Annotated in this window: 53 protein-coding genes, 2 pseudogenes and 1 riboswitch (1 of these 56 cut by a window edge); of the genes and pseudogenes, 27 read left to right on the top strand and 28 right to left on the bottom strand. The window is 57.6% G+C overall.

Annotation, left to right across the window (positions count from 1 at the left end):
- From G5315_RS18155 to G5315_RS18135, 5 genes are all read left to right on the top strand, one after another.
- Positions 1-1,137 carry the 3' portion of an acetate kinase gene (locus G5315_RS18155; RefSeq protein WP_005349210.1) on the top strand. Its footprint begins 66 nt before the window's first position, so only the last 1,137 of its 1,203 coding nucleotides appear in the window; its start codon lies off the left edge, out of view; the stop codon is at positions 1,135-1,137.
- A 54-nt stretch (positions 1,138-1,191) separates the two neighbouring features.
- Positions 1,192-3,372 (top strand): phosphate acetyltransferase, encoded by a 2,181-nt coding sequence (gene pta / locus G5315_RS18150; RefSeq protein WP_005339119.1) that lies wholly within the window; start codon positions 1,192-1,194, stop codon positions 3,370-3,372.
- Positions 3,373-3,749: 377 nt separating this feature from the next.
- Positions 3,750-4,070 carry a ComEA family DNA-binding protein gene (locus G5315_RS18145; RefSeq protein ID WP_088870101.1) on the top strand — a complete coding sequence of 107 codons (321 nt, stop codon included), beginning with the start codon at positions 3,750-3,752 and terminating at the stop codon, positions 4,068-4,070.
- A 96-nt stretch (positions 4,071-4,166) separates the two neighbouring features.
- Positions 4,167-5,078, top strand: coding sequence for a UTP--glucose-1-phosphate uridylyltransferase GalU (galU, locus tag G5315_RS18140; RefSeq protein WP_005339121.1), 912 nt, complete (start codon positions 4,167-4,169; stop codon positions 5,076-5,078).
- A 213-nt stretch (positions 5,079-5,291) separates the two neighbouring features.
- Positions 5,292-6,689: a peptide MFS transporter gene (locus G5315_RS18135; RefSeq protein WP_421333643.1), complete on the top strand. Its 1,398-nt coding sequence runs from the start codon at positions 5,292-5,294 to the stop codon at positions 6,687-6,689.
- A gap of 74 nt (positions 6,690-6,763) precedes the next feature.
- On the opposite strand, the gene G5315_RS18130 is transcribed toward G5315_RS18135, so the two are convergent.
- On the bottom strand, positions 6,764-7,735 hold the full coding sequence (locus G5315_RS18130) for a response regulator (protein WP_216952909.1): 972 nt from the start codon (positions 7,733-7,735) through the stop codon (positions 6,764-6,766).
- Between the two features lie 289 nt (positions 7,736-8,024).
- Between G5315_RS18130 and G5315_RS18125 the strand changes: the two genes are divergently transcribed.
- The 3 genes from G5315_RS18125 to G5315_RS18115 all read left to right on the top strand — a co-directional run bounded on the left by G5315_RS18125 (position 8,025) and on the right by G5315_RS18115 (position 10,419).
- Positions 8,025-8,723, top strand: a complete 699-nt coding sequence (locus G5315_RS18125) for a DnaT-like ssDNA-binding domain-containing protein (RefSeq protein ID WP_005349201.1) — start codon at positions 8,025-8,027, stop codon at positions 8,721-8,723.
- Between the two features lie 71 nt (positions 8,724-8,794).
- On the top strand, positions 8,795-9,649 hold the full coding sequence (locus G5315_RS18120; protein ID WP_019445022.1) for a DnaA ATPase domain-containing protein: 855 nt from the start codon (positions 8,795-8,797) through the stop codon (positions 9,647-9,649).
- Between the two features lie 134 nt (positions 9,650-9,783).
- Positions 9,784-10,419 (top strand): NAD(P)-dependent oxidoreductase, encoded by a 636-nt coding sequence (locus G5315_RS18115; RefSeq protein ID WP_421333641.1) that lies wholly within the window; start codon positions 9,784-9,786, stop codon positions 10,417-10,419.
- Between the two features lie 110 nt (positions 10,420-10,529).
- On the opposite strand, the gene G5315_RS18110 is transcribed toward G5315_RS18115, so the two are convergent.
- The 4 genes from G5315_RS18110 to G5315_RS18095 form a co-directional block, all read right to left on the bottom strand.
- The gene (locus tag G5315_RS18110; RefSeq protein WP_421333639.1) at positions 10,530-11,726 is read right to left on the bottom strand and encodes an ABC transporter permease; all 1,197 of its coding nucleotides are present in this window, start codon (positions 11,724-11,726) and stop codon (positions 10,530-10,532) included.
- Positions 11,726-12,880, bottom strand: a complete 1,155-nt coding sequence (locus G5315_RS18105) for an ABC transporter permease (RefSeq protein WP_421333637.1) — start codon at positions 12,878-12,880, stop codon at positions 11,726-11,728. The genes G5315_RS18110 and G5315_RS18105 overlap by 1 nt, the downstream gene beginning before the upstream one ends.
- Positions 12,880-13,884, bottom strand: coding sequence for an HlyD family secretion protein (locus G5315_RS18100; protein WP_216949635.1), 1,005 nt, complete (start codon positions 13,882-13,884; stop codon positions 12,880-12,882). The genes G5315_RS18105 and G5315_RS18100 overlap by 1 nt, the downstream gene beginning before the upstream one ends.
- Positions 13,885-13,957: 73 nt before the next feature.
- The gene (locus G5315_RS18095) at positions 13,958-15,355 is read right to left on the bottom strand and encodes a TolC family protein (RefSeq protein WP_421333635.1); all 1,398 of its coding nucleotides are present in this window, start codon (positions 15,353-15,355) and stop codon (positions 13,958-13,960) included.
- 292 nt (positions 15,356-15,647) lie between these two features.
- Between G5315_RS18095 and dusB the strand changes: the two genes are divergently transcribed.
- The 7 genes from dusB (at position 15,648) to G5315_RS18060 (ending at position 24,063) form a co-directional block, all read left to right on the top strand.
- Positions 15,648-16,613 (top strand): tRNA dihydrouridine synthase DusB, encoded by a 966-nt coding sequence (gene dusB / locus G5315_RS18090; protein ID WP_019445016.1) that lies wholly within the window; start codon positions 15,648-15,650, stop codon positions 16,611-16,613.
- A 26-nt stretch (positions 16,614-16,639) separates the two neighbouring features.
- Positions 16,640-16,936, top strand: a complete 297-nt coding sequence (gene fis, locus G5315_RS18085) for a DNA-binding transcriptional regulator Fis (RefSeq protein WP_005309538.1) — start codon at positions 16,640-16,642, stop codon at positions 16,934-16,936.
- Positions 16,937-17,717: 781 nt separating this feature from the next.
- Positions 17,718-18,800, top strand: a complete 1,083-nt coding sequence (locus G5315_RS18080) for a DNA adenine methylase (protein WP_115544565.1) — start codon at positions 17,718-17,720, stop codon at positions 18,798-18,800.
- Positions 18,797-21,025 (top strand): Eco57I restriction-modification methylase domain-containing protein, encoded by a 2,229-nt coding sequence (locus G5315_RS18075; protein WP_421333633.1) that lies wholly within the window; start codon positions 18,797-18,799, stop codon positions 21,023-21,025. The genes G5315_RS18080 and G5315_RS18075 overlap by 4 nt, the downstream gene beginning before the upstream one ends.
- Positions 21,018-21,614, top strand: coding sequence for a hypothetical protein (locus tag G5315_RS18070; RefSeq protein WP_115544567.1), 597 nt, complete (start codon positions 21,018-21,020; stop codon positions 21,612-21,614). The genes G5315_RS18075 and G5315_RS18070 overlap by 8 nt, the downstream gene beginning before the upstream one ends.
- Entirely contained in the window at positions 21,589-22,743 is a 1,155-nt protein-coding gene (locus tag G5315_RS18065; protein WP_421333631.1) for an AAA family ATPase, read from the top strand. The genes G5315_RS18070 and G5315_RS18065 overlap by 26 nt, the downstream gene beginning before the upstream one ends.
- A gap of 3 nt (positions 22,744-22,746) precedes the next feature.
- Positions 22,747-24,063 (top strand): 5-methylcytosine restriction system specificity protein McrC, encoded by a 1,317-nt coding sequence (locus G5315_RS18060; RefSeq protein WP_421333630.1) that lies wholly within the window; start codon positions 22,747-22,749, stop codon positions 24,061-24,063.
- A 9-nt stretch (positions 24,064-24,072) separates the two neighbouring features.
- Here the strand turns inward: G5315_RS18060 and G5315_RS18055 are convergent.
- The 10 genes and pseudogenes from G5315_RS18055 to G5315_RS18010 form a co-directional block, all read right to left on the bottom strand.
- Positions 24,073-24,382, bottom strand: a pseudogene (locus tag G5315_RS18055) (transposase); the annotation flags it as partial.
- A 5-nt stretch (positions 24,383-24,387) separates the two neighbouring features.
- A pseudogene (gene tnpC, locus G5315_RS18050) lies at positions 24,388-25,143 on the bottom strand (IS66 family transposase).
- Positions 25,118-26,464, bottom strand: a complete 1,347-nt coding sequence (locus tag G5315_RS18045) for a restriction endonuclease subunit S (RefSeq protein WP_421333628.1) — start codon at positions 26,462-26,464, stop codon at positions 25,118-25,120. Before G5315_RS18045 ends, tnpC begins: the two are co-directional and overlap by 26 nt.
- Positions 26,454-28,058, bottom strand: a complete 1,605-nt coding sequence (locus tag G5315_RS18040) for an N-6 DNA methylase (protein WP_421333626.1) — start codon at positions 28,056-28,058, stop codon at positions 26,454-26,456. Before G5315_RS18040 ends, G5315_RS18045 begins: the two co-directional genes overlap by 11 nt.
- 118 nt (positions 28,059-28,176) lie before the next feature.
- Positions 28,177-28,329 carry a hypothetical protein gene (locus G5315_RS18035; protein ID WP_166740594.1) on the bottom strand — a complete coding sequence of 51 codons (153 nt, stop codon included), beginning with the start codon at positions 28,327-28,329 and terminating at the stop codon, positions 28,177-28,179.
- A 188-nt stretch (positions 28,330-28,517) separates the two neighbouring features.
- Entirely contained in the window at positions 28,518-28,925 is a 408-nt protein-coding gene (locus G5315_RS18030) for a type IV toxin-antitoxin system YeeU family antitoxin (RefSeq protein WP_421333624.1), read from the bottom strand.
- A gap of 2 nt (positions 28,926-28,927) precedes the next feature.
- Entirely contained in the window at positions 28,928-29,242 is a 315-nt protein-coding gene (locus G5315_RS18025) for a hypothetical protein (protein ID WP_115544572.1), read from the bottom strand.
- 89 nt (positions 29,243-29,331) lie between these two features.
- Positions 29,332-29,628 carry a hypothetical protein gene (locus G5315_RS18020; protein ID WP_421333622.1) on the bottom strand — a complete coding sequence of 99 codons (297 nt, stop codon included), beginning with the start codon at positions 29,626-29,628 and terminating at the stop codon, positions 29,332-29,334.
- A gap of 30 nt (positions 29,629-29,658) precedes the next feature.
- A complete protein-coding gene (locus tag G5315_RS18015) occupies positions 29,659-30,000 on the bottom strand; it encodes a hypothetical protein (RefSeq protein WP_421333620.1) in 342 nt (113 codons plus the stop codon).
- A 1-nt stretch (position 30,001) separates the two neighbouring features.
- Positions 30,002-30,454, bottom strand: coding sequence for a hypothetical protein (locus G5315_RS18010; protein WP_421333657.1), 453 nt, complete (start codon positions 30,452-30,454; stop codon positions 30,002-30,004).
- 129 nt (positions 30,455-30,583) lie between these two features.
- Here G5315_RS18010 and G5315_RS18005 point away from each other — a divergent pair, with 129 nt between their 5' ends.
- The 4 genes from G5315_RS18005 to G5315_RS17990 all read left to right on the top strand — a co-directional run bounded on the left by G5315_RS18005 (position 30,584) and on the right by G5315_RS17990 (position 34,169).
- Complete coding sequence (locus G5315_RS18005; RefSeq protein ID WP_421333618.1) at positions 30,584-31,465, top strand: DMT family transporter; 882 nt, start codon at positions 30,584-30,586, stop codon at positions 31,463-31,465.
- Between the two features lie 258 nt (positions 31,466-31,723).
- Positions 31,724-32,542 (top strand): DUF3100 domain-containing protein, encoded by an 819-nt coding sequence (locus G5315_RS18000; protein ID WP_005358215.1) that lies wholly within the window; start codon positions 31,724-31,726, stop codon positions 32,540-32,542.
- The gene (locus G5315_RS17995) at positions 32,539-32,988 is read left to right on the top strand and encodes a hypothetical protein (RefSeq protein WP_033114935.1); all 450 of its coding nucleotides are present in this window, start codon (positions 32,539-32,541) and stop codon (positions 32,986-32,988) included. Before G5315_RS18000 ends, G5315_RS17995 begins: the two co-directional genes overlap by 4 nt.
- Positions 32,988-34,169 (top strand): M20 metallopeptidase family protein, encoded by a 1,182-nt coding sequence (locus tag G5315_RS17990; protein ID WP_421333617.1) that lies wholly within the window; start codon positions 32,988-32,990, stop codon positions 34,167-34,169. The genes G5315_RS17995 and G5315_RS17990 overlap by 1 nt, the downstream gene beginning before the upstream one ends.
- Before the next feature lie 92 nt (positions 34,170-34,261).
- Here G5315_RS17990 and G5315_RS17985 read toward each other — a convergent pair whose 3' ends face one another.
- The 8 genes from G5315_RS17985 to G5315_RS17950 all read right to left on the bottom strand — a co-directional run bounded on the left by G5315_RS17985 (position 34,262) and on the right by G5315_RS17950 (position 41,237).
- On the bottom strand, positions 34,262-35,221 hold the full coding sequence (locus G5315_RS17985; RefSeq protein ID WP_421333615.1) for a LysR substrate-binding domain-containing protein: 960 nt from the start codon (positions 35,219-35,221) through the stop codon (positions 34,262-34,264).
- 135 nt (positions 35,222-35,356) lie between these two features.
- Positions 35,357-35,983: a LysE family translocator gene (locus G5315_RS17980; RefSeq protein WP_421333655.1), complete on the bottom strand. Its 627-nt coding sequence runs from the start codon at positions 35,981-35,983 to the stop codon at positions 35,357-35,359.
- A gap of 104 nt (positions 35,984-36,087) precedes the next feature.
- Positions 36,088-36,582 carry an acetolactate synthase small subunit gene (gene ilvN / locus G5315_RS17975; protein ID WP_005311605.1) on the bottom strand — a complete coding sequence of 165 codons (495 nt, stop codon included), beginning with the start codon at positions 36,580-36,582 and terminating at the stop codon, positions 36,088-36,090.
- Positions 36,582-38,300, bottom strand: a complete 1,719-nt coding sequence (locus G5315_RS17970; protein WP_421333613.1) for an acetolactate synthase 3 large subunit — start codon at positions 38,298-38,300, stop codon at positions 36,582-36,584. The genes ilvN and G5315_RS17970 overlap by 1 nt, the downstream gene beginning before the upstream one ends.
- A 390-nt stretch (positions 38,301-38,690) precedes the next feature.
- Entirely contained in the window at positions 38,691-38,843 is a 153-nt protein-coding gene (locus G5315_RS17965) for a hypothetical protein (protein WP_005339147.1), read from the bottom strand.
- A 37-nt stretch (positions 38,844-38,880) separates the two neighbouring features.
- On the bottom strand, positions 38,881-39,990 hold the full coding sequence (locus G5315_RS17960) for an MJ1255/VC2487 family glycosyltransferase (RefSeq protein ID WP_139461287.1): 1,110 nt from the start codon (positions 39,988-39,990) through the stop codon (positions 38,881-38,883).
- On the bottom strand, positions 39,987-40,490 hold the full coding sequence (locus G5315_RS17955; RefSeq protein WP_005339149.1) for a phosphatase PAP2 family protein: 504 nt from the start codon (positions 40,488-40,490) through the stop codon (positions 39,987-39,989). Before G5315_RS17955 ends, G5315_RS17960 begins: the two co-directional genes overlap by 4 nt.
- A gap of 126 nt (positions 40,491-40,616) precedes the next feature.
- Positions 40,617-41,237 (bottom strand): TetR/AcrR family transcriptional regulator, encoded by a 621-nt coding sequence (locus G5315_RS17950; RefSeq protein ID WP_005349170.1) that lies wholly within the window; start codon positions 41,235-41,237, stop codon positions 40,617-40,619.
- 408 nt (positions 41,238-41,645) lie between these two features.
- Between G5315_RS17950 and leuA the strand changes: the two genes are divergently transcribed.
- The 5 genes from leuA (at position 41,646) to G5315_RS17925 (ending at position 47,440) form a co-directional block, all read left to right on the top strand.
- Entirely contained in the window at positions 41,646-43,208 is a 1,563-nt protein-coding gene (leuA, locus tag G5315_RS17945) for a 2-isopropylmalate synthase (RefSeq protein ID WP_335844165.1), read from the top strand.
- Between the two features lie 56 nt (positions 43,209-43,264).
- Positions 43,265-44,350 (top strand): 3-isopropylmalate dehydrogenase, encoded by a 1,086-nt coding sequence (gene leuB / locus G5315_RS17940; RefSeq protein WP_421333610.1) that lies wholly within the window; start codon positions 43,265-43,267, stop codon positions 44,348-44,350.
- A 33-nt stretch (positions 44,351-44,383) separates the two neighbouring features.
- The gene (leuC, locus tag G5315_RS17935) at positions 44,384-45,781 is read left to right on the top strand and encodes a 3-isopropylmalate dehydratase large subunit (protein ID WP_421333608.1); all 1,398 of its coding nucleotides are present in this window, start codon (positions 44,384-44,386) and stop codon (positions 45,779-45,781) included.
- A 12-nt stretch (positions 45,782-45,793) separates the two neighbouring features.
- Positions 45,794-46,393, top strand: a complete 600-nt coding sequence (gene leuD / locus G5315_RS17930) for a 3-isopropylmalate dehydratase small subunit (protein WP_199415535.1) — start codon at positions 45,794-45,796, stop codon at positions 46,391-46,393.
- Between the two features lie 117 nt (positions 46,394-46,510).
- Positions 46,511-47,440 (top strand): transglutaminase domain-containing protein, encoded by a 930-nt coding sequence (locus G5315_RS17925; RefSeq protein ID WP_266135457.1) that lies wholly within the window; start codon positions 46,511-46,513, stop codon positions 47,438-47,440.
- A gap of 30 nt (positions 47,441-47,470) precedes the next feature.
- Here the strand turns inward: G5315_RS17925 and G5315_RS17920 are convergent, their stop codons facing one another.
- Positions 47,471-47,761, bottom strand: a complete 291-nt coding sequence (locus tag G5315_RS17920; protein WP_005339160.1) for a PilZ domain-containing protein — start codon at positions 47,759-47,761, stop codon at positions 47,471-47,473.
- An 89-nt stretch (positions 47,762-47,850) separates the two neighbouring features.
- Positions 47,851-47,941, top strand: a riboswitch (TPP riboswitch).
- Between the two features lie 60 nt (positions 47,942-48,001).
- Between G5315_RS17920 and thiB the strand changes: the two genes are divergently transcribed.
- From thiB to thiQ, 3 genes are read left to right on the top strand one after another with little or no spacing between them, the layout of a single operon-like run.
- Complete coding sequence (gene thiB / locus G5315_RS17915) at positions 48,002-48,982, top strand: thiamine ABC transporter substrate binding subunit (RefSeq protein ID WP_421333607.1); 981 nt, start codon at positions 48,002-48,004, stop codon at positions 48,980-48,982.
- Positions 48,979-50,598 (top strand): thiamine/thiamine pyrophosphate ABC transporter permease, encoded by a 1,620-nt coding sequence (gene thiP, locus G5315_RS17910; RefSeq protein WP_421333606.1) that lies wholly within the window; start codon positions 48,979-48,981, stop codon positions 50,596-50,598. The genes thiB and thiP overlap by 4 nt, the downstream gene beginning before the upstream one ends.
- Entirely contained in the window at positions 50,585-51,280 is a 696-nt protein-coding gene (thiQ, locus tag G5315_RS17905) for a thiamine ABC transporter ATP-binding protein (RefSeq protein WP_421333604.1), read from the top strand. Before thiP ends, thiQ begins: the two co-directional genes overlap by 14 nt.
- A gap of 82 nt (positions 51,281-51,362) precedes the next feature.
- On the opposite strand, the gene G5315_RS17900 is transcribed toward thiQ, so the two are convergent.
- The 4 genes from G5315_RS17900 to G5315_RS17885 form a co-directional block, all read right to left on the bottom strand.
- Positions 51,363-52,733 carry a PhoH family protein gene (locus G5315_RS17900; RefSeq protein ID WP_041210371.1) on the bottom strand — a complete coding sequence of 457 codons (1,371 nt, stop codon included), beginning with the start codon at positions 52,731-52,733 and terminating at the stop codon, positions 51,363-51,365.
- 220 nt (positions 52,734-52,953) lie between these two features.
- A complete protein-coding gene (locus tag G5315_RS17895) occupies positions 52,954-53,637 on the bottom strand; it encodes an NrdJb (protein WP_144713660.1) in 684 nt (227 codons plus the stop codon).
- Between the two features lie 10 nt (positions 53,638-53,647).
- A complete protein-coding gene (locus G5315_RS17890) occupies positions 53,648-55,795 on the bottom strand; it encodes an adenosylcobalamin-dependent ribonucleoside-diphosphate reductase (RefSeq protein ID WP_421333602.1) in 2,148 nt (715 codons plus the stop codon).
- Positions 55,796-56,006: 211 nt separating this feature from the next.
- Positions 56,007-56,459 (bottom strand): pullulanase, encoded by a 453-nt coding sequence (locus G5315_RS17885; RefSeq protein ID WP_005349109.1) that lies wholly within the window; start codon positions 56,457-56,459, stop codon positions 56,007-56,009.
- Between the last annotated feature and the right edge of the window lie 341 nt (positions 56,460-56,800).

Below are 56,800 nucleotides of genomic sequence, written 5' to 3'. Positions count from 1 at the left end.
ACCACCGGTGATGACCTGCTGTCCGGCCTGGCCGAGTGCTTCAACCTCGACGATGCCCGCATCAAGTGGAAACTGAATGGCGAGAAAGGCAGTGCCGATCTGGGCGCGGGTGCCGCTCACCAGGAAGCGCTGGACTTCATCGTCAACAAGATCCTGCCGCTCAATCCGGAACTGTCCAAGAACCTGATCGCCATCGGTCACCGTGTTGTTCACGGTGGCGAGCGCTTCACCTCTTCCGTTGTCATCTGCGAAGACGTGATTGCCGGCATCGAAGCCGCCGTTCCGTACGCACCGCTGCACAACCCGGCTCACCTGATCGGTATCCGTGAAGCTCGCCGCGTATTCCCGGCGCTGGCTGACAAGAACGTGGCCGTATTCGATACCGCGTTCCACCAGACCATGCCGGAAGAAGCCTTCCTGTACGCCCTGCCGTACAAGCTCTACAAAGAGAACGGCATCCGTCGCTACGGCGCTCACGGCACCAGCCACTACTACATCAGCCTGGAAGCTGCCAAGCAGCTGAACAAGCCGGTTGAAGAGCTGAACATCATCAACTGCCACCTGGGCAACGGCGGTTCCGTCTGCGCCATCAAGAACGGCAAATCCGTTGATACCTCCATGGGCCTGACCCCGCTGGAAGGTCTGGTGATGGGTACCCGTTCCGGTGATCTGGACCCGGCTATCATCTTCTTCCTGCACGACAAGCTGGGCATGAGCGTGGCCGATATCAACACCATGCTGACCAAAGAGTCCGGCCTGCAGGGTCTGACTGAAGTGACCTCCGACTGCCGTTTCGTCGAAGACAACTACGACAGCAAAGAAGAAGCCAAGCGTGCTATGGACGTTTACTGCTATCGCCTGGCCAAGTACATCGGCGCCTACGCTGCCGCCATGGACGGTCGTCTGGACGCCGTTGTTTTCACCGGTGGTATCGGTGAAAACTCCGCCCCGATCCGTGAAATCACCCTGAACAAGCTGGGTCTGCTGGGCTTTGACGTCGATCACGACGCCAACCTGAAGGCTCGTTTCGGCAAGGGTGGCGAGATCACCAAGGCTGGTTCTACCAAGGCCCTGGTTATCCCGACCAACGAAGAGTGGGTTATCGCCCACGACGCGCTGGAACTGGTCGGCGCTTAATTGACGCAGTAACTCGAGGCCGCCCACAGGGCGGCCTTTTCCTGATCCCAAAAAATGAACAAGGGGTATAAAGTGGCACGCACTATTATGCTTATCCCGGTCGGCACTGGTGTCGGCGTAACTTCCGTGAGTCTGGGCGTTGTTCGCGCCATGGAGCGTCACGGTGTCAATGTCAGCTTCTTCAAACCGGTTGCCCAGCCGCGTCCGGGTGAAACCGGTGCCGAGCGCTCAACCGCCGTTATCCGCGCTGCTGCCAACATCAATCCGCCCGAGCCCTTCACCCTCTCCTACGCCGAGAACATGATCAGCTCCAGCAACACCGACATCCTGCTGGAAGAGATCGTTGCCCGCTTCGAAGAGCACGTGAAATCCAGTGGTGCCGAAGTGCTGGTTGTCGAAGGTATGGTGCCGACCGACAAGCAGCCCTTTGCCAACAAGCTGAACTACGACGTCGCCAAGGCGCTGGACGCTGACATGGTATTCGTGACCCACCCGGGCCATGACTCCAGCCAGAAGCTGAAAGAGCGCATTGAGCTGGCCTGCTCCAACTTCGGTGGTGTCAACAACCCCCGCATCGTTGGCTGCGTGATCAACAAGGTTGGCGCGCCGGTTGACGAGCATGGCGTAACCCGCCCTGACCTGACCGAGATGTTCGAAGCCCATCACCACGCTTCCGATGCTGCCCACAACCTGGAAGTGCTGCAAGTGTTCGGCAAGAGCCCGCTGCGCATCCTGGGTTGCATCCCCTGGAACACCCAGCTGATCGCCCCGCGCGCCAAGGATCTCGCCAAGCATCTGGCCGCCAAGATCCTGCACAAGGGTGAGCTGGACAGCCGTCGCCTGCAGACCGTGACCTTCTGCGCCCGCTCCATCCACAACATGGTCGAGCACTTCCGTCCGGGCAGCCTGCTGGTGACCTCCGGCGACCGCTCCGACGTCATCGTCTCCGCCTGCCTCTCCGCCATGAACGGCGTCAAGCTGGGCGCCCTGCTGCTGACCGGTAACTATCATCCGGAGCCGCAGGTCATGGCGCTGTGCCAACAGGCCATGGCCACCGGCCTGCCGATCATGATGACCGGCACCAACACTTGGCAGACCGCCGTCAGCCTGCAGAACTTCAACGTCGATATTCCGGAAGATGACCGCGAGCGTATCGAGCTGGTACAGGACTACGTCGCTGGCCACATCGACAAACACTGGATCGAGTCGCTGACCGTCAGCTCTACCCGTTCCCGTCGCCTGAGCCCGCCGGCGTTCCGTTATCAGCTGACCGAGCTGGCCCGTCAGGCCAACAAGCGTGTCGTGCTGCCGGAAGGCGACGAGCCGCGCACCATCAAGGCTGCCGCCATCTGTGCCGAGCGTGGCATTGCCCGTCCGGTACTGCTGGGTAACCCGGAAGAGATCCGTCGCGTTGCCGAACAGCAGGGTGTGGTTCTGACCGATCGCGTCGAAATCATCGATCCGGCCGTTGTGCGCGAACGCTATGTGCCGCGTCTGGTCGAGCTGCGCAAGAACAAGGGCATGACCGAAGTGGTTGCCCGCGAGCAGCTGGAAGACAACGTGGTACTGGGTACCATGATGCTGGAGCGCAATGAAGTTGACGGCCTGGTATCCGGCGCGGTGCACACCACTGCCAACACCATCCGTCCGCCGATGCAGATCATCAAGACAGCTCCGGGCTCTTCCCTGATCTCCTCCATCTTCTTCATGCTGCTGCCTGACCAGGTGCTGGTCTACGGTGACTGCGCGATCAACCCGGATCCGACTGCCGAGCAGCTGGCCGAAATCGCCATCCAGTCCGCCGACTCCGCTGCCGCGTTCGGCATCGAGCCGCGCGTAGCCATGATCTCCTACTCTACCGGTACCTCTGGCGCCGGTGCCGATGTAGAGAAAGTGCGTGAAGCGACCGAGCTGGCCAAGGCCAAGCGCCCCGACCTCATCATCGACGGCCCGCTGCAGTACGATGCGGCCATCATGGAGAACGTGGCCAAGTCCAAGGCACCGAACTCACCGGTTGCAGGTAAAGCCACCGTGTTCGTCTTCCCTGACCTGAACACAGGTAACACCACTTACAAAGCGGTGCAGCGTTCCGCTGACCTGGTCTCCATCGGCCCGATGCTGCAAGGCATGCGCAAGCCGGTCAACGACCTCTCCCGTGGCGCCCTGGTTGACGACATCGTCTACACCATCGCCCTGACCGGTATCCAGGCTGCCCAGGCTGACGAACAAGCCTAATCAGTTTTAGTCTGAAAAAACCGATCACAAAGGCTGCTCACCCCAGGTGAGCAGCCTTTTTTATTAGTTCTCTTTTGATGACCAGTGAAACATGCCACCAGCGCAGTGTTGCACAGAACAATGCCATGCGATGAGCCAGAAATGTCTCGAGCGTAACTCTGCGGGAAAGCGTGTCCGCCACCTTAAAGATGCATCTAAAATAGATTCAAGATCATACGGTTGGATATATGAGGCCATTCATAGCGAAGCGCTTATAGCAAATATTTCGCCATCGGCATGAGGATTTGACCTGTTAGAAATAGCAGTGAAAAAGACCCGTTTGATACGCTATTCATCAATGTGCCACTCGGCAATATCCACATCATGGAGGAATGGAAATGCTGATGAAGAAGCTCTCTGCAGTCATGCTGCTGGCCTGCTTGCCCCTGTTCAGCCAACCCGTGTTGGCCGCAGATAAGGCAGCACCCAAGCAAACAACCACAGCTGAGGTCGCCAAGGAAGCCGGCAAGCTGAATATCAATACGGCCACCCTTGCCGAACTCACCAGCCTGAAAGGGATTGGTGACAAGAAGGCACAAGCCATCGTCGACTATCGGGAAAAACAGGGAAAGTTCACCTCGGTCGATCAGCTGGCGGATGTCAATGGCATTGGCCCGGCCACGCTGGAAGCCAACCGTGACATGATCATCGTCAAATAACGTCCGAGCTCTGCATATACGAATGGGGTAGCCTGTGGCTGCCCCATTTTTCTTGGAGTATCATGGCCGCACTTTAATCCCGCTGGATAGTTTTCCATGAAAAAGACTCCTCTGACAGTTCGCAAGGCCGTGCTCCCGGTAGCCGGTCTGGGTACCCGTATGCTGCCAGCCACCAAGGCCATCCCGAAAGAGATGTTGCCGGTGGTCGACAAACCGCTGATCCAGTACGTAGTGCGCGAAGCCATCGCCGCCGGTATCAAAGAGATCGTGCTGGTCACCCACTCAAGCAAGAACTCCATCGAAAACCACTTCGACAAGAGTTTCGAACTGGAAGCGACCCTCGAGAAGCGAGTCAAGCGTCAGCTACTGGAAGAGGTGCAACAGATCTGCCCGAAAGACGTCACCATCATGCACGTCCGTCAGGGGGAGGCCAAAGGTCTGGGCCACGCTGTGCTCTGCGCCCGCCCGCTGATCGGTGACAACCCGTTTGCCGTGCTGCTGCCGGACGTACTGATTGATGAAGTGGCCAGCGACCCGAAAAAAGACAACCTGGCCGAGATGGTGCACATGTTCGAAGAGAACCAGATCAGCCAGATCATGGTGGAAGCGGTTCCCGAGAGCGAAGTGGACAAGTACGGCATCGCCGACATCAAGGGCGAGGCCCTGAGCGAGGGGATGTCCCTGCCGATGCAGGCCATTGTCGAGAAACCGCCCCGTGACGAAGCCCCCTCCAATCTGGCGGTGGTGGGTCGTTACGTCCTCTCCTCCAATATCTGGCCGCTGCTGGAGAAGACCCCGGCCGGTGCCGGTGACGAGATCCAGCTGACTGACGCCATCGCCATGCTGATGGAGCAGGAGCAGGTCAACGCCTACTTCATGAAGGGCAAGAGCCACGATTGCGGCAGCAAGCTCGGTTACATGAAAGCCAATGTGGAATATGGTGTGCGCCATCACGAGCTGAATGGTGAATTCATCGGCTGGCTGAAGCAGTTCGTCAAGCAGTTGTAATCGCTGATAAATCTGTTTTTTATAGACGTATTTAAGGGGCATCAAACGATGCTCCTTTTTCATTTGCGCAACAAAAAATCAATCAAGAGTAAATAAACTCTCAGCAAATCATAATGTTGTAATTTATTCACGCATGCTCTATAAGGATTGAGGCGTGTTTCTCGCCCTTGCATAAAAAACTCAAAAAAATATAAGACACAGGTGGAAGTTCCAATGAATAACCCGTCAAAAGGGACCTTTTTAGGTCACCCTAAAGGGCTTTTTTTGCTCTTTAGTACCGAACTGTGGGAGAGATTCTCCTATTACGGCATGCGTGCCGTGCTGGTGCTCTATCTGACCGACCTGACTGCCAACGGCGGTCTGGGCTGGAGTCAGGCAGATGCCCTCAAACTCTACGGTATCTATACCGGTCTGGTTTATATCACTCCGCTGATCGGCGGCTGGCTGGCTGACACCTTCCTGGGTCAACGTCGCGCCATCCTGATCGGTGCCGTACTGATGGCCGCAGGTCAGTTCACTCTGGCACTGCCCCACGCCATGTTCCCGGATATGGTCAACACCATGTTCTACGCGGGCCTCGCGCTGCTGATCGTGGGTAACGGCCTGTTCAAACCGAACATCTCCACCATGGTGGGTGACCTCTATGAAGAGGGCGATCACCGCCGTGATGGTGCTTTCACCATCTTCTACATGGGCATCAACCTGGGTTCCCTGCTGGCAGGTGTGATCTGTGGTGCTGCCGCCACCGCCTACGGCTGGCAAGCAGCCTTCGTCGGCGCCGGTATCGGCATGCTGCTCTCTCTGGTGATCCAGGCCACCATGGCCCAACGTTTCCTGGGTGACATCGGTCGTGTCACTGCCGCCCAGCGCGCAGCAGCCCTGCGTACTACCGAGCAGAAAGCACCGCTGACCAAGCAGGAAGTGGATCGCATCAAGGTTATTCTGGTACTGGGTCTGTTCACCATCATCTTCTGGGCCGGCTTCGAGCAGGCCGGTGGTCTGATGAACCTCTACACCCAGGAGTATACCGACCGCATGATCGGCAGCTTCGAAGTGCCGACTGCCTGGTTCCAGTCCCTGAACCCCTTCTTCATCATCACTCTGGCACCGGTCGTTGCGGCCATCTGGATCAAGCTCGGCAAGAAAGAGCCGAACTCTCCGGTGAAATTCGCCATGGGTCTGCTGTTCCTGGCTATCGGCTTCCTGTTCATGGTGGGTGCCGTGCTACAGCAGGGTGGTGACAACACCGTCAAGACCTCCATGTTCTGGCTGGTTGGCGCATACCTGTTCCACACCCTGGGCGAGCTCTGCCTCTCCCCGATCGGCCTCTCCATGGTGACCAAACTGGCTCCGCTGCGTCTGGCCTCCCTCATGATGGGTGCCTGGATGGGCTTTATCGCCATCGCCAACTATGCTGCGGGCTTTATCGGCTCCATTGTTGGTGAAGCCGGCCCGATCGCCATCTTCGGTGGCATCGCCCTGGCTGCGGTGCTGAGCGCCCTGTTGCTGATGACCATGGCTAATCGTCTGGTTTACTGGATGCACGGTGCCGAAGGCCCGGCCAAAGAGCCGCAAGCTCAAGAGAAGAAACTACACTCCGCCACCGTCTAAACGGTCAGGATTGTAGACAACAGACAGGGCGCCCATCGGGCGCCTTGTCTGTTTTGGTCTCTAGTCAAGCAGCCTCAGTGATGACGCACCTGCACATTGAGCGCACTACCGCTGTCGCTGCGAAACTGCAGATCGAATGGTTCATGCCAGCTGCGTTTGTGCAGAGCGTAGTGGCTGTTGCGCATCAGACCAAGCGGTAATCCACCCGAGCGCATCAACCAGTGGGGGGAAGTGAGCCCGGCATTGGCAAATACCAGCCCATCGTGCTGATCAAACAGCAGAGCAGCCATGGCAAAAGCGTGGCGCAACCCGGACTCCATCAACTGATGGTTTAGGTAGTCGAGCAACCGGTGCGGTTGGCTCAGCAAACGGCTCTCGTTCTGCTGAAACTGGCGATAGGGCACGTTCATCAGAGAGCGCACCAGCGCCCCGCAAAATGCTGCATCCGTCCCCATGATGGGCATCTCCATCACCAGCACCAGCAGCTTGTCTTCCACCTTGAAGGTATCGGGAATGAAGAGGTGCCCAAGCCCCTTGAACGTGACCTGCCAGGGGCCCCACTCCTGCAATCCCGGTGGCTTCAGCCCGGCGAGCAAACGGCTGGCAGCCCGATCATGCGCACTGAAGTAATCCATATGCGCCATCAATTCGAGCTGCTGAGCTCGCGTGGAACTCCCATTCAGGCACTGGTCGATACTGCGATCGACCAGTGCGAAGTTCTCGAGGGGCTTGAGCAAGTAGTCCCGAGCACCGGCACGCAAGGCACTGGCGACCGCCTCCATGGAGCTCTGGGCCGAAATGACGATAACCGGAATATGGGGATAGCGCGCAGAGAGACAGGCGATTACCTCGCGGCCATCCATATTGGGCATATTGAGATCGCACAGTACCACGTCGGGATGATAAATCGCTGCAGCTGACAACCCTTCAATTCCATCCTCAGCCTGAAACACCGTTGCCCCGTCCCGCGCGAGGTAACTCACTAACGAATGGCGAAAAACTGCTTCGTCTTCCACCACCAGGATCCGCAGTCCGGGTTTTGGCATGTTGACAAAAACCTTATGAGTCAATTGTTTATTTAAGTAATAAGACTAGTCTAAATCAGCAGAAATGCCGCGTGCCTTGCGTCACAAATAGGCGGATTGGCTAATCTGCATACCAAAATAGTGCAAGCTGCTGGATTATCGACACAATCCCGCTCTCCCTGCTCAACGCTCCGCGGTACGATCAATTTTCACCACCCGACCATGCAGGGCACTCACTTGCAGTGTGACGAATTGTGCAGGAGAGCACCATAGGGGATAATGCCCCCCACTCCAGCTCGTGAAGAAGACCATGACCCCAGCCGAATACAGTGCCCTTGCCCACCCCAGATTGTCCCATCCGGCTCGCAGCCTCTATACCCTGCAGCTGCGCCGACTGGTGCTGGAAAATCAGGCGGCCCGGCTCAACTATCCCGAGCTGGGTCGGGCACTGGCAGTGGTCGATCCGGGTGATCCCTGCGGCTTCTCGTTTCAGGTCAATGCCCGTCAGCTCACCGAGCTGTTCGATGAACTGATGGAGGCGGGCCTGCTGCAGGTCGAGGCTCAGCCCGAGAGTGAGCACTACCATCAGTGCCCGTTTCAGTTGCCACTGCTGACCCAGAAATTGCGCAGCCCGCTGCCGGAGCGCCCCTTCCAGATGCATCTGCAATGGCGACCGGACGAGGAGCTGCCCGCCCTCGCCCGTCTGTGCGGGGTGATCGATGCCAGCTATAGCGAAGAAGATCTGGGGGAGTTTATCGCCTACTGGCTGGGGCGCCCCGAGGTGTTCGACTCCCAGCATCAATGGATGCTCAAGTTCATTCGCGCCCTCAAGACCCGCCGCTATACCCGTCGCAAACCGATGGAGGTGCAGGGCTACCAGCAGGTGACGCCGGCCCCGGCAGAGTCGGGCCCCAGCAAACGGGCCCAACAGATGATTGAAGAGGCCAAGCGACTGGCCCAACAGCAGACGCAAGAACCCGCAGCGCAGCAGGAGCCGGATAATGATTGATAGCGGCCCCCGCCTGCAGGCAGAATCAACCCCTTGTCTACCCATCCCTGATCGAGCAGAAGGAGCATTCCATGACTGACCCGCAAGATCCCCTGCGCCAGGAGCTGGAAGAGATCGAAGCCAAGCGCCAGAAGATCGCCAAGGCCAAGCAGGATCACCGCATTCACGACCCGGAATTGAGCCGCCATGTGGGTGGCCTGCTGGAGCGCATTCGTCGCCTGCAACAAGAGACCGGTGGCGGCCAGTATGACTACGAGACCCTGCGCAAGGAGTACGACGCCAAGGCCAACGCCGAGGTGCGCGAGCTGCAGAAGGCGGCCCGTCAGGAGCGGATCCAGAAGCTGATCGCCCAAGCCGACCTCAACCCCGACTGGGTATTTGACAAGATGGATGCCACAGATCCGGCGCTGCAATACCCCATCGAAACCGCCCGTTACTTTATCAGCGGTTTCGAGCACTGGGAGAAGAGCGGTGGCGGCTGCATGCTGATCTACGGCGACTACGGCACCGGCAAGTCGACCCTGGCGGGAGCGGTAGCGCATGAGCTGATCGCCCGTCACCAGAAATCGGTGATCTTCCAGCAGTGGGCCTCCATCGTCGATCGGCTGTTCTTCAACGTCATCCCCGATCAGGACGAGCGCAACCAGTACCGCCGCGCGCTGGAAGAGGTGGATCTGCTGATCATCGATGAGGTATCGGCCAACCGCGCCAAAATGGCGGAGAGCCAGTCCAGCTTCCTCGGCCACCTGCTGCGCCGTCGCCGCAACCTGTCAAAAAGCGTTATCATCATCACCAACCACACGCCCCAGACCCTGCATCAGGCGATCGGTGATTTCAGCTATGAGGCGATCAAGGCGTTCAATCCGGTGGATATCCACCTGAGCGGCCCCAGCCGTCGCCCCAGCATCGGCAACTACAACGGCTGATCCCCTCTCAGCAGGTGCGAGCCGCCAGCGGCTCGCACCCGCGCCTCTCTGCTGGCTCACAAATGGAAACAACTCTCATTTACAGCGAGCGAACAAGCCACTAGGCTAGCTCCTTTTGCCAAGGGAGCTCAGCTATGCCAACCACACTGATTTTCGGAGCCAGCCGCGGGCTGGGCCGCGCCTTTACTCATCACGCCCTGAGCCAGGGTCACCGGGTCGTTGCGCTGGTACGCAACCCCGAGATGGCCATGGAACTGAGTGCGCTGGGAGTTGAGGTGATCGAAGGGGATGCGCTGGATCTGGCTGCGGTGCAGCAGGCATGTGCCCGTGCGGGACAAGATGCTCAGGTCGTCTCTACCCTCGGCAGCTTTCGCCAAACAGTGCCAGTGGACTATCAGGGCAACCGCCATGTAATCGATGCCATGGAGCAGGCTGGCCTGAAACGGCTGCTGCTGGTCACCTCCCTCGGCTGTGGCGACAGCTGGCAATATTTGCCGCAGCGGGCCCGCGCCGCCTTCGGTCATGAAGTGCGTCTCAAGAGTCTGGCGGAGAGCTGGCTGCAGACCAGCGCCCTCGCATGGACCATTCTGCGCCCGGCGGGCCTTCAGGATGGCGACGCCACCGGCCGCGCCGAGCTGAGTCAGGGCAAGGAGGTACACGGACTGGTACGCCGCGCCGATGTGGCCGCCCAAGGGCTGCGCCTGCTGGCGGATGAGACGGCTGTGGGGCAGATCTACGCCATCGGGGATCCCACGCTCCAGCGCGGCTAAAGCAGCAGTAAAATCGCTCATACCCACCACATACCAAAACGGTCAGCCCAAGGGCTGACCGTTTTCGCTTTACCGCACACGCTATCTCACGGGCGCTTGCCCTATCCCGCTTAACCGGCAGTCGTCTCACTCTGTACGACCGGCTGACTGGCCACCGGCAGTGACTGCTGCCGCCAACGCAGCAACAGGCAAGCCAGCACGCCGTAGAGCAGCGCCAGTCCCCATAGCTGCCACCAGTAGCGGGCAACCTGCGCGAAGTCAGCCCCCATCTGGTTGAGGCGCAGAAAACCCTCGATACCGGGGATAGTGGGCACCCACTGAGCCAGCCAGTTGAGAGGCGCCGGGATCAGCTCGAGCGGCCAGATAAAGCCCGCCAGAAAGACCAGCGGCAGAGAAGAGATGAGCACTACCTGAGTCGGCAGATCCCGCCGGGTAAAGATCGCCCCCAGCACAATCCCGAACCAGCAGGTCGCCAGCAGGAACGGCAGGGCGAACAGCCACAACTCCAGTGGGTCAGCATGGCGAGCGATGTTGTAGTGATCGAAGCAGAAGCCGAGGAAGTAGCTCACCGGCAGCAGGAACAACCCCGCCAGCACCAGGGTTCTGGCCAGCAGCAGCGGCAACACAGGCGCGCTTTGCCAGTAACCATGCTCGCCACGGCAGCTGCGCTGGTTCTGGGTCGCCCCCAGGATCCCCGCACCCATCAGCAACACCTGATGGAGGATCAGCACGAACACCGCCGGCACCACGTAATTCACATAGCCCATGGTGGGGTTGAACACCGGCACCACGTTGAGAGCCACCGCATTCCAGCCCATGGCCGCTTGTGGTAGCGCCTCGCCGTGGCTCAACAGCCGTGCCACCTTCACCTGCGCGGCGAGAGTGCCACCGGCCTGCGCCAGTCCTTCGGCAATGGTGCCGTAGACCAGAAAGTAGGAGGCATCACCGGCATAGCTCAGGGTGACGCTCTTGCCCAGCATCAGATCCCGATAGAAGTGGTTGGGGATATGCAGGATGCCGCTCGCCTTACCGGCCATCATCAGCTGCCGCGCTTCATCCAGCGAATTGGCCCGCGCCACCAGCTTCACCTGCGGCGTGGCATCGGCCATAAATTCCAGCTGGCGCGATAGCTGACTGCCATCTTCATTGACCACCACCACCGCCTCTTCCCGCGGTAGTTGATGCAGATAGGGTTGGGGGTAGAGGAAGGAGTAGAAGAACACCCCGCCAAACAGGGTGAGCATGATGGCGCGATCCGCCAGCAGGGTGCGCAGCTCGAGGCGCAACAGATCGACAAATCCCAGCATCACTCAGGCTCCTTCTCGGCGACTGCCACTGCGGCTGATTGACGGGCCAGCTCGGCCTGCTGCTTGTAACGGCGCACCACCAGCAGCAGGGGAAGCAGAAACAGCAGCAGCGCCCCCAGTTGCGGCAGCGCCGATGCGAGGGGCAGACCGTAGTTGCTCTGACCAATCTGCAGCTCGACATAGTGAGAGACCGGCAACAGGCTGCGCCAGAAGCGGGCGAAATCCCCCATGGCGCTCACCGGAAAGGTGACTCCCATAAAGGCAAAGCCAGGCGCAGTGTAAGCCCCCGCCAGCGACAGGGCGCGGGCCGGATCCCGGATGATGCCGTAGAAAAAAGCCCCCATGGTGACGCAGGCGGCCGAGGCGAGACCCAGCCCCACCAGCAATACCAGCCAGCTACCGTGCATAGGGTAGGAGAAGCCCTTGAAGAGCAGCAGCGTCCAGACAATCCCCCAGCCCCAGCCAATCAGCACGTGGGGCAGCAGGGTGCGCCAGAGGCCAAACCAGACACCGCGAGTGGTCCAGTCCAGTCCCAGCCGATCGGTACGGGCCAGCGCATTGAGGCCGAACAGCACCACCAGGATCTGCCACACCGCGGGCAGAATGGCGCTTAGCAGAAACTGGGCGTAGCTGGAGTTGAGGTTATAGAGCGCAGTCACCTGACTGCTGATGGGCACCGACTGCCCGAGTGCGCCGGGCTGTGCCTTGCCATCGGCCATCGCCTCCAGCACGCCCACCTGACCGTTAAGAGTGCCTACCACCTGCGCCAGCGCAGAGTTGACCAGCTTGGCGATGAGGATGAACTGGCCGTTGTTGAACACCGTCACCTGCGGCTGGGTGCCCTGACGGGCATCACGCTCCAGATGGTTGGGGATCACCACCAGCGCATAAATGTCGCCACCGCGCAGGGCGTGGGCACCTGCATCGATGGAGTCAAACTGTTGCGCGACCTTGAGCCCGGCCGAACCATCCAGCGAGAAGGCGAGCTGGCGCGAGAGCATGCTGTGGTCGAGATCCACCAGCCCTACCTTGAGGTCGCGGGCCAACCCTGCCGAGAAGATCCAGCAGAGGATCCCCATCAGCAGCAGCGGCACCCAGCTCATCAGGGCACGACTGAAGGGATCCTGCCACAGCAGCCGAAATTCACGTCCCATCAGAGTTCAACCAGCACACTCATGCCAACCCGCAGCCCCTCAACCGGTTGCAGCGGGCGAGCCTCCACCTGGAAGCTCTTCATATCGAAACCCTGACGGGTATCGGTGGCGCGCCAGGTGGCGAAATCCCCCATCACGGCCACATGAGTCACCTTGAAGCGCACCATCTGATCGCCAAGGCCCGGGATGCGGGCATCGAACTCGGTACCGACCGGGAAGCGGGGCAGCAGATCCTCGCGAACGTGGAACTGGGCCCAGGCATCGCTCATGTCGAGCAGGGTCACCACCGGGAAGCCTTGCGGCGCCAGCTCGCCGCTGCGCAGCAGCACCTGACTTACCTCGCCGGAGTGAGGGCTAACGATGCGGGTATCGGCTAGATAGGCTTCAACCTCGGCAACAGAACCCGCCGCCATCTTGGCCTTCTCGCGGGCAGCGATCTTGGTCTCTTCCCGCGCCCCTTCCAGCGCCATCTGGTACTGCTGCCACGCCATCCCTTCGCTGTAGCGGGCGGCTTGCCAGGCGGTCCAGGCCTCATCGCGTTTTTGCAGCGGCATTACGCCGTCGCGGTGCAGGCTGGCCACCCGCTCATAAGTCTTGCCGCGCAGGGCTGCGGCGGCCTTGGCTTTTTGCCACTGATCCTTGGCCGCAGCGATCTGCTGGGCTCGGGCCCCCTTCTCCGCTTCTTGCGCCATGGCGCCCGCAGCGGCCTCACCCGCCTTGGCCTGGCTCAGCTTGGCTTCGATCTCGGGGCTCGCCAGGGTAAAGACCAGTTGATCCTTGGTCAGCTGATCGCCCTTTTTCACCAGCACCTCGTCGATGCGACCCGGCACCTTGGAGGAGACCGAGTACTGCTGCGCTTCAATCTGCCCTTGCAGATGCACCGGCTCCGGCTGATAGGCGAGCCAGAAGCGCCAGCCGAGCCAGACCACCAGGATCACCAGCGCCAGCGGCAACAACAGCGGTTTACCCTGGCTCATCTTCTTTTTGATGGGGGGATGGCTCATCACTTCACCTCGACAAACGGGCGACCCTTGGCGGTCGAAACAGAGATAGAAAAAGGAACGGACTGGAGTGCGATCATGAGTTCACCTCGATCACCTGACCGTGCTGATATTGATTGAAACTGTTCATCTGGCCAGAGAGCGCCAGCAGGCGGGCCAGAGACACCACATATTGATAGGCCGCCGCCGCACGTTGGGTCTTGACGCCTGCCAGCTGGTTTTGGGCATCCACCACATCAAGGGAGGTAGAAAGTCCCTGCCCGAAGGCCTTGTCCCGCAGCAGCACGTTCTCCTCTGCCAACGCCTGGGTGGAAGAGAGGGATTGATACTCCTCCAGCCCCTGCGCCGCTTCGCGCCAGGTCTTCTCAACGAGCAACTCCAGATCCTGGCGGGTCTTGGCCTGCAGCAGATTGACCTGCAGCTCGGCGCTCTTGGCGGCCTGCACCGTCTCGGAGCGGCCATCGCGGCTCACCAGCGGCATGCTGACCCCCACCCCCACCAGCCAGTCCGGCGCTGTCTTGGAGGCGAGTGAATCATCTTCATAGAGGTTGTAGTTACCGAACAGGAACACCTCGGGGGCATATTTGCCCTGCTCGACCCGGATCAGCCCCTTGGCCTGCTCCTTCTTGGCGCTGAGCAGCTTGAGACCGGGGTGCACCTCCAGGGTCTGGCTCACCAACCCCTCAAGGCGCGGCAGCTCCTTGTTGACGAACAGGCCGCTGCCCGGCTGGGCATTTGGCAACTTCAGCATGCGGCCGAGGGCCAGTTCGGCGATCTCGAGGCTGCGGCGCGCCTTCTGGGTATCGATGCGGGCCCGATCATAGGCCGACTGGGCGGAGAGGCGCTCCACCCTGGCTATCTGCCCCTGCGCTTCGAGCTTCTTGGCGTGATCCAGATGGTGGGCCAGTCCCTCTTCGATCTCCTGTTTGGTCTGCACCACCTGAGCAGCCAACACCACACCGAAATAGGTTTGGGAGAGGCTCTCGAAGGTGGATTGCTGCTTGAGCACCAGCAGCTGCTGCGCCTCGCTCACCTGCGCCTGGCGGATATCCTGCGCCGCATCGATGCGACCACCGGCAAACAACGGCCAGAGCATCTTGACCGAGCTGGTCACCACATTCTGTTTGGTCAGGGGGGTGACAAATGCGTTGGCCCCGACCCCGAACAGGCTGCCGAGCGCCAGGATCAGATCTTTCTGCTTGGCCAGCGGATTGAGATCGAGGGCATCAAGTTCAATCGGCTGATCAAGATGGGTATAGCTGGCCCCCAGATCCACCTTGGGCAGATACATATCCTTGGCCGCCTCGCGCAGCTGCTTGGCCCGATCGACCCCGGCCTGCTCGGCAGCCAGCCCTTCATCCTGCTGGATGACCCGGGTCCAGGCTTCGCCGAAACTGATGGTTTGCGCATGCGCCGACCCCAGCACGGCTCCCATCAGACACGGCCAGAGTGATTTAATGAACCTTGACGTCATAGATCCCCAATCCGCTTTTGTTGCATAAATGTTTGGAGCATTTGCTCGACTTAAGCCCGCTATCATAACGCAAAGCGGGCCTGCAAGTGGACTGACAATTATGCAGGCGTCCGACCCGAATGGTACAGCGCTCACTCTCCGGCAATCTGGCCGTTTTTCAATAACTCCAGAATTTGCAAGCCTTGGCGCGACGTTTTTTTCAGAAAAAAATGGCTGACGCTCAAATACTAACCTTTTCTCCTGCCTAAAAAATGCGTAATATACGCCGCCCTAAGCCGATGGTAACCGTGGAATGCAGATAGGTCCCCACACGCTTGAAACTCCCTTGATTGTGGCTCCCATGGCCGGTGTAACTGACCGACCATTCCGTGAACTTTGTTTGCGATTGGGGGCTGGCATGGCCGTTTCCGAGATGCTGCTGGCCAACCCGGATGTCTGGGATACCCAGAAAACCCGGATGAGGATGGATCACTCTGCAGAAGGCGGATTGCGTTCGGTCCAGATTGCCGGAGCCGACCCCGAGATGATGGCGTTTGCTGCCCGCTACAACGTGGAGCAGGGCGCACAGATCGTCGACATCAACATGGGATGTCCGGCAAAAAAAGTGAATAAGAAGTTGGCAGGTTCTGCCCTGCTGCGAGCCCCCGATCAGGTCAAAGCAATTTGCCGGGCCGTGGTTGATGCAGTGGAGGTGCCTGTCACCTTGAAGATCCGCACAGGATGGGATCCGGATAACCGCAATGGCGTGGAGATCGCCCGAATCGCCGAAGATTGCGGTATCGCGGCCCTTGCCGTGCATGGTCGTACCCGTGCCTGCCTCTACAAGGGCGAAGCGGAGTACGACACGATCAGGGCGATTAAGCAGGCCGTATCGATTCCTGTTGTCGCCAATGGTGACATCAACAGCCCGGAGAAAGCCCGGTATGTCCTCGACTATACCGGTGTTGACGCCGTGATGATCGGCCGAGCTGCGCAAGGACGACCCTGGATTTTCCGGGAAATCCGTCATTTTCTTGAGACGGGCACCAAGCTGCCGCCTCCCGAGAGGGAAGAGGTTCGCACCCTGATGAACGAGCATGTAACCAACCTGCACCGGTTTTATGGTGCATATCTGGGAGCGCGCATAGCCCGTAAACACGTGGGCTGGTATCTGGATGAAGAAGAGACGGGCCGAGAATTCCGTAAGCACTTCAATGCCCTGGATTGCGCAGACGCGCAACTTGAGGCACTCGAAGCGTATTTCGATGGATTAGGTTAACAAGATAACTAAAGAGCCGACCGAATATGTTCGAACAAACCCTGACTTCTGATGCATTGGTAACAACTACTCACAATCACGCTGCCGAGCCGACCCAGCGCCCCCTGCGTGACTCTGTGCAACAGGCCCTGCGTAACTACCTGGCCCAGTTGAACGGTCAGGAAGTGATTGATCTGTACGATATGGTTCTCTCCGAAGTCGAAGCGCCGATGCTGGACGTGATCATGCAGTACACCCGTGGTAACCAGACTCGCGCTGCCGTGATGATGGGTATCAACCGTGGCACCCTGCGCAAGAAGCTCAAGCGTTACGGCATGAACTAAGCCGCAACAGATAAGCTATTGAAAATAAAGGCACTTCCATTTTAATGGAGGTGCCTTTTTAGTTTTGAACCCACATTTAAACCCACAACTACTGAACTAGACATCATTGGTGATGGCTCCGATAGAGCGATGTCTAATCATGTTTTCGGACCCTTTGATTGTGGCTGGACATTGAGAACAATGTTTCATACCGTACCACCTCTGTTGAGGTGAGATTCTTGTCGAAATCAACCCGTAGGATAAATACGCCAGCCTATATATTCCTCAACACACCAGAAAGGTTCATAACTCACGAATATGCATAACGTGAGTATGTTACTTACGGCAAAGTTTAGATCTACTAAATCGCACCTTCCCTACAAAGAGATTAAGTAAAATTATTGAATGAACTGGTGTGTATGTGCCGCGCTAGTGAATGACTAATCGCTGTGCTCAGAGATTTGCGGCCTTCGAAGAAGAGTTGGCATTTTCTGAATTTCTAGGGAGGAAAAAACGCTGGATGCATGTACAATAACGCAACTGCACAGACAATGGCGGGGCTCCACCTTATGCGATTTACCGACACGAAAAGCGAAACCCTGAATCTACGAGTATCTCCAACCTTCAAGAAATTCTTGAAGGAGGCCGCAGATCACGAACAACGCAGTATGGTCAACATGCTAGAAGTACTATTGTGCGACTACTGCGACCGCAATGGAATTGTCTCTCTAGCCGAGGAAACTTCTGCACCTGCTACAAAGCAGATGCGAACAGACCGTAAACCGCCCGTGAGAGTAACAGAATGACCTTCCGTTACATTGGTTCCAAATCTAGGCTCATCGATCAGATAACGACCTACATTGGCCCCCCCAAACAGGATGCTTTCTTTGTAGACGCCTTCTGTGGTACCGGAGCTGTGGCAGAGGCGGCGGCTAGCCTAGGATGGAATGTGCGTATAAACGATAGTTTACACTCTGCGGTAATTTCCGCAGGAGCACGGTTAATCAGTTCTAATCAAGCTACGTTTCAGAAACTTGGAGGCTACACCAAAGCTATTGACAAGCTTAATGCTGCCAAACCCAAGCATGGTTTTATATGGCGTGAGTACAGTCCTGCGTCCATGGACTCCTGTGGCCTTGAGCGACGCTACTTCACTCAAGAAAATGCAGCACGCATCGATGCTATGCGGGAGTTAATCTCCGATTGGGTGGGTGCTGGTATTATCGATGAGGTAGAGGAGCGCCTACTCATCGCAGATCTCTTTGGAGCTTTAAATCGGGTGGCCAACATTGCTGGAACCTTTGGCTGCTTCCTATCCAAGTGGACAAATCAATCGCAAGATAAAATCTCTATGCGTTGTCGCGCTCTCAAAGAGAGTGGTGTACGTGTTGAGGCTATTGTGGGTGATGTGTTCGACGTGCCCAACTCAGCCCATGACTTAGTATATTTGGATCCCCCATACACAAAGCGCCAGTACGCGAGCTATTACCACATCCTTGAAACTGTGGCCTTAGGAGATGAACCTGAGGTAAAGGGGGTTGCAGGGCTTCGTCCTTGGAAGAACCTAGCTTCTGATTTCTGCTACAAAACTCGTGCACTCCAAACGCTCTCTCGCCTGGTACATCAGTTGACAGCCCAAAGGGTACTGCTCTCGTACAGCAGTGAAGGACACATTTGCATGCAAGAGATTAAGGCTGAGCTCTCGAAGGTGGGTACGTCCACAATGCATCCTCTTGGTTCCATTGGTCGATATCGCCCCAACAAAGTGGCGAGTAGCGCAGCATCCGACGTAAGCGAATTCTTAGTTGTGGTGGAGAAGCCCATGGCACATCAACCCAAAGCGGTTAAAGCCATCAAGCCAATCGTCATGGAGAACTACGTATGAGTGCACCTCGCCCCGTTGAGGCTGAGTATCTAGCCTCAGCAGAAGCGGCTCTCTTAAAGGCTGTTGGTAGAAGTTATGGTCCAGCCAACTTTGAGCTTCGGCTTCAAGTTTTGGAGGCTGCGTCAGCGCGTTTTGGCGGTTTTGACCTAACGGCGTTTCACGAGGCTTTTGGAGTCAAGAGCAAGCGCCCAGCATCAGAGCTTTTGGAGCTTGCGGCACCTGTAGCAAGTGACATCGAGCGTTCACCTATTCACCCTGCTTTGGCACTGAGTGTCTTGGCGCGTGAGGTCTTGCATGAACAGGATCGAAAAAGCACGGGCGCCTACCATACGGATTTTCGCCTGGCTACACGACTTGCGAAACTCGCAGCCCCCAAGCTCACACATAAGAGCAAGGTGATTGATCCTGCCTGCGGCGCAGGAATTTTGCTAGCAGCGCTGACTCATGCAGTGTGTGGGATGGATCGAGCCAAGACGGCGCATTGGTTGGCTCACGGTGTGTATGCAGCAGATCTTTCGGGCAACTCTTTACGTGCGGCCCTACTTGCGCTTGCTTCATTCACTGATGATGTATCGATTCTTAAAGCTATGCGTACACGTTGGTACTGTGGCGATAGTTTGATGGTAGATCGCAATGTTTGGACTGCCATGGTCCCTGAGGGTTTTGATGCTGTAATCGGCAACCCTCCATGGGAGAAGGTCAAGCTCTCACGGCACGAATTCTTGAAGTCCTCAGGCACCAAGCGCCACTACGGGGCCCAAATTCATGGGCTTGATGAGGAGCTGTTTACCCAGCAGCGTGATGAGGTAACGAACTACTCTCGTCGCCTGTTGGCTCGCTATCCCGATTTGGGTAATGGGGAGCCTGACCTATACATTGCTTTCACTGACCTCTTTTTTGAACTCTGCAAAGAGCAGGGTGTGGTAGCTGCTCTAATTCCAGGTGGGCTCATTCGCTCACAAGGTACCCGCGTCATGCGGCAGAAAATTTTTGATGCGAGCCAAAGCGTGTCCATGTCGATCATTGATAACCGTGCACGGTTCTTTGCCATCGACACACGCTTTAAGTTCCTGGCCGTGGCTTTCACGAAGGCTGGCTCTGAAAAAAGCAAGCGTGAACCCATCACTCTCATGCATGAGCGGGGCACACCTACAGGCTTGGAGATTACGGGTACTGCCACTATTGGGCGTGCAGCACTTGCGGGAGTTCGAGGCGATTTGAGCCTGCCCGAGGTTCGTAACGTGTCTGAGTGGAAGCTCTTCTCAAAGATCGGAGAAGCAGGTGTTTCGTGGGAAGAACCTGGTTATGGCTGGACCCCGAAGTTTTGCCGTGAGGTTGATATGACCAAGGAGCGTCCTAAGTTCTTGGGGTGTGCCACGCCTGGCGCTTTGCCACTGGTGGAAGGTCGAATGGTGCAGGCGCATCGCTTTGGTGTAAAAGGGCACGTGTCTGGCACTGGTCGCCGTGCGTTGTGGGAGGCTTATGCCATAGGATGCTCACGCCTTGCCCCCCAGTTTTGGATTCGCCCCTCCGACGTGCCCCGTACTAACCAGCACCGAGCGAACATGCTGCGAGTGGGCTTTTGCGACATTGCGGGTCAGACCAATGAGCGTTCACTCATGGCGTCATTAATTCCTGCTGGGGTGGTCTGTGGCAATAAGGTGCCCACAATCCTTTTCCCTGAGGACCCATCGGAAGAACGTCTGCTGGTGTGGGTGTCCATCGCCAACAGTTTTACCTTTGACTGGATGCTTCGGCGCGTGCTCACTACGACGGTGAATTACTTCCTGCTGCAAAGCGTGCCCATGCCAAAACTCGCCAAAGATGGTTTGCCATGGAAGAGGTTAGTCAGTGCTGCACGCGAATTGCGCATACTCGACAGTGCAGGGGCTACTCGTGAAACCTACGAGCGTATGGCGCAGCTTCGTGGGGAGATTGATGCGGAAGTGGCCGTGGCCTATGGGCTCGATTTAAAGGACATGGAGTTAGTGCTCCAAGACTTTCCACTTTTGGATAGGGGGCAAGTGTGTCTGCCAGGTGAGGCAAAATCCACAATAACTAGGGATAGTGCGTTGGCTGCAATGACAAAACGTACTGGAAACATGTCAACTGTTTGGTCGCATCGTGTGGCAGATGCTCGTGCGTTGGGGGCGCTAGCTTATGTCCCCTCCGAGCTCGCCCTTGGAGGTGAAGAAATGGAAGAAGGAGCTAAAAGTAATGGCTAGTGGTGCTGGGCATGTTGCCCGAATTCTATACAAAGAAATCGTCGCTGGGGACCTAAGAAAAATTCTTGCCCAGTCAAATGATTCAGAGACTGGTGGTGGTGCCCGCGATTTTCGTTTTGGATCCTTTAAAACACTGCTGCCTGTCATCACGCTGATGTTTCCTAATAAGGCCAAAGAAAAGCGTAAACGCGATGGTGTAGTTGAAGAAATTGACGTGTTCCAAGGAGAGTTTTTCTGGCACGACTCCAATGGGCAGGTTATGCGTAAGGATTCATTCTTTGAGCCTCCAACTGATGTGCGACCATCCGAAGGTCGCATTGCTCGGGTACATGAATACGGCTGTTTTGACACTAGCCGAGTACCCAAAGGTGGCGAAGGCAACCGCGTTTTGCTTTTGCTAATCCAGTTAAGGGATGGGTCCGTTTGGCCCCACTACGCAGAGGAACAAACTTTACGTATCGAGGGCAAATGGGATGCCGTAGTGGCTGCTGAATTACTGGGTTGTTTGGATGCCAAACGTGCAGCTAATCGCGCAGTGATAGGCTACCGAGACTTCACTAACCATGGAAAGTACTGCAATGGTAAGTGAAAACTGCAAACAGGTGTTAAAGCTACTCGCACGTTCGCGCAACGTGCTGGTGTCTGGTGCACCTGGCACGGGCAAGTCCAAGCTCTTGGCCGAAGTTGCGTTGGCCTTTGAAACAGCCTTTGGTCTTGCTCCTGCAGGTGGTCCACCGCAGCTCAATCCCATGGGTGGTATCCCGATTCCTCCTGCTGCTGGGGCTGTTAAAGACATTCCTGCCCCCACGAAGATGGATCGCAAAGTCTTTCGGACGGTCTTCCACCAAAACTCCAAGTACCGCGATTTCTTATCGGGCATCACGCCTGCGGTCAACAAGGCAGCAGGAGACCCAGACTTCACCATCGTGAAGGGTACGCTGTACCGTGCCAGTGAGCATGCGAAAGGTGCCAATGGGGCCGCACTCTTGATCATTGATGAGATCAACCGAGGTCCTGCGGTGCAGGTGTTCGGTGGTGCAATTGTGGCCATTGAGTCCGATAAACGCTTGGCCTCTGATGGGGGCAAACGTGCTGAAACGCAGTTCTTTGAAATGCTCGACCCCGTATCTGGTGATGTGATCGAATATGCTCTGCCTCATGACCTCTATATCTTGGCTGCGATGAATCAGGCCGATGCGTCTGTGGAGCCCTTGGATGTCGCGTTCTTGCGTCGCTGGGAACCTATGCGCTTGGAGCCTGATGAAGCGGCTTTGCGGACGTTTTACGGTCTGGGTGCCAAGGGGGTCAATGCATTGCCTGATGAACCTGCCGGCGTGAACGATGCCTTGGAGGCTTCGGTTAGAGCCTGGATTGCTATAAACTCGCAAATTGCTCTGGGCCGTGGTCCCGAGTTTCAGATCGGGCACGGTGCACTGATGTCGGATGTGAAACCGCAAACATTGGGCCTTAATGAAGCTTTGGGCACGCTGTGTGTAGGGTGGGCAAAGATTCGCACACACGTGGAAGAGGTGTTCTTCGGAGACCTCCGAGGCATCGCCGCAGCTCTTAATGCGCTAGATGGACCAGCCTTTAATCCGTTCAAGCTCACTGAGACGACCTTTGCGGATGATTTACGCTTTCGACTCGAAGGTCCGACAAACTTTGACGAAGACAACATCTACGGAGTTCTCAGGGCTTTTGCCAATCCTAGGGAGTAGTTGGTGACACATACACGAACAAGGCTATCCCTCGTTGAGTACGGAGCACCTGTTGACCTTAGTCGTTCGATCGCTGATGCAATTGGGGTCGATCGGACTAAGGCCAACAGCCTTTTAATTGAAGCAGGAAAACGCGCAGCATCGAGCCTGAGGCTTAATTACAACCCCATCAGTGTGGATGCGAAAGGTACACGCGCTATTGATTTTGCAGGTCTCATTCGCCTAGCTCCATCCGTGGAGTTGGAGGTAGCCCCTAAGTTTCTTGGGCTGAATGATACCGATGCTGAGTGGCGAGAGGATTTTTTTTTCCTTTCCACGCTTTCTCGGCATGGGCGACTTTTGGCTTCCGATCGCTTGTCAGCTTCAGGTGGTATGCCACGGGACCTATCTACGTTAGTAGCTCGCTCCATCACCGACATGTATGAAGCTCGTAAACGTAGGCCACTACGCAGCTATCGGAGAGTACGTGAGTCTGACTTCTTCATTGATGGTGACCCTGACCCTGTGGATCTGCTTTTTCCTACTCCAGATGGTTTTGAGCAAGATCTCATTCGCTTTGACCAACGCAACGGGTGGAATGCAGATATCCTGGCGGCAGCCAAAGAGCTTCTGAGTGAGGTGAGGGAGCCCTCGCTTGTAAGCTCATTGGTACGACTCATCGAGACACTTTCCCCTCAAGGCGGCCTCTCTCATCATCAAAGACCTATTCCTGCTAGACATCGCATGTGGAGGCCGTTACATGAGCTTTCCGTTGATGTGCTTAATGGACTGGGTATGAACTACAAGCAAGGCAATGCAAAAGCTCCGGGTTATTTGGTTGCCACTTGGCGAGTTTGGGAAGATCTATTGTCGCTTGTATTACGACTGGGCTTTGGGCGCTCTGTTGTTGTGGCCCAGAAAGCCTTCAGCCTTGGCACTAGGACCAGAGGCAACATAGGTGTAACAAGATTGCTGTCAGTTTTCCCAGACTTTGTAATCGAGCCTGATGGAGATAGGCCCCGTATGATCTTGGATGCTAAATATAAAGGGCACGTAGAGAAGAATGGGCAGACTCGCATTTCTGAGGCTGATATCTACGAATCTCTGGCCTTTTCAAGAGCTACTTCGTGCAATCTAGTTGTGCTTGTTTATCCCGCGCTACCAACTGATGAGCTACAACCTATTGGTACTTGTATTGTGTTTGAAAAAATCCAAGTAGGATTAGTATATATATTAGGTATTCAGATTGAGACTAGAGGTATTTCAAAAGCTGGCGCGCTTAACAAATTTGCATCTAGTTTAGCAAACTTTTTATCATCTGTATGGTCTGGAGTGTTCTAGGCTGCGTTCTCAAAATGCTGGTTTTCTGTCCACCAATAATTTCCGCAAGTAACGAAGGCAGAAAGCCAGCTTGATAAAAGCAGCAACACCTCCCCCTAGCTTTTCATATCTCGTTGAGAGTCAACGAAACTTCTTAAACCATCCGAAGCTGCGCTCGACCACCTGTTGTTTGCGATAACGAGCTTTGTCTAATACATGTTGACCTCCTTTATTATACCGCCGCTGGCCGCGTGCGATAACGGCCTGATGAGGTTGGTATCCTTACCATGGCCAACGCACTGTAAGCGTCCAGCAAAGGCCGTATTGACAAAGGCGATAGGTTATTCAGCAGGGTAGAGCAACACGCCAAGGCAGCAGTTCACTGACCCTGTTCACCGGCCAGTCTGCGATCACATTCAGTACATGCCGCGGGTAATGCTCCGGATCCACCCCGTTCAACTGGCAGGTGCCGAGTAAGCTGTACAACAAGGCTCCCCGTTCACCGCCATGATCAGAGCCAAAAACAGGAAGTTCTTTCGCCCCAAGCTCACTATCTAGCCGTAGCGTATTCTCCGCGATGTCGTTGTCTACCTCTACCCAGCCGTTTTCGGCGTAGTATGTCAGTGCTGACCACTGATTCAAGACATGGGCGAAGGCCTTGGCCAATTCTGAGTGACGCGAGAGCGATTGCATCCTATCCCGTAACCAGGTCTCCAGCTCTTTCAGTAAGGGCTTTGCCCGTCGTTCTTGTTCTGCTGCCAACCGTTGCTCTGCCGACATGCCGCGCAGCTCTGCTTCTAGGCTGTAAAGCTGGCCAATCCGTTTGAGAGCTTCGTCTGTGTTATCCGATGGAGTTCAGATATGCACATCATGGATCTTTCGCCTGGCATGAGCCCAGCAAGCTGCTTCCTTTATCGTGCCCGCTGGTCGATCTTCGCGATATAGCTCATTAAATCCTGCGTAGGCATCTGCCTGTAGGACACCGCTGAAATCGGCAAGATGGCTTTGCGGATGGACGCCCTTTCTATCAGAACAATATCGCCACCTGAACAATCGCTTACTTTTCGGCATCTGTCTAAATATAACCAAAACGCAGTTCACCGGATATCAGCTTGGGTAATAAAGTATCTCGGAGGTTGGTTAAGGCTAAGGTCTCGATAGATATGTGCTCTATGTGTTTATCCCAGCTCGAACATAACAATTCAAACCTATTGACAACATTGCCATCTGGCTTAATTAAATGTAGAGAATGTAGGTCTTTCTGGGTGATACATCCAAACACAGTGCCTGCAGCTTCAAAAAGCTTCAATTTTTCTGAAAGGCTACTAATGGTATAATAAGAGAACGATATGCTACCTGATTTATGTCTAGCTGCTGCAAGACCTCGGCCAATGGCACAGTTTTCATTCGCTAAGTTAATATGACCAACAGGTGCTCTCATACTGACCAACGTATCATTTTTTTTTGCTATGCGTTTTGGTTTGGTACAATAAATCCGTTCACTAGGAAATCTGAATCCAAAATCCATTTTACCTTGAAAAAATGGCATTCCATTTTTATTTTTATTGTATGTTGTACTTGGAGGTGACTGCCCTATTATCACATCAAACTCAGCACCAAAATTTGAAATCGCCCACCCCTGTGGCACCCAGCCACCGAGACCTAGACAAGGCTCTGTACACTTCTCAAATGCAGAGGGGAATAGTTGACGAGTAGCATCTGGTAGGGGCTTAAAGTCCTGACGCGCTCGCACTGCTCTACGCGTCTCGGCACGCCGAAGCAGCTCGCTGGGATACTCCAAGCCCTGTTCAAAGAAGTTCGTATCCAGTGCATTATCGACCACAGGATCAAAGTCCACAAACCACGATTTAAATAGCGCTAGCGCCATCTGCTCCAATGTCATGTTGATCTGATGGTTCAGGGCAACTTTATCATCTAAAGATGATAGGAAATGTGAGATTTTAGCTCGTTCATTAAGTGGTGGTTGAGGGATTTTCAATCCTTTTATATTTTTTAGACTGATAGTTTTCTGAGCAGCACCAACAGCCATACTATCTATTTCCCTCATCAGTGGAGGAGAAATAAGCGCATAATACAAAAACCGATCATTATCTCTTGGTATTATAAAGGCTACATTCTGCCCTAGACAGAATTTGTCCTTAGAAGATACATAAGAAATTTTGCGATGGCGGCCCACTCTGGAAATAATTAAATCTCCCACCTCAGGATCTCGGCCCTTGGAATAATCTGCATATACATCAGCAGTTACTTTTTTTGCGCCTATTAACGAGAGCTCGCCACCTTTCACATCAACGACACGAACCATCGGATATCCTGACTCGCTATATTGAGGCGTTTGATGTTTGGAGTCGATTACCGTAGCAATATTTTCCAATGGTAAAGCAGACCAATTACTCCCCATAACCCAGGGCCTCCATACTAATACGGATCGATTTATCAAGCTCAATATTTTTATTCAATTGGTGATAGAGAGTTTGGGTGAGACTATTTATTTTAGTCTCAAAATCTATATCATCAGCTTCAATATTGACAGCCCCCACATAGCGACCTGGAGTAAGTATGTAGTCGTTGGTTTTGATTTCAGTCAAGGAGACTGCCTTGCAAAAACCGACTTGATCTTGGTACTGCGCAATACTGATCTTGTTCGCCTTTATACGGTGCTTGAGTTGGCTATCGTTACAGCGCCAGGCGTGGAAAGTATCTGCGATAGTTTTGATATCGTCAGTCGTCAGCTCTTTTTGGGAGCGACTAATCATGGAGCCTAGGTTCTGGGCATCGATAAACAGCGTCTCACCGCTGCGATCGCGATAACCATATTTGAGACTGGCCTGCTTGTTTTTACTTATAAGCCATAGACAGACAGAAATCTGAGTAGTGTAGAAGAGCTGGCTAGGCAGGGAAATTATGCATTCGATACGATCATCTTCGAGCAGCTGTTGACGAATCTCTCCTTCACCGCGGCTATTTGAACTCATTGAGCTATTGGCTAGCACCACACCAGCAACACCGTCCTCAGAGAGCTTGGAGAGTATATGGAGTATCCAACCATAGTTGGCATTGCCGGTGGGTGGAGTACGAAAACCATCAAAACGCGGATCGTTGGTAAGCTCCTCATCCTTGCGCCAGTCTTTTAAGTTAAACGGTGGGTTGGCCATAATGAAATCGGCTTTGAGATCAGGGTGCTGGTCCGCAAAGAAGGTATCGGCCGGGCGTTCCCCCAGATTGCCTGAAAGACCGCGCACCGCTAGATTCATTTTGGCTAGCTTGTAAGTGGTGCTGGTCATCTCTTGACCGTAGATGGTGATATCCTGGCTCTTGCCCTTATGACTTTCAACAAATTTGATGGACTGAACGAACATACCGCCCGAGCCACAGCAAGGGTCATAGATCTTACCCTGATAGGGTTCTAGCATCTCTGCCAACAAGGTCACCACCGACTTGGGAGTATAGAATTCGCCGCCGCCCTTGCCCTCGGTGGCGGCAAAGCGACCAAGGAAGTACTCATAGACCCGCCCAACCAGATCCTCTTCCGTGAGATGGCATTCGTTGGCTAGGGTGTCGATATTTTCGATTATGTCGACCAGCGACGAGAGGCGTATTGCCTCGAGCCCCAGACGGGAGAAGTAGTTATCGGGCAGGGCACCGGCCAGCGCCGGGTTGCGCTTTTCGATGGTTGCCAAGGCTGTGTCGATCAGCACAGCTAAATCATCTTGCTTGGCTCGTGCTTTTACATAAGCCCAGCGCGCCTCTTCGGGTAGAAAAAAGACGTTGTCTTGCTGATAAAAGACATCCATCTCCAGAAAGTTTTCTTGGCCGCTCTTGATCAGCTGCTTGCGCTTGGACTCGAACTTGTCGCTGATAAATTTCAGGAAAACTAGGCTCAGCACCACATGCTTGTATTCCGCCGATTCCACGCAGCCACGCAACTGGTTGGCGGTATCCCAGAGAGTTTCTTCAAAGCCTTTCGCGGCTTTCTTGGTAGGAATTTTAACCATGGTTTAGTCTTCAAAGAAGTAATCTGAATCTAGGAATTTAATGATAAAGGTCTGGCGAATGGTGACGCCGCACCTATGTGCGATCATAACCAGGTTGGCCTTAGCCCAGACTATGCAGCTACGCAACGCTGTTTGGAAGCAGCTCGGTAGTAAAGCCATAGTGCTGACAAACCCGCTCGAACATCGCGCGCAAAGAGCGTGCTACACCATCGCTCAATAACTTGAGCACCGCATACATCATGGCTTCGTAGCTGAGCATAGTTACTTTCATCAGGTAACCAGAGCGAGAAAAAACAGGCGCTTATCTTGCCACAGCACCACAGCTGGAGCCAGCTGGTATCGAGATCATGGGAAGCGACCTCAAAAACAAAGGGAAGGCCATGTATTGGCCTTCCCCAAGACCTACCCACTTATCACGGAGGAATAGGTGCCAAAATGTTACCACAAGCGGATTTGTGGTCACGCCTTGCGGTCAGGATTGGCCTCCATGATCGTCGTTGGGTAAATGGCTAAGTAGACATAGCCGTAGCTGCCAAGGGTGTCGGCTTCGCAGGTAAAGCCGCCGTGCTGGATAGTGATGCAGTGCTGACGTTGGGCATCCAGTTCGCCGGTCAGCAGCTTGGCTTCCAGTGCCTTGATGATCTCCGGGAAAGCCAGGTCGAGCTTGGCTACCTGCACCTCACTCCAGTCACCTATCAGACTGGCCCGATCGGATAGAAAATCAAGCCGGTAGCGGCTCTGTATCAGACGAGCGCCAAAGCGTGGGGAGATATCACGTGGCAGACCCCAGCTGATGCTGGGGAGCGGTGTGAGAGCTGGAGCCTCAGGTTGCTGTGTAGCAGAGTATGTGGGATGGGGTGTGGTCATGATTAGCGATACCTCAATTGGGTGTGGATGATAGTGCCGGGTACGTTGTGGCGCTGGCGTAGTCTGGCCAGGTGCTCGGGAAGGTCGGTCAGACTGGCCAGTCGCCCTCGGTAGAGCCGGGAGAGATTGATGTAGTCAGGGTGACTCACGGTGATGGTCACCTGATGCCCTGGCTGCCAGCGGCCAAACAGGCGTGCTTTGGCCTCTTTGATGGTGGTGATGCCTGGGGCGGGTAGCATTTGCCGGTTGCGCAGATGCAGTTTGTTTAGCTCGGGGGCATAGCGATGCACCTCGAGTCCGGTGATAAGACGGGTCATGTTCGGTGACTCCAATGATGCAAAGGGCCAGCCTGTGAGGGCTGGCCCTTTATGTTGTTTGTTGATGAGCGATGAGATGTTCGCGGTGGCTAGCCGTTGTAAAACAGGATGTAGTTCACACCAGCTTGCTGGGCAGCAGTGAGCAAGGGCTGCAGTGCTGGCGGGATGGCATCGAGCTCTATAGCCAGGTTCAGGGTGAACTCATAGGCGGAGTCATCCTTCACACCGACATGTTCATGGGAGGCCATTTGCTTGACCCATTGCCATTCCGGCACCAGGTCTGCGTCATCGTAGTCGCCGATGATGGAACTCATGGCGACATCCAGCATCTGCATCACCGGATGGCCTGCCAGTGGGTTAGGTGTTGCTGGTAGGGTGTTGGTCATTGCATCGTTCCTTGTTGTCTGGGCTGTGCGTTACAGCTGATTGATAGCAGGCTTGCAATTGAGCCTGTCCAGCAGATGCAGCGAGCCGTACTGGGCTATCAGCCGGTCGATGGCCATCTGGGCGCAGGTCGTTCTGCTGGGCTTATTTTCGGGGATTGCGTAACGCGCGGTGAGCCAGCCACCGAGTAGCGCGATGCGGTAGCCACTCGGGATGTGGGTGAGCGACGTACCGATGCCCCTCCCATGAATGAGGAAGGGCACGGCCTGCCCGCCGATGTTGATATCCATGCGTTGGCCCTTGAGCTCAAAGGTGGTGAGCTCGCCAGTTTGCGGATGTTTGCCGGGTACCTTGATGGTGATGTTCTTAGCCATTTCACACCTCCGGTTTGGCTTCAAAATGGTGGGTCACAACGCCCGCCTCCGGGTCGATGCTAATAAACGCCGGGGCTTGCGGGTGGTACTGGTAGAGCCGCGCCAATTCAGCGCGAAACGCCTCAACATTCGGTGCAATCACATGACTGGTATCCCCTTCGGCGTAGGTAAAGGTTTCCAGCTTCTCTGTGTGAATCCAGATGCCGAAGTACCAGGCATCCTCTTCGGTGTCGTATTGTTGCCAACCTTCAGCCAGTAGCGTCCGGTCGTAGTAGTAACGGTCAGCCTGATGGCTGCCTCGGTCGATGCGGCAACCGGTCACAGTGAGCTCAAACGGGATACGCCCCGCCTTGCGGGCTTTCTTGACCCGGCGTAGCAGCTTGAGGGCCTTGGCTCTGCTACGGCCATTACCAAGCGGGAGTAGCTGCCTGGCCCGCAATGCCAGATGGGTCATTATCTTCGGTGCGGTGTTGTGGTTGAGCTGGCCGCGACGGCGGTTCAAGGCAGATGCGAAAGGCGCCAGGTAGCAATACCTGGCGCCTTTCCTTTATGCTCTCCCCTCCATTTCAACATGACGACCCCGATGAACCGCACTCCCCTGCTGCTGATGGTACTGGTCACCCTGCTGGCCGCTGCCGGCTGGCTCTTCTCGAAAGAGGCAATCCGCGAACTGCCCCCCGCCGCCTTTATCGGCAGCCGCTTTCTGCTGGCGGCGCTGCTGTTGCTGCCGCTCGCCTGGCTGCGTGAACCGCCGCCGACTCGCGCCCAACTGCTGCGCGCCGCCGGCTGCGGCACATTGCTCGGTGCCAGCCTGTTACTGTGGGTCACCGCCATCAGCCAGAGCGATGCGCTGGGCAGCGGCGCTTTTATCATGAGCGTCGCGACCCTGATGGCCCCGCTGGCCGCCTGGGCCGCCTTTAGAGCCAAACCCGGCCGTCACTACTGGCTCACCCTGCCCATCGCCATCGCCGGTTTGCTACTGCTCTCCAGCAGCACCCACTGGGGCGTGTCGCTTTCGCTGTTCTGGTTTCTGGCGGCGGCCACCACCCTCGGTATCCAGCTTGCCGTCCATCGCCACTTCGCCCAATCCATTGCCCCCACCTGGCTCACCTGCATCCAGCTGGCGATGACCGGCCTGCTCGGCACCCTGCTCTCCCTGCTGACCGAACAGTGGCCCGAGGCTGGAGTCAGCCACGGCATCTGGGGCTGGTTTGCGGCGAGCGTCTTGATCGCCACCACATTGCGCTACTGGCTGCTCACCCATGCGTTGAGCAAGATGACTACCGCCCACGCCGCCCTGATGATGCTGCTGGAACCGGTCTGGACCCTGATCCTGAGCACCCTCTTCTATAGCGAACCCCTCGGCGGCGCCAAACTGGCCGGAGCCGGACTGGTGCTCGGCGCCCTGGTGCTCTACCAGCTCCCCCTGCTGCTGCGCAGTGCACGGCTCAAAACGCCCGTCTAATACGCGTCACCGCCCTGCAGGGCGGTGTCGCCATTTCACTCCTGTTTGCTTATCTTGTCCTGCCAATGCTGACGTTCTGTTAACGACATTTAACCCTTGGTATCCAGAGGGTTAAAGGGCATACCCCATGAAAAAATGCCATATGGCCAGCTTGATGAAGGTCACATTCCTGCCCCTCTTCGCTCCCTATGATGCCCCCATCATCGGTCTGGACAACCCTGACGATGGCCACACATGGGAATAACAAGAGAAAAGACTATGCAGCAAACCAGCCCCCTCAAGACGGTCACGGTCAGCATATTGGCAACCGCCATGCTGATCTTTGTGGCCCAGTACCTGATAGGCAAACAGGAGATCAAGATAGGCATCGCCATCATTCCGATCCTGCCGATGCTCTTTGCCGTCATCATCGGCATGATTGTCTCCGCCAAGCCGGTCAAGGATCGCATCCCCGGCTGGAAGAGTCTCTTCACCGAGAAAGAAGAGGGCTTCTGCGGCAAGATGGTGGGCTTCAGCCTGCTGATCCTGGGCACCCAGTACGCGGGGATGATTATCCCCAACCTGAAGATGATCCTGAGCGTTGGCGTGCCGCTGTTCCTGCAGGAGATTGGCAACCTGCTGCCGATCCTGATCGCCATCCCGCTGGCGGTGAAGTTCGGCTTTGGCCGTCGCGCCATCGGGGCCTGCTCCTCCATCAGCCGTGAGCCCTCCGTCGCAGTGATTCAGGGCAAGTTCGGCACCGGCTCTCAGGAGTACATCGGCGTGCTGGCCATCTACCTGTGCGGCTCCGTCATCGGCACCCTCTGGTTCAGCGTGCTGGGCAGTATCGCCCCGCTCACCGGTCTGCACCCGCTGGCGCTGGCTGCAGGCTCCGGTGTGGGCTCAGGCTCCATGCTGAGTGCCGCCTCCGGCGCCCTGATCAACGGTCTCGACGAAGCGCTGGCTCAGCAGGTGCTGAGTATCGCGGCAGCCTCGAACCTGCTCTCATCTGCCCTCGGCGCTCTCTCCCTCACCTATCTGGGTCTGCCGCTCGCTGAAAAAATCTATGCCCTGACTGCCAAAGGAGAGAAAGCATGAAAAGCATCGTAATGGATATGCGGTTTGTCTTTCTGGCGATCCTGCTGGCCATGTTCACCCAGACCCTGACCACCGGCACCCCGCTCTGGCTGATGGGTGACAGCTTCATCGCCATGTCGCTGGTGGTGTTCGCTTCGCTGATTGCCAAGCGCTATCTGCCCTCCTCCCTGCCGGCGTTTGCCTATGCCACCATCATCGGCATTCTCATCTGCCTGCCGGAGACCCCGGTGCGCGGTCTCTTTATCGACGCAGTTGCCAAGATCTCCTTCCTCTCCTGCTGCGTACCGCTGCTGGCTTTTGCCGGTCTCTCGGTGGGCGGTCAGCTGGAAGAGCTGAAGAAGATGTCCTGGAAAGTGATCCTGATCTTCATGATCGTCTCCACCTGCTGCTTCTTCGGCGCCTCGCTGGTGGCCCAACTCGGCTTCTCCATTCAAGGGATCATCTGATGAACAACATTCACATTGAACCGGCCCTGCTGGCCCTGCGCGACTTCAGTCAGGAAGTGCGCCACCATCTGCACACCATTCCGGAGGCCTCCGGCGTCGAGTTCAAGACCTCGGCCTACTGCCGCGAGCTGATGGCAGGCTTTGGCTACCGCCTCACCGACTACCCGGGCTTCACCGGTTTTCACGGCGATCTGGTGGTTGATCCTGTGCTGCCGACCATCGCTTTCCGGGCCGACATGGATGGCCTCGAGATGCACGACATGAGCGACGTTGCGTTCAAGTCGACCCACAAGGGAATGGCTCACAACTGCGGTCACGACTCCCATATGGCGATCGCTCTGACCGCAGCCAAGTTTCTGGCCGCCAACCGCGATCGCCTGCAGTACAACGTCCGCTTTATCTTCCAGATGGCGGAAGAGGACATGCGGGTGCCGGGCGCCGAGAAGATGGTGGAACTGGGCTGCATGAAGGGGGTGGACGAGGTCTATGCCCTCCATAACGACGGTGCCATGGAGACCGGCACCATCAAGTTCAACCACGGTGTGATGTCCTCCTGGGGCTCCGCCTGGACGCTGGATGTGCACGGTATCTCCGCCCACGGCTCCACCCCCCACAAGGGGCTGGATGCCATCCGTGAAGCGGTGCGGATCATCGAGGACATGGACTACATCGTCGCCAAGCGCACCAGCCCGTTCAGCCCGGCGGTGTTTGGCTGCGGCATGATCAACGGCGGCACCATCCCCAACGCCATCGCCGACCATGTGCAGGCGCGCGGCACCATCCGTGCCATGGATGCCGAGACCGACCAGATCCTGAAGAACAGCTTCAAGGAGATCGTAGCCCAGAGCGAACTGCGCGGCTTCAAGACCAAGATGGTCTATGCCGGGTATCCGGCGGTCGAGAACCACGCCGATGCCTGCGCCCGTCTGCTGCAAGCGGCCGCCGACGTATTGCCCTCCGAGGGGATCAACGCTCAGGGTCAGCCGATGACCGGCAGCGAAGACTTCAGCTATATGGTCAACGCCTGCCGTGGCCGCAAGGGGGCCATGTTCTTCCTCGGCAGCGGCTGTCAGGCCAAAGGGATCTGCAACTACCTGCATGCGAATCCCTACTACCTCGATGACGACTGCCTGCTGGTCGGAGCCCAGATCTTTATCAATCTGGCGACCCGCAGCGCTTAATCCCGCATACCGATAAAACCAGAAGAGAGGCCAAGGCCTCTCTTTTTTTGTCTCTGTATTTTTGCTCTGTGTACGCGGCAAACAGCCCGCGGCTAGAGCCACGGCAACTCCGCCATATTGGTGGCGGGCGGCTGGTTGATAAGGTGCAGCTGCACCGTCTCCCGGCTGATATGGGGGGCGTAGAGGTGGATAAAGTCGTACATGTAGTCGCGCAGATGGGCATGCTTGCGCAGGCAGATGTGGGTGGCGCTCGAGGCGATCAGGTGGTCGATGTTGAGGCTCACAAGATCCTCCCTGTCCCCCTCGTCGAAGGCCACGCTGGCAATCACCCCGACCCCCATCCCGAGCCGGACGTAGTGCTTGATCACATCGGTATCGGTGGCGGTCAGCACGGTTTTCGGCGAGAGGCCATGGCGGCTGAAGGCCTTGTCCATCTTGGAGCGGCCGGTAAAGCCGAATACATAGGTGATGAGGGGATAGCGGGCCAGATCGGCCATCGAGAGCGGCTGGCAGTCGATCAGCGGATGACCGTGGGGTACCACCACGCTGCGCCCCCAACGATAACAGGGGACGGCGACCAGCTCGTCGAACAGATACATGGACTCGGTGGCGATCGCCATATCCACATCGCCGCTTTGCACCATCTGAGCCAGTTGGGCAGGTGCTCCCTGATGGAGCTGGATCGCCACATCGGGATAACGACGGCTGAACTCGGTAATCACCGCTGGCAGCTTGTAGCGAGCCTGGGTGTGGGTGGTGGCGATACGCAGCACCCCGCTGGTGGCCAGTTGCTCCCCCAGCGACAGCTGGTTGATCTGCTCCACCTGCGCCACCACCCCCTTGGCCAACTCCATCACCTGCTCGCCTGCGCTGGTCAAGCCGACCAGATTCTTCCCCTTGCGGGTAAAGAGGGCGAGTCCCAGCTCATCTTCCAGCATCTTCATCTGCTTGCTGAGGGTCGGCTGGGAGGTATAGAGCTTCTCCGCCGTCGCCGAGATGTTGAAGTTGTTCTTCACAATCTCGGTAAAGTTCTTGAGCCGGGCGATGTTCATCTGGGCAAGGGATCTCGCTGCTGCGGCCAGTAGGGCTGACCTGAAAAAGAGAGAGCGGGGCTGGCCCCGCAGCTGACTGCCGACCATACCACAGCGCGGCGCACGATAATCTGCCCCAGGTCAGAAAGCCACGAGCTAGTCGCTGGCGAGCTTGATCCCGAGTCCGACAAACAGGGTGCCGATGCCCCGGTTGAGCCAGCGACCGAGACGCTGTGACAACCGAACCCTGTGGCTGGCATAGACGGTGGTAAAGACCAGCAGGTGACACCAGATGATACCGCCCAGGTTGAAGATGCAGCCGAGCAGGATAAAAGCGAACGCCTTGTCGGGGGCATCCGGTGCGATGAACTGGGGCACGAAGGCGAGGAAAAAGAGCGCCACCTTGGGGTTGAGCACATTGGTCAGCACTCCCTGCCGGTAAATCTGGCCATAGGAGAGGGCGGGCAGTGTGACCCCTCCCGCCATTGCACCCGTTGCCTGCTGGCGCAGCAGGGAGAACCCCAGATAGATGAGGTAGATGGCGCCAGCCAGCTTGATGAGGGCAAACAGCTCGGCCGACGCGCTAAGCAGGGCCGACAGACCGAGGGCCGCCGCCAGCACATGCACCATGACACCGGTGCCGATGCCCAACGTCGCGACCGAACCGGCACGCCACCCTTGCGAGCCGCTGCGCAGCATGACCAGCAGGGAGTCGGGTCCCGGCATGATATTGAGCAGCAACCCCGAGACCATAAACAGTGCAAGATCATGAATACCGAACATCATCCCTCCCCTCGTAAAGAAAAACCAAACAAAAAGGGCTCCGCAGAGCCCTCTTTCCTTTCACTCTGCGGCAGCTGACGCATCATCAGCTGTCCCGCCAGCCATCAGGGCCGCAGCGCCTTGTCCGCCCGCGAGATGCCGCAGACGCCGGAGCGCACCACTTCGATGATCTCGTTGGTCTGGGCGGCAGTCTTGATAAAGGCATCCAGCTTCTCGCTGGTGCCGACCAGCTGCACCGTGTACTGCTCGGGAGTGACGTCGACGATCTGGCCACGGAAGATATCCGCCAGCCGTTTCAGCTCGTCACGGGCCCCACCGGCGGCACGCGCCTTGACCAGCGCGATCTCCCGTTCGATATGCTCCCCTTCGCTCAGGTCACACACCTTGAGCACATCCACCAACTTGTGCAGTTGCTTCTGAATCTGCTCCAGCACCCGCTCGTCACCCATGGTGACTATGGTCATGCGTGACAGGGTGGGATCCTCGGTCGGCGCTACCGTCAGGGTCTCGATGTTGTAGCCGCGCTGGGAGAAGAGACCCACCACCCGGCTCAGGGCGCCGGATTCGTTCTCCAGCAGAACGGAAATTATATGTCTCATCAGGTTCTCTCCGTCTTGCTCAGCCACATCTCATCCATGGCACCAAACTTGATCTGCATCGGATAGACATGCTCATCCGGATCGACCGAGATATCCATGAACACCAGCCGATCCTTCATGGCGAAGGCCTTCTCCATGGCGCTCTCCAGCTCGGCCGGATCGCTCACCGCGATGCCGACGTGGCCGTAGGCTTCCGCCAGTTTGACAAAGTCCGGCAGGGACTCCATGTAGGAGTGGCTGTGACGACCGCCGTAGAACATCTTCTGCCACTGCTTGACCATGCCCAGCGCACGGTTGTTGATGGAGATGATCTTGATGGGCACCCCGTACTGCATGCAGGTCGAGAGCTCCTGAATATTCATCTGCACCGAGCCGTCGCCGGTGACGCAGCAGACCACCGCATCCGGGTTGGCAAACTGGGCCCCCATGGCGGCCGGAATACCGAAGCCCATGGTGCCGAGGCCACCGGAGTTGATCCACTGGCGCGGTTTGGCAAACGGGTAGTAGAGCGCGGCAAACATCTGGTGCTGGCCGACGTCAGAGGCGACGAACGCCTCACCCTGAGTCACCTTGTAGAGGGTCTCGATCACCTGCTGCGGCTTGATCTGGGTAGCCGACTTTTCGTAGGCAAGGCAGTGACGGGAGCGCCACTGGTTGATCTGGCTCCACCAGTCCGCCAGCGCCTCCTTGTCGTTATCGAAGCCACACTCGCGGATCACCTCCAGCATCTGCTCCAACACGGTTTCCACCGAGCCGACGATGGGCACATGGGCCTGCACTGTCTTGGAGATGGAGGTGGGGTCGATGTCGATATGGACCACGGTGGCATTGGGGCAGAACTTGGCCACGTTGTTGGTGACGCGGTCATCGAAGCGGGCACCCACGGCGAAGATGAGATCCGAGTTGTGCATGGTCTTGTTGGCTTCGAAGGTGCCGTGCATCCCCAGCATGCCGATGGATTGCGGATGGGTACCCGGGAAGGCGCCCAGCCCCATCAGGGTGGTAGTGACCGGCAGGTTCAGCAGCTCCGCCAGCTTGGTCACCAGATGGTCCGCATTGGCGTTGATGGCGCCACCACCCACGTACATCACCGGGCGCTGGGCTTCTACCAGCAGCTTGGCAGCCCGCTTGATCTGCCCTTTATGGCCAGACTTGGTCGGGTTGTAGGAGCGCAGGGAGACCGTCTCGGGATACTGGTAGGGGAATTTCTCTTTCGGGTTCTGCACATCTTTGGGCAGATCCACCACCACCGGCCCCGGGCGGCCGCTGGCGGCAATGTAGTAGGCCTTCTTGATGGCCTCGGGAATATCGCTCGCCTTCTTGCACAGGAAGCTGTGCTTCACCACCGGGCGGGAGATACCGATCATGTCGGTCTCCTGGAACGCATCCTCACCGATCATGCTGGTCGGCACCTGACCGGAGAGGATCACCAGCGGAATGGAATCCATATAGGCGGTGGCAATACCGGTAATGCAGTTGGTCGCTCCCGGGCCTGACGTTACCAGCACAGTCCCCACCTTGCCGGTGGAACGGGCGTAACCGTCAGCCATGTGAACCGCGGCTTGCTCGTGCCGCACCAAAACATGCTCCATCTTGCCGTTTTCGAAGAGAGCGTCATAGATGTCGAGCACTGAGCCACCAGGGTAGCCGAAGACGTGCTCAACTCCCTGATCTTCCAGCGCTCTAACCACCATCTGGGCGCCTGATAACATCTCCATGATAAAGCCCTCCAGGCTTTGCTCCGTTTAGCGAATCCCGCCGACGATGCCGTGCTTCCCGGCACGGCCCGATCCGTTTCTTGTTGTTATCTGAATGCAGATCGGTCCAATTCAGCCCCGTCGACAGTAGAAAAAAAGGATTTTTCCGTCATTCACCCGAAAATAGGGTGAAAAACCAACTTAACCCGCTTCATAAAGCTTGTCCACGGCTTTATCTGACCAGAACAGTCATACATTTCAACCGGCTATTAACATTCAATGACTTGCCGCAGCGAGCATGAGACAAAAGGGAAGGAAGTCGGGGAATGGCCAGCGGATCATTCCGCAGAGGGGAAAAACAGCCACAAAAAAGCCCACCGCTCAGCGATGGGCTTGATGCCGAATGATGACTCAGTTCTCCTGATCCGGCTCCGCCAACCAGATCTGCTGATCCGGATCGGTCTCTTCACTGACCGAAATGCTGACACCCATATCGAGCAACTCGTGCAGGGTGAGATTATCAGCCAGGTTCATGACTTCGCCGTTTTCATTGGTAAAGCGCATTTGCTCCGTCCTCTCCTTGGTGGTATCGCCTTTCAGTCTAGTCAACAACGCTCACTTGCGATAACCAGCAACTGGATAAACAGTCGCCCCCATCCAGCTCGCTCAGGCGATCACTCACCTCCTCCGGAAACAGGGTGCGCGCCCAGAGCCGCCGTGACAGAGAGGCCACGCTCTCGTCCGCGCCCGCCGCCAGCCAGCGGGCCAGCTCCCCCGCTACATCGGGGTAACAGACAGCCCCCGGCGAGGCGCTGTCGAGCCAGGTGCGCACCAGATTGGCATCGAGCACATCCATCAGGGTCGCCAGTCCCATCATCTCGAGGGTCTTGCCGTTGGTCAGCTGCTCGAACTGGCCGCCGAGGGGTTTGACCAGCAGCTTCTTGCCGAGAGTGAGCGCCTCGGAAGCCAGCTCGAAACCTGCGTTGGAGATTACGCCGCGACAACCGGCCAGCACGGCGATAAACCCGTGTCGCGACGGCGGCTCGAAGCGCAGATTGCGCCATTGGCTCGGGGTGCGAATGGCGGGGTGAAAGCAGACGAAGCGCTGCTGACCAAAGCGCGACAACAGGGCGGCGATCGCCTCGGTCTGCTCGAATGGCAGATAGACCAGGATCTCGCCGTTATCCGGCGCAGCGGCGATGGGGTCGATCACCGGCGGCAACAAGGGGTGACCAAAGTGAAACCAGTGCAGCCCGAGCGGCTGATCCACCGGAGCAAAGTGGCGCATCAGCTGACGGCTGACCCCATCCTCCCCCCAACGCGGGATGGGCCAGTTGAAGCTGGCCTGATGGCTGACTGTGAGGCTCGGCTTGCCATAGCGGCGGGCGGCATGGGCGGTCAACGGCTCAAAATCGCTCACCACCAGATCGTATTCGCTGCAATCGAGAGACCGCAGATCCCGCCAGAAGGTAAGCGGCGAGGCGGCTTGCAGGGTGCGCCACGGAGAAACTCGCCCCTCGTGACTGACAAAAGTGAGGCCGGGAAAGGCGCGGTAGGGGCCAAACTCCTCCATGTCGAAGTAGCGGTCGGCAGGGCGACCGCTGAAGAGATAATCCACCTCGACCCCTGCCGTGCGTAGCGCCCGCGCCAGGGTGCGACTGCGACTGATATGACCGTTGCCAGTGCCTTGCACCCCAAACAGTATCCTCATGAGTGACTCCAGCCGAGCGCCAGCACTGCACAACCGCCACCCAGCAGGGCACCGGCTACCAAATCACTCAGGTAGTGTACCCCGAGCAGCAGCCGGGATGCTCCCACCAGCGCCGCCCAACCAAACAGCAGGGGCGCCCAGAGTGGAAAGCCGGTGGCCAGTATAGTGGCCATCAGAAATGCGGCGGCGGTGTGGCCGGAGGGGAGGCTGTAACGATCGGAGGGGGTGATAAAGACCGGCAAGCCGACCGGCCGTTGCCGTTTCAGGCTGTTTTTCAGCAGCAGATAGAGGGGCAATTCGATGGCGAAGGCTAGCAGCGCCAGTCGCACCAGCTCCCGCTCTGCCTCCCCCTGCCACCAGAGCAGGGCGGCCAGCACAGCATAAAGCGGGCCATCGCCGGTGCGGGAAATGAGACGACTCACCCTCGCCTGCTGCCGGTTGTAGCCGTGAAGCAGGCAGACCCGGCACACCTGCAGGTCCCATTGCTGGATCTTGTTCATATCCCCTCCTTCCCTGAATTCTGCTTGCAGAGTAAGAAAGCGGGATGACGTTACGTTGAACAAGGGATAACAGATTTATGAAAAAAGGGCCGAATGGCCCTTTTTAATCTCGATGTTGCGGCAAAATCAGTGGCTGCCGCGCAGACCGGTCTCCATCAGACGGCAGTTGTGGTCCGCCAGACGGGCCATGAAGTGTTCATCCACTTTCAGGCCAAACACCTGCTCGTAGAGATCTTTCATCACGAACGGCTGCCACATCATGCTGAGGAAGGAGATCTTCAGCATGTCGGGATCCAGGTTGTCACCCAGCTCACCGTTGGACTTCATGGTTTCCAGCAGGGCATCGAACTGCGGCAGCTGACGTTCCAGCAGGCGGTTCAGCACAAAATCCCGGCCCGGGCTCTTCTCGGTCGACAATGCGCTGGAGATGGCAGAGGTCAGCTCGCTGTTGGGCGCCATCACCTGATAGTAGGTGTTGAGCAGCTCGTTGAGGCTGTGATTGCTGTGTTCATCTTGCCAAGCATGGTCGAGGGGTTCGGCCACATCGCCCAATACCGCTTTGTAAAGACCCTCTTTACTGCCAAAGTAGTAGTGGATCATTGCCAGATTGGAGCCAGCAAGCTCCGCGATTTCGCGTGTAGTCACCTTGCTATAGGGAGTATTGAGAAAACGCTCACGGGCGGCAGCAAGCAACTTGTCACGAATGTCAGAACGTCCGACCGGACGACCAGGTCTACGTTTTTCCATTTAACACCTCAGATAATTCAGCCAATGCTGATAAGTCGATCTGGTTGTGCAGAGAATAGAGCACAGCAGGAATGACCAGATAATCGGTCATGGGCCGAATATGGGACAAGGAAATTTGCAATCCTTTACAATCCGATTAAATACGTCAGCAGATTGCCCCTGACCTTCCGTGTTGACACAGCATAAAAATCTCGATATTGGTAAAAGCGTTATCGACTGGAAGGAATAACAACGTCATGCGTATCGCCACCCCGCTACTACTAATCTCCCTAATCGCGTTAACTCGCGCGGGATCCTTGTAGCCGGGCTAAGGCATAGCCGGAATTTACAAAAACCCGTGCACCCTGCACGGGTTTTTTTATGCCGCCGCAGGATGCACGTTACCGAACTTAGGAAGAGGGAAGTCACATGTCAGATCGGGTCATCATATTCGACACCACCTTGCGTGATGGTGAGCAGGCCCTGGCGGCCAGTTTGACAGTCAAGGAGAAGCTGCAGATCGCCCAGGCACTGGAACGGCTCGGTGTCGACGTCATGGAGGTGGGCTTCCCGGTCTCTTCTCCCGGCGATTTTCAATCGGTGCAGACCATCGCCCGCCACATCAAGAACAGCCGAGTCTGCGCCCTCGCCCGCGCCCTGCCAAAAGATATCGATGCCGCCGGTGAAGCCTTGCGGGTCGCCGAGTCGTTTCGCATCCACACCTTTATTTCCACCTCCTCCATCCATGTGGAGAGCAAGCTGAAAAAGAGCTTCGAGGATGTGCTGGAGATGGGAGTCGGCGCCATCAAGCACGCCCTGCGCTACACCGATGATGTGGAGTTCTCCTGCGAGGATGCAGGCCGCACCCCCATCGATAACCTCTGCCGCATGGTGGAGGCCGCCATCAAGGCGGGCGCCCGCACCATCAATATCCCCGATACCGTGGGCTACACGGTACCGACCGAGTTCTCCGGCATCATCCACACCCTGTTCAACCGGGTACCCAACATCGACAAGGCCATCATCTCGGTCCACTGCCACGATGATCTGGGGCTCTCGGTGGCTAACTCCATCGGCGCGGTGCAGATGGGGGCACGCCAGATTGAGTGCACCATCAACGGCATCGGCGAACGGGCGGGCAACTGCTCGCTGGAAGAGGTGGCGATGATCCTGAAAACCCGCGCCGACCTGCTCGGGGTGCAAACCAATATCCGCCACAACGAAATTCATCGCACCAGCACGCTGGTCAGCCAGCTGTGCAACATGCCGGTGCAGCCCAACAAGGCGATCGTCGGGGCCAACGCTTTCTCCCACAGCTCCGGCATCCATCAGGATGGGGTGCTCAAGGCGAAAAATACCTACGAAATCATCACTCCCGAGAGCATCGGCCTGACCCAGAACAACCTCAACATGACCTCCCGCTCCGGCCGTCACGTCATCAAGCACCGGATGGAGTCCATGGGTTATGCCGAGAGCAGCTACGACCTCGACCACCTCTACGGCAAGTTCCTGACCCTGGCCGACAAGAAGGGGCAGGTATTCGACTACGACCTCGAAGCGCTGGCCTTCTTCAGCCAGATCCACGAAGAGCCGGAGCACTTCAAGCTGGAGTACCTCGGGGTCCAGAGCGGTAGCTCGGTGCTGGCCACCGCCTCGGTCAAATTGAAGGTGGGACAGGATCTGATCTGCGAAGCGGCCACCGGCAATGGCCCGGTGGATGCGGTCTACCAGTGCATCAACCGCATCACCGGCTATGAGATCCGCATCGACAAATATGCCCTCAAGAGCAAGGGCGAAGGGGAAGATGCCCTCGGTCAGGTCGATATCGTCGCCGAGTACAAGGGGCGCAAATTCCACGGCATGGGGCTGGCTACCGACATCATCGAATCCTCGGCCCATGCCCTGCTCCATGTGATCAACAGCATCTGGCGCGCCGATCAGGTCGCCGAGCAGATGGAACGCAATAACAGCATCAAATCAGAAACCGTCTGAACAGGGCTCGGAACCAAACAGACGGCATGGAATGACAATATCAGGATGGAGAGTGTATGAGCAGTTATCGGATCGCAGTATTGCCGGGTGACGGCATTGGCCCGGAAGTGATGGCCGAGGCCGTCAAGGTGCTGGAGAAGGTGCAGGCCAGGTTCGGCCTCGCCTTCGAGTATGATCGCCATGACGTGGGCGGTATCGCCATCGACAACCACGGTACCCCGCTGCCGCAAAGCACGATCAAAGGTTGTGAAGCGGCCGATGCCGTGCTGTTTGGCTCGGTGGGCGGCCCGAAATGGGAACATCTGCCCCCTAACGATCAGCCGGAACGTGGCGCCCTGCTGCCCCTGCGCGCCCACTTCAAGCTGTTCTGCAACCTGCGTCCGGCCCGCATCTACACCGGTCTGGAGCAGTTCTCCCCGCTGCGCGCCGATATCTCCGATCGCGGTTTTGACATCGCCTGTGTGCGCGAGCTGACCGGTGGCATCTACTTCGGCCAGCCCAAGGGGCACGAGGGAGAAGGGGCGAACGAGAAGGCGTTCGACACCGAGGTGTACCATCGCTTCGAGATTGAGCGCATCGCCAAGATAGCGTTCGAATCGGCTCGCGGGCGCCGTGGCAAAGTCACCTCCATCGACAAGGCCAACGTGCTCGCCTCCTCCATTCTGTGGCGCGAAGTGGTGACCGAGGTAGCCAAGTCCTATCCGGACGTGACGCTGAACCATATGTATATCGACAACGCCACCATGCAGCTTATCAAGGATCCGTCCCAGTTCGACGTGCTGCTCTGCTCCAACCTGTTTGGTGACATTCTCTCTGACGAGTGCGCCATGATCACCGGCTCCATGGGGCTGCTCCCCTCTGCCAGCCTCAACGAATCGGGTTTCGGCCTGTTCGAACCGGCCGGTGGTTCGGCCCCGGATATCGCCGGCAAGGGTATTGCGAATCCCATTGCCCAGATCCTCTCAGCCGCCCTGATGCTGCGCTACAGCCTGGGCCAGGAAGCCGCAGCTCAAGCCATCGAGCAGGCCGTGGCCCAGACCCTGGCCGAGGGTTACTTCACCGCCGACCTGCATCAGGCCAGCGCCCGCCATCCGGTGCAGAGCACGTCCGAGATGGGTAGCCAGATCGCCGCCCGGATCTGAGCCGCATAACAGAGAACAAGGAAGAGAGAAGCAATGGCCAAGACCCTCTATCAGAAAGTATTCGACGCCCACGTGGTACGGGAAGTGGAAGGGGAGACCCCCCTCATCTACATCGACCGCCATCTGGTGCATGAAGTGACCAGCCCGCAGGCATTCGACGGCCTGCGCGCCATGAATCGCCAGCTGCGCCGCCCGGACCTGACCTGGGCCACCATGGATCACAACGTCTCCACCACCACCAAGGACATCGCCGCCTCCGGCGAGATGGCCCGCATCCAGATGGAGACGCTGGCGGACAACTGCAAGGAGTTCGGGGTTCGCCTCTACGATCTCAACCACAAATATCAGGGGATCGTCCATGTGATGGGCCCCGAGCTCGGCATTACCCTGCCCGGCACCACCATCGTCTGCGGCGACTCCCACACCGCCACCCACGGCGCCTTCGGCTCGCTGGCGTTCGGCATCGGCACTTCCGAAGTGGAACATGTGATGGCGACCCAGACCCTGAAACAGGGCCGCGCCAAGACCATGCGCATTTCGGTCAACGGCAAGCTGGCCGAGGGCATCAGCGCCAAGGACGTGGTACTGGCCATTATCGGCAAGGTCGGCCACGCCGGTGGTACCGGCTACGTGGTGGAGTTCGCTGGCGATGCCATTGCGAACCTCTCCATGGAAGGGCGGATGACGGTGTGCAACATGGCCATCGAGCTCGGCGCCAAGGCCGGCATGATCGCCCCCGACCAGACCACCATCGACTACATCCGTGGCAAGGAGTTTGCCCCCAAGGGCGAGGTACTGGAGCAGGCCATCGCCTACTGGCAGAGCCTCAAGAGCGATGAAGGTGCCCACTTCGATGCCGAAGTGGTGCTGGACGCCGCCGACATCGCCCCGCAGGTCACCTGGGGTACCAATCCGGGGCAGGTGATTGCCGTTAATGAACCCATTCCGGCACCGGAATCCTTTAGCGATCTGATGGAGCAGCAGTCCGCCCGCAAGGCTCTGGCCTACATGGACTTGCAACCGGGCCAGAAGCTCTCCGACGTCGCCATCGATAAGGTGTTCATCGGCTCGTGCACCAACAGCCGCATCGAGGATCTGCGCGCCGCCGCCGCCATCGCCCGCGGTCGCAAGGTCGCCGCTGGCGTGCAGGCGCTGGTGGTGCCTGGCTCAGAGCAGGTGAAGGCGCAGGCCGAAGCCGAGGGTCTGGACAAGATCTTCATCGAGGCTGGCTTTGAGTGGCGCCTGCCCGGCTGCTCCATGTGTCTGGCCATGAACAACGACCGACTGCAACCGGGGGAGCGCTGCGCCTCCACCAGCAACCGCAACTTCGAAGGGCGTCAGGGCCGCGCCGGCCGCACCCATCTGGTGAGCCCGGCCATGGCCGCCGCTGCCGCCGTCACCGGCCGCTTCGCCGACATTCGCGCACTGTAAGAGGACATTTCGATGACAGGATTCAAACAGCATAAAGGGATCGTCGTCCCCCTCGACAGCGCCAACGTCGACACCGACGCCATCATTCCCAAACAGTTTTTGCAGAAGGTCAACCGCATCGGTTTCGGCAAGCACCTGTTCCACGACTGGCGCTTCCTCGACGATGCCGGCCAGCAGCCGAACCTCGAGTTCGTGCTCAACCAACCGCAATTCGCCGGTGCCAGCATCCTGCTGGCTCGCGAGAACTTCGGCTGCGGGTCTAGTCGCGAGCACGCCCCCTGGGCGCTGGCGGACTACGGCTTCAAGACCATCATAGCGCCGAGCTTTGCCGACATCTTCTACGGCAACGCCATCAACAATGGCATGGTGCCGGTGCGCCTGAAGGAGGAGGAGGTCGATGCCCTGTTCCAGCTGGTGGCCGCCCAGCCGGGCATCGAGATCGAGGTGGATCTGGAAGCGAATAAGGTGCGCGCAGCTAGCCTCAGCTTCGGTTTCGAGATCGATGAATTCCGCCGTTACTGTCTGCTCAACGGCTTGGATGCCATCGGTCTGACCCTGCAGCACGAGGCCGCCATCAGCGCCTTTGAGGCGAAGCAGCCGAGCTGGATTTAACGCGCCAGTTGCAAAAAAACGAGTAGAATCAACAGGGAGCTTCGGCTCCCTGTTTTACCGTCCGCTACGCTTCCCAATTTGGGCCACCGGAACTGGCCCGTGCCACAGGAAAGGATGATGAAGAGACCGACGGCAATTCCTCTGCTCTGTGCCCTGCTGCTTGCCCTGCCTGCGGGGGCCAGCCAAACCAGCTTCAACAACAGCCTCGGCCAGATCAGCGTCGGCTGGCAGGATAGCGAAGGCAAATCCCAACAGCTCACCTACCGGCTCGAACAGGGCAAGTTACCGCCTCTCATCGCCTATCGCCCGGCCAGAATGCAGGAGGAGGTATTGCAGGTATTGCTGCGGGAGGTGCGCCAGAACTACCCCGAGGTGCAGTTCACCCTCTCCCGCCCCTCGCTGGAGCTGCATCTGAAAAGCCGCAATCAGGACAAGGCACGCGAGGCGATGGCCTTTCTGCAGTCCAAGCGGAGCAAAGAGGAGCAGGCGTGGCTGACCAAACACTACTTCCAGTACTTCAACACCCCCGACGGGCAGCTGGCGGTGAAGCAAGATCATGTGCGCATCGCGCTGGAGAGTCGCAGCGGGCTGGCTCCGCTGGCGGATCAGCTCAAACAGCAGGGCAGTACCGAAACAGAAGCGCGCCAGAAAACCGTGGCCCATATGCTCACCTTTATCCAGAGCATCCCCTATCAGCAGCTCGACAGCCTGAATGGAAGACAGGGCAAGGGCTTCCTCCCGCCCCGTCAGGTACTGGAACAGAACCGGGGTGATTGCGACAGCAAGGTAACCCTGATGGCCGCCATGCTGGCCCAGCTCTTTCCCGAGCTGAAACAGGCCATGGTGTTCGTCCCCGGCCATGCCCTGCTGGCTGTTGACCTGCCCGCCAAGCCGGGGGATGCGACCCTCAACTGGCAGGGGCAAAACTACCTGCTGCTCGAACCCACAGGCCCCGCCACCTTGCCTGCGGGCCAAATAGCTTCGACCAGCAAAACGCTGGTCGATAGCAAGCAGTTGAGTGTGCAACCGGTTCAGGAAAAAGGCTAACCCCCTCCCTCTGCCGATGAGGAGAGAGGATTAACCCTGAGGCAGAAACTCCACCGCCAGCAGCAACCCGCTCTCCTCCTCCAGCACCCGGATAATACGGGCATGAGCTTCAAAGGGAGGCAACAGGTTGTTGTTGGTGGCAAGACTGATCCGGATGGGCTGATTGATGTCGAGCTGGTGTTCAGAGACCGCAATTCCCATGCCGTTGGCACTGAGATCCCGGCAGATCCCCTCCAGCACCAGCTGCTGCTGATAGACGGTGACCGGAGCATTGATGACCATGCGCGCAAAGGCACGCCTTTCCTTGGTATTGGTAAGCACGCGAACATCCTCTGTTGGGTGGGCGTCATCTCATGGGTATTGCACAATTGTGCTGGTCTACCCAAAAGAACGTTAATACAATGCGGTTCGTTTCTCAAACGGGGTGCGGTTTACCGCTGAGATTATACCCGTGTACCTGATCCAGATAATGCTGGCGGAGGAATTTGAGGCATGGCGCTCATTTTTTGCGCCCTCACCCGCTGGCACCTCGTTATTAACAAGTAATAGGGAGTGCCACCCATGAAGACCCTGCTGCTGGTCACCACCGGCCTTCTGTCGGCCAATGTGTTCGCCGCCGACACCCTCACCGTCTACACCTACAGCTCTTTCACTGCCGAGTGGGGTCCGGGGCCCAAGATCAAACAGGCCTTCGAGAAAGAGTGCGACTGCACCCTCAATCTGGTTCCCCTCGAAGATGGGGTCGCCATCCTCAACCGGCTGCGGCTGGAGGGCAACCACAGCAAGGCCGATCTGGTGCTGGGGCTCGACGATGCCCTCATCAGCGAAGCCAAGCAGAGCGGTCTGTTCGCCCCCCATCCCGCCAAGCTGGATGGCATCAAGGTGCCGGGTGGCTGGCAGGATGACACCTTCGTCCCCTACGACTACGGCTACTTCGCCTTCGTCTATGACAAAGACAAACTCAAGCAGCCGCCCAAGAGCCTGAAAGAGCTGGTGGAGCGTCCCGACCTCAAAGTGATCTATCAGGATCCCCGCACCTCCACCCCGGGGCAGGGGTTGATGCTGTGGATGAAGTCTGTCTACGGCGACAAGGCGCCTGCCGCCTGGGGCGAGCTTGCCAAAAAGACGGTTACCGTCACCAAGGGGTGGTCAGAGGCTTATGGCATGTTCCTCGATGGCGAAGCGGACATGGTGCTCTCCTACACCACCTCTCCGGCCTATCACCTGATTGCCGAGAGCAAGCCCCAGTATCAGGCTGCGGCATTTGAAGAGGGGCACTACCGTCAGGTAGAAGTGGCCGCCAAGCTGAAGAGCGCCAAACAGGAGAAGCTGGCTGACCAGTTCCTGCAATTTATGGTGAGCCCCGCCTTCCAGAACGAGATCCCGACCGGCAACTGGATGTATCCCGTTATCGACACGCCGCTGCCCAAGGGCTTCGAGCAGATGATCACCGTAGCCAAGCCGCTCGCCTTCAGCAGCGATGAGGTGGCCGCCAATCACAAAGGGTGGATCCGCGAGTGGCTGCAAGCCGTCACCCAGTGAGCCATTATCTGAAACTACAGGCTCGTCCCCTCTGGTGGTTGCCGGGCAGTGTAGCTACCCTGTTGATCCTGCTGTTATCCCTCGGGCCGCTGGCGGCCCTATTGTGGCAGGCCGGTTCACTGGCCCCCCGCACCCTGCTCGCAGATCCTTATCTGCGCCATGTGCTGGGCTTCAGTCTGGGGCAGGCACTGCTCTCCACCCTGCTCAGTCTCGGGCTCGCCATTCCGGTGGCCCGCGCGCTGGCGCGGCGGCGCTTCGTTGGCCGCACCCTGCTGATCAAGTTGTTTGGCCTCTCGCTGGTACTGCCGGTCATCATCGCCATCTTCGGTATCGTGGCTGTCCACGGCAAACAGGGATGGCTGCCGCAGCTGCTGCGCACCTTGGGGCTGGATCCAGGCAATTATCTCTACGGCCTGTTCGGTATCCTGCTGGCCCACGTCTTCTTCAACATGCCGCTGGCGGCCCGCCTGATGCTGCAGAGCATAGAGAGCATCCCCGAATCGAGCTGGCGCCTTGCCAGCCAGCTCGGCATGCGCTCATCCCATATCTTCCGGCTGCTGGAGTGGCCTCTTATTCGCGGCATATTGCCGGGGCTGGCCAGCCTCATCTTTATGCTCTGCTTCACCAGCTTCACCACAGTGCTGGCGCTGGGAGGCGGTCCGAAATCCACCACGCTGGAGGTGGCCGTCTATCAGGCGCTGCGCTTTGACTTCGATCTCGCCACCGCAGGCGGACTGGCGCTGGTGCAGCTGATCCTGACCGCCGCCCTGCTCGCCCTGCAGCACAAGCTGCAGAGCACCCCGGCCAGCAGGGTGACACCCCGTCGTCCCTGCCTGCGGCCGGATCGCCATCAGCCAGGCACGGCCGTGGTGGATCTCCTCTCGCTCAGCATCGGGCTCGCCATCTTTCTGCCACCGTTGCTGGCCATCATCGTCGCCGGCCTCCACCCCGGTCTGCTGACGGCGCTCACCTCCGCCAAACTGTGGCAGGCGAGCGGCCAGTCGCTGTTGATTGCGTTGGCAGCCGGTGCATTGGCCACCTTGCTCGGCGGTGCACTGCTGCTGACCAGCCGTCATCTACGGATACGGGCTCGCAAGCGGCGGGCTGCCGCCCTGTGGGAGGCCAGCGGCTCGGTGATCCTGATGATCCCGGCAGTGGTGCTCTCTACCGGTCTCTTCATCCTGTTTATGCCGTTCGCCGATGTGTTCGCCCTCGGCCCCTGGCTGGTGGTGCTGGTCAACGCCCTGATGGCGCTACCCTATGTGATGCGCACCCTCTCCGCCCCCATGCAGCTGGTGGTGCGCCAATACGACCGGCTGGCGGATAGCCTGGGGGTACGCGGCCTGCATCGCCTGCGACTGGTGGAGTGGCCGCTGCTGCGCCGCCCGCTGGCACTGGCGATGGCGCTGTCGATGATCCTCTCGCTGGGGGATCTTGGCGCCATCGCCATGTTTGGCAGTCAGGAGCTCACCACCCTGCCCTGGCTGCTCTACCAACAGCTTGGCAGCTATCGATTGACCGAGGCAGCCGCCACCGCGCTGCTGCTGCTGACGCTCTGTTTCTCCCTGTTCTGGCTGGTGGAGCGGGGTCTTGGAGGAAAACATGCTGAACATTGATACGCTGGTGACCAGCTACCCCGACTGGCGCGTCAGCTTCAGCGCGACCCTGCCCAAGGGAGAGATCACCGCACTGATCGGCCCAAGCGGCGCAGGTAAATCGACCCTGCTCGGGATGATCGCCGGCTTCGTGCCGGTGGAATCAGGCCGTCTCAGCTTCGATGGCGAAGATCTGCTGCCGCTGGGCCCCGCCGAGCGACCAGTCACCACCCTGTTTCAGGATCACAACCTGTTCCTCCATCTGTCGGTGTTCGACAATATCGCCATCGGCTTGCACCCGGGTCTGCGCCTGAGTGCCGCCCAACGGGCACAGGTGATCGATGCAGCCGAGCGGGTTGGTCTTGGCGAGATGCTAAACCGTCTGCCGGAGCAGCTCTCCGGCGGCCAGCAGCAGCGGGTCGCGCTGGCTCGCGCGCTGGTGCGCGGCAAACCGCTGCTGCTGCTGGATGAGCCCTTCTCTGCCCTCGATCCCGCCCTGCGCCGGGAGATGCTGGCGGAAGTGGCGAGGCTAGCCTGCGAGCAAGGCATTACCGTACTGATGGTCTCCCACAATCCTGAGGATGCCCAGCTTATCGCCGATCAGGTGCTCTTTGTGGACGAGGGGCGCATCGCCCTGCAGGGAAAGCCGGATATTCTGCAACACAGCAACCACCCGGGGCTGCTGCGCTACCTTGGACAGTGATCTAAGGACACTGAACTGGTGACGGGATCAAAAAAGGGAAGCCAAGTGGCTTCCCTTTTTCATATGAAGATAGTCAGCTAAATCAGAGATTTTCCTCGGCGAACGAGGCCAGTCGGCTGCGTACCACGCCGTTGAGGAAGATGTTGGCACTGCCGTCAAAATCCTTGAAACGCTCGACGATGTAGGTGAGACCCGAGGTCACCGGGCTCAGGTAGTTGGAGTCGATCTGGGCCAAGTTACCGGAACAGACGATCTTGGTGCCCTCCCCGCAACGGGTAATGATGGTCTTGATCTGGGAAGCCGTCAGGTTCTGGCACTCATCCAGCAGCACGAAGGTGTTCTGGATGCTGCGCCCACGCATGAAGTTGACCGATTTGAACTGGATGTTGGCCTTCTCCATGATGTAGCTGAGCGAGCCGCTCATGTTCTCGTCCTGCTTGTGCAGCACCTCCAGGGTGTCGGTCACCGCCGCCAGCCAAGGCATCATCTTCTCCTCTTCAGTGCCGGGCAGGAAGCCGATGCTCTCGGCAATTTCCGGGGTATTTCGAGTGACGATCACCTTCTCGTAGATCCCCTTCTCGATCACCAGCTCCAGCGCGGCAGCCATCGCCAGCAAGGTTTTGCCGCAACCGGCCGGGCCGGTCAGGATCACCAGATCGATGTGCGGATCCAGCAGTGCATCCAGCGCCATCCCCTGATAGACGTTCTTGGGATGTACACCCCACGCCTTGCGGGACATCAGTCGCTCGCGGCCCAGATCCTTGATGCGGATCTTCTGGCCATCGTGACTGAGCACCCGGGCTGCGAAGAAATTCTCCTCATCCACCAGATACTGGTTTACGTGAACCCCCTCCAGCAGATTGGCATCGATCACATGGATGGTATCGCGGCCGTGGGTCTCGCTCTCACACTCGCCAACCCGCTCCCAGAAGCTGCCGGGCACCACCTGAAAGCCCTTGGCCAGAAGGCGGATATCGTCGATCAGCTGGTCGCTGCGATAATCCTCAACATGGGCAAGACCGGCACCTTTGGCCTTGAGGCGCATGTTGATGTCTTTGGTGACCAGCACCACCTGACGCTTCAACTCATGCTTTTGCAGATAGAGGGCCGCGTTGATGATGCGGTTGTCGGCCTCCTTGTCGGTGAACACCTCGGCATCCTGCGGCAGATGGTGATCGCTGAAGATGCAGATATGGCCGCTCGCCTCGCCGGCCAGCGGTACTCCTTGCGCAATCTGCTCCGGAGTCGCATCGCGGAACACATCTTCCAGCGCACGGATGGCTACCCGCGCATCGCGGCTGACATCCTTGTGGCGATCCTTGATGTTATCGAGCTCTTCCAGCACCGTCATGGGGATGAGCACGTCGTGCTCTTTGAAGGAGTAGATAGCGAGGGGTTCGTGAAGCAGAACGTTGGTATCCAGGATAAACAGCTTTCGGTCCGTATTGTCCATAAGCATCCTCCTTGGCACTGAAGGGCCACGTGTGTGAATCTCAGATGTCATTGAAACCACACGGCCGTGACAGTTTTATTACCCTCAACGCTACGCCCGATTTTACTATCGCGCAACAAATCACTTGGCCGCCTAATTTGATTGCGCATAAAAACAGCAATACAAAGACCGGCACTGTGGCCGGTCTTTTTTCTATCGTTCAACTACTTGAGCATGTTTGTCAGCCGCACTTGGAGTCGCCACAGTTGAGGCAGGTCATGCAGCCATCCTTCAGCACCAGCGCCTTGGTGTGGCACTTGTAGCAGAGCGCGGCATTGGCCGGGAAACCACTGCCAGTCTGTTGCTCTTCAGCCTCCTGAGCCGCCTTCAACTCGGCCTGCTTCTCGGCCAGAAACGCCTGCTGATGCTCGTCCAACCCCGGCGCCTTGAGCATGCCTATCTCGGTGAGATGGCTCTCGATCACGTTGCCAATTTCGGCGATCAGCGATGGAACGTACTTGCCCTTGTTCCAGTATCCGCCCTTGGGATCAAACACCGAGCGCAGCTCCTCCACCAGGAAAGTGACATCCCCACCCTTGCGGAATACCGCCGAGATGATGCGGGTCAGCGCCACGATCCACTGATAGTGCTCCAGGCTCTTGGAGTTGATGAAAATCTCGAACGGACGGCGAGTTTCGTGAACCGTGCCCTCGTTGAGAATGATGTCGTTGATGGTGATGAACAGTGAGTGCTCGGAGACATGCTCCGGCGTCTTCAGCTTGTAGGTGGTGCCCATCAGCCGCTCCGGGCGCAGCACGGTTTCGTGCATGTGCACCACGTCATCCTGCGCAGAGAGATCTTCTTGCGGCTCATCCTTGGTACGCACCTTGTAGGCGACGATTTTTTTGTCGATCTTCTTGACCATAATGTCGTTCTCAGAATTTACCGTAATAGCCTTCTTTCAAGGCGTCGTAGAGGTTGGCGGCCGTATGCAGCTCGCCATCATATTCGATCTCTTCGTTCCCCTTGACGGAGATGACGGAGCCATCCTCCAGAGTGAACTCATAGAGGGTGTTCTCCAGATCTTTCTCCTTCACCAGCACGCCCTGGAAGGCCTCCGGATTGAAGCGGAAGGTGGTGCAGCCCTTGAGGCCGGAGTCCGAGGCATACATGTAGATATCCTTGAACTGCTCGAACGGGAAATCGGTCGGCACATTGGCAGTCTTGGAGATGGAGGAGTCGATCCAGCGCTGGGCCGCCGCCTGAATGTCCACATGCTGCGCCGGAGTGATGTCATCAGCAGTAATGAAGAACTCAGGTAGGCGGCTCGCCTCCTCTTCGCTGTACGGCATGGCGACCGGATTCACCAGCTCGCGGTAGGCCAGCAGCTCGAAGGAGTAGACATCCACGCTCTCCTTGCTCTTCTTGCCCGGCTTGATGACGTTGCGGCTGTAGTGGTGAGCAAAGCTCGGCTCGATGCCGTTGCTGGCGTTGTTGGCCAGTGACAGCGAGATGGTGCCGGTGGGCGCAATACTGCTGTGATGGGTGAAACGACCACCCACTTCCGCCAGCTCGGCGACCAGCGCAGGATCCACCTCGGCAACCTGCTGCATGTAACGGCTGTAGCGTGCGTGCAGCACCTTGCCCTTCACCTTGTCGCCCACCTTGATGCCATCAGCCGCCATCTCGGGGCGCAGACGCAGCATCTTGCCGGTCACTTCAAACTCCTGCTCCATGATGGGGGCCGGGCCCTTCTCCTTGGCAAGACGCAGGGACTCCTGCCAGCCGGTCATCGCCAGCTCCTGGGATACCTGCTCGGTGAAGGCGACGGACGCGGCAGAACCGTACTTGATCTGCAGCATGGTCAGGGTCGAACCAAGACCCAGGAAACCCATGCCATGCCGGCGTTTGGCTGTGATCTCCTCGCGCTGTTTGGCTAGCGGCAGCTGGTTGATCTCCACCACGTTGTCGAGCATGCGGGTAAAGATGGCCACCACCTTGCGAAACGCCTGCCAATCGAACGCAGCGCTTTCAGTAAAAGGGTCGCGCACAAACTTGGTCAGATTGACCGAGCCCAGCAGGCAGGCGCCATAAGGCGGCAAAGGCTGCTCGCCACAGGGGTTGGTCGCGCGGATCTCTTCACAGAACCAGTTGTTGTTCATCTGGTTGACCTTGTCGATCAGGATGAAGCCGGGCTCTGCATAGTCATAGGTGGAGGTCATGATGACATTCCACAGCTTGCGGGCGGGCATGGTCTTGTAAACCTTGCAGGCGACCTGCCCCAGCTCGTTGAATACAACCCCTTCCTTGTTGGGCCAGTCGGCCCATAGCACCTGAGCAGGATCGTCCAGCGCAATGCCATCCTGCTCCACCTCTTTGGCGGTGTAGGGGAAGATCAGCGACCAAGGTGCATCCTCTTTCACCGCCTTGACGAAATCTTCGGTGATGAGCAGGGAGAGGTTGAACTGACGCAGGCGGCCATCTTCACGCTTGGCCTGAATAAACTCGATCACATCGGGATGGCGGATATCCATGGTGCCCATCTGGGCGCCGCGACGGCCACCGGCTGACGAGACGGTGAAACACATCTTGTCATAGATATCCATAAAGGAGAGCGGGCCGGAAGTGTAGGCACCGGCACCGGAGACAAAGGCACCCCGCGGGCGCAGGGTCGAGAAGTCATAGCCGATACCGCACCCGGCTTTCAGGGTCAGGCCAGCCTCGTGCACCTTGCCGAGGATATCGTCCATCGAATCTTCGATGGTACCGGAAACAGTACAGTTGATGGTTGAAGTGGCAGGCTTGTGCTCAAACGCCCCGGCGTTGGAGGTGATGCGACCCGCCGGAATGGCCCCATTGCGCAGCGCCCACAGGAACGGCTCATACCAGGCCTCCGGTTCCGGCTCCTGCTCTGCCAACGCACGGGCTACCCGCTGGTAAGTCTCATCGATAGAGCTGTCGATGGGAGTGCCATCCTTGCTCTTGAGGCGATACTTGCTATCCCAGATCTCGAGGGACGTTTCCTGCATGGGGATAAGGCGGGAGCCAAGCTCACTCTCCAGCACCGGGTTCGATTTAGCCATTTTCAATCAACCTTATGTGAATGCATCAACATCATGACAACAGCAGAAAACACAACTAATGGTGCCATCTAAAATTAATGGCACAACATATAGTACACCTGATGCCATGAGGGCGCAGATTCTAACCTAAAAAAATGCCCCGGCCAGCAGATTTCTGGGCCAGGGCACTTAACTGATTAATTTGCTGAGAGATTTAACACTCAGAGATAGATCAGGGCTTCTTGACGTAAACGGTCGGTGTTTCACCCGCCATATTCAGATAGAACTCGTAGACGCCATCAGCATCCGGTGAGAACTTCATGTCCTCATACTTGGAGCAGGGGTTGACCGGCACCGCCTCACCACCCAACACGGCAACACCATCACTCGGGCTCTTGTAACCAAAGTTGGTCCCGCAGCTCCAGCCTGAATCAGCAAACTTGAACTTGTAGGGGGCCCACTCTTTCTTGAGGGTGCCTTTGGCCATATAGAGCTTGTCGGCCACCTTGACTACCTTGCTTTCATCAGTCGCCATCCAGTCGTTCATCTCCCCGCGCAGGTAGATGGACTTGCCACCGAAGTCGCTGTTGTCTGCCCCCGCCTGCTCTGCACCACCATTGGATGCGCAACCGCCTAATACCAGGGTTCCCGCCGCCAGCATCATCGTTACTGTTCTTTTGAACATGGGTCTATTCCTTAAATTATTGTGATTCCTTGGTCCATCCATGTGGACTGAAGAATTAAACCAGAGCGGGCATCACAAGAAAGGTAGAGGCATCACATTCTGTGTTTTTTATATCCAACCCATTGAACCAGCGAGCAAATATTGAACACGAAAGGAGATCCTTTTGGGGCTTAACAGGGGGGGGATTCAATGAATGACAAGAAGGGAAAAGCTTAATAAGCTGGCGACTTGCTGAATAGCAGGTAATAAAAAACCCCGCTCATAGAGCGGGGTTTCTTGTATTGGGTGCCTGGCAGTGTCCTACTCTCGCATGGCGAATGCCACACTACCATCGGCGCTAC

The organism is Aeromonas sp. 603607 (assembly GCF_049171595.1).
Lineage (GTDB): Bacteria > Pseudomonadota > Gammaproteobacteria > Enterobacterales > Aeromonadaceae > Aeromonas > Aeromonas veronii.
The sequence above is the reverse complement of the archived record's forward strand: the minus strand, read 5'-3'. Positions and strand labels throughout refer to the sequence as shown.

Bases quoted from the DNA above. Each gene is read 5' to 3' on its own strand.
- G5315_RS17955 (WP_005339149.1), bottom strand. From the start codon at position 40,490: ATGAACAAGATCCAGCAATGGGACCTGCAGGTGTGCCGGGTCTGCCTG.
- G5315_RS18070 (WP_115544567.1), top strand. From the start codon at position 21,018: ATGGCTAGTGGTGCTGGGCATGTTGCCCGAATTCTATACAAAGAAATC.
- G5315_RS18010 (WP_421333657.1), bottom strand. From the start codon at position 30,454: ATGACCCATCTGGCATTGCGGGCCAGGCAGCTACTCCCGCTTGGTAAT.
- G5315_RS18105 (WP_421333637.1), bottom strand. From the start codon at position 12,880: ATGGGACGTGAATTTCGGCTGCTGTGGCAGGATCCCTTCAGTCGTGCC.
- G5315_RS18030 (WP_421333624.1), bottom strand. From the start codon at position 28,925: ATGACCACACCCCATCCCACATACTCTGCTACACAGCAACCTGAGGCT.
- G5315_RS17985 (WP_421333615.1), bottom strand. From the start codon at position 35,221: ATGAACATCGCCCGGCTCAAGAACTTTACCGAGATTGTGAAGAACAAC.
- G5315_RS18115 (WP_421333641.1), top strand. From the start codon at position 9,784: ATGCCAACCACACTGATTTTCGGAGCCAGCCGCGGGCTGGGCCGCGCC.
- G5315_RS17995 (WP_033114935.1), top strand. From the start codon at position 32,539: ATGAAAAGCATCGTAATGGATATGCGGTTTGTCTTTCTGGCGATCCTG.
- G5315_RS18120 (WP_019445022.1), top strand. From the start codon at position 8,795: ATGACTGACCCGCAAGATCCCCTGCGCCAGGAGCTGGAAGAGATCGAA.
- pta (WP_005339119.1), top strand. From the start codon at position 1,192: ATGAACAAGGGGTATAAAGTGGCACGCACTATTATGCTTATCCCGGTC.
- G5315_RS17960 (WP_139461287.1), bottom strand. From the start codon at position 39,990: ATGAGGATACTGTTTGGGGTGCAAGGCACTGGCAACGGTCATATCAGT.
- galU (WP_005339121.1), top strand. From the start codon at position 4,167: ATGAAAAAGACTCCTCTGACAGTTCGCAAGGCCGTGCTCCCGGTAGCC.
- G5315_RS17885 (WP_005349109.1), bottom strand. From the start codon at position 56,459: ATGTTCAAAAGAACAGTAACGATGATGCTGGCGGCGGGAACCCTGGTA.
- G5315_RS18110 (WP_421333639.1), bottom strand. From the start codon at position 11,726: ATGCTGGGATTTGTCGATCTGTTGCGCCTCGAGCTGCGCACCCTGCTG.
- G5315_RS18065 (WP_421333631.1), top strand. From the start codon at position 21,589: ATGGAAAGTACTGCAATGGTAAGTGAAAACTGCAAACAGGTGTTAAAG.
- G5315_RS18145 (WP_088870101.1), top strand. From the start codon at position 3,750: ATGCTGATGAAGAAGCTCTCTGCAGTCATGCTGCTGGCCTGCTTGCCC.
- G5315_RS18075 (WP_421333633.1), top strand. From the start codon at position 18,797: ATGAGTGCACCTCGCCCCGTTGAGGCTGAGTATCTAGCCTCAGCAGAA.
- G5315_RS18100 (WP_216949635.1), bottom strand. From the start codon at position 13,884: ATGAGCCATCCCCCCATCAAAAAGAAGATGAGCCAGGGTAAACCGCTG.
- G5315_RS18080 (WP_115544565.1), top strand. From the start codon at position 17,718: ATGACCTTCCGTTACATTGGTTCCAAATCTAGGCTCATCGATCAGATA.
- ilvN (WP_005311605.1), bottom strand. From the start codon at position 36,582: ATGAGACATATAATTTCCGTTCTGCTGGAGAACGAATCCGGCGCCCTG.
- G5315_RS17970 (WP_421333613.1), bottom strand. From the start codon at position 38,300: ATGGAGATGTTATCAGGCGCCCAGATGGTGGTTAGAGCGCTGGAAGAT.
- G5315_RS18000 (WP_005358215.1), top strand. From the start codon at position 31,724: ATGCAGCAAACCAGCCCCCTCAAGACGGTCACGGTCAGCATATTGGCA.
- G5315_RS18095 (WP_421333635.1), bottom strand. From the start codon at position 15,355: ATGACGTCAAGGTTCATTAAATCACTCTGGCCGTGTCTGATGGGAGCC.
- leuA (WP_335844165.1), top strand. From the start codon at position 41,646: ATGTCAGATCGGGTCATCATATTCGACACCACCTTGCGTGATGGTGAG.
- G5315_RS18135 (WP_421333643.1), top strand. From the start codon at position 5,292: ATGAATAACCCGTCAAAAGGGACCTTTTTAGGTCACCCTAAAGGGCTT.
- G5315_RS18035 (WP_166740594.1), bottom strand. From the start codon at position 28,329: ATGAAAGTAACTATGCTCAGCTACGAAGCCATGATGTATGCGGTGCTC.
- G5315_RS18005 (WP_421333618.1), top strand. From the start codon at position 30,584: ATGAACCGCACTCCCCTGCTGCTGATGGTACTGGTCACCCTGCTGGCC.
- G5315_RS17990 (WP_421333617.1), top strand. From the start codon at position 32,988: ATGAACAACATTCACATTGAACCGGCCCTGCTGGCCCTGCGCGACTTC.
- G5315_RS18130 (WP_216952909.1), bottom strand. From the start codon at position 7,735: ATGCCAAAACCCGGACTGCGGATCCTGGTGGTGGAAGACGAAGCAGTT.
- fis (WP_005309538.1), top strand. From the start codon at position 16,640: ATGTTCGAACAAACCCTGACTTCTGATGCATTGGTAACAACTACTCAC.
- G5315_RS17980 (WP_421333655.1), bottom strand. From the start codon at position 35,983: ATGTTCGGTATTCATGATCTTGCACTGTTTATGGTCTCGGGGTTGCTG.
- G5315_RS17925 (WP_266135457.1), top strand. From the start codon at position 46,511: ATGAAGAGACCGACGGCAATTCCTCTGCTCTGTGCCCTGCTGCTTGCC.
- thiB (WP_421333607.1), top strand. From the start codon at position 48,002: ATGAAGACCCTGCTGCTGGTCACCACCGGCCTTCTGTCGGCCAATGTG.
- G5315_RS18020 (WP_421333622.1), bottom strand. From the start codon at position 29,628: ATGACCAACACCCTACCAGCAACACCTAACCCACTGGCAGGCCATCCG.
- G5315_RS17890 (WP_421333602.1), bottom strand. From the start codon at position 55,795: ATGGCTAAATCGAACCCGGTGCTGGAGAGTGAGCTTGGCTCCCGCCTT.
- G5315_RS18125 (WP_005349201.1), top strand. From the start codon at position 8,025: ATGACCCCAGCCGAATACAGTGCCCTTGCCCACCCCAGATTGTCCCAT.
- G5315_RS17965 (WP_005339147.1), bottom strand. From the start codon at position 38,843: ATGCGCTTTACCAATGAAAACGGCGAAGTCATGAACCTGGCTGATAAT.
- G5315_RS17950 (WP_005349170.1), bottom strand. From the start codon at position 41,237: ATGGAAAAACGTAGACCTGGTCGTCCGGTCGGACGTTCTGACATTCGT.
- dusB (WP_019445016.1), top strand. From the start codon at position 15,648: ATGCAGATAGGTCCCCACACGCTTGAAACTCCCTTGATTGTGGCTCCC.
- G5315_RS18045 (WP_421333628.1), bottom strand. From the start codon at position 26,464: ATGGGGAGTAATTGGTCTGCTTTACCATTGGAAAATATTGCTACGGTA.
- G5315_RS18040 (WP_421333626.1), bottom strand. From the start codon at position 28,058: ATGGTTAAAATTCCTACCAAGAAAGCCGCGAAAGGCTTTGAAGAAACT.
- G5315_RS18025 (WP_115544572.1), bottom strand. From the start codon at position 29,242: ATGACCCGTCTTATCACCGGACTCGAGGTGCATCGCTATGCCCCCGAG.
- G5315_RS17900 (WP_041210371.1), bottom strand. From the start codon at position 52,733: ATGGACAATACGGACCGAAAGCTGTTTATCCTGGATACCAACGTTCTG.
- leuC (WP_421333608.1), top strand. From the start codon at position 44,384: ATGGCCAAGACCCTCTATCAGAAAGTATTCGACGCCCACGTGGTACGG.
- G5315_RS18015 (WP_421333620.1), bottom strand. From the start codon at position 30,000: ATGGCTAAGAACATCACCATCAAGGTACCCGGCAAACATCCGCAAACT.
- G5315_RS17895 (WP_144713660.1), bottom strand. From the start codon at position 53,637: ATGGTCAAGAAGATCGACAAAAAAATCGTCGCCTACAAGGTGCGTACC.
- leuD (WP_199415535.1), top strand. From the start codon at position 45,794: ATGACAGGATTCAAACAGCATAAAGGGATCGTCGTCCCCCTCGACAGC.
- leuB (WP_421333610.1), top strand. From the start codon at position 43,265: ATGAGCAGTTATCGGATCGCAGTATTGCCGGGTGACGGCATTGGCCCG.
- thiQ (WP_421333604.1), top strand. From the start codon at position 50,585: ATGCTGAACATTGATACGCTGGTGACCAGCTACCCCGACTGGCGCGTC.